Origin of the sequence: Allobosea sp. Root381, from assembly GCF_001429395.1 — a bacterium.
Classification (GTDB): domain Bacteria; phylum Pseudomonadota; class Alphaproteobacteria; order Rhizobiales; family Beijerinckiaceae; genus Allobosea.
In genome coordinates, this window is record NZ_LMJT01000041.1 from 279285 (window position 1) to 335119 (window position 55835).

Annotated in this window: 51 protein-coding genes and 1 other RNA gene (2 of these 52 cut by a window edge); 22 read left to right on the top strand and 30 right to left on the bottom strand. The window is 68.0% G+C overall.

Going from position 1 to position 55835, the window contains the following annotated elements:
* On the bottom strand, nucleotides 1–1152 hold the 5' portion of the coding sequence (locus ASE63_RS22765) for an acetolactate synthase 3 large subunit (RefSeq protein WP_056807059.1). It extends 612 nt beyond the left edge of the window; only the first 1152 of its 1764 coding nucleotides appear in the window; it begins with the start codon at nucleotides 1150–1152; its stop codon lies beyond the left edge, outside the window.
* Between the two features lie 344 nt (nucleotides 1153–1496).
* On the opposite strand from ASE63_RS22765, the gene ASE63_RS22770 reads away from it, so the two are divergent.
* Nucleotides 1497–2954: a GGDEF domain-containing protein gene (locus ASE63_RS22770; RefSeq protein WP_082610210.1), complete on the top strand. Its 1458-nt coding sequence runs from the start codon at nucleotides 1497–1499 to the stop codon at nucleotides 2952–2954.
* 110 nt (nucleotides 2955–3064) lie between these two features.
* Here the strand turns inward: ASE63_RS22770 and miaA are convergent, their stop codons facing one another.
* Nucleotides 3065–4000: a tRNA (adenosine(37)-N6)-dimethylallyltransferase MiaA gene (gene miaA / locus ASE63_RS22775; RefSeq protein WP_056807065.1), complete on the bottom strand. Its 936-nt coding sequence runs from the start codon at nucleotides 3998–4000 to the stop codon at nucleotides 3065–3067.
* 17 nt (nucleotides 4001–4017) lie between these two features.
* On the opposite strand from miaA, the gene serB reads away from it, so the two are divergent.
* Both serB and ASE63_RS22785 read left to right on the top strand, forming a co-directional pair.
* Complete coding sequence (gene serB / locus ASE63_RS22780; protein WP_056807068.1) at nucleotides 4018–4902, top strand: phosphoserine phosphatase SerB; 885 nt, start codon at nucleotides 4018–4020, stop codon at nucleotides 4900–4902.
* Between the two features lie 49 nt (nucleotides 4903–4951).
* On the top strand, nucleotides 4952–5581 hold the full coding sequence (locus ASE63_RS22785; RefSeq protein WP_056807071.1) for a DUF2272 domain-containing protein: 630 nt from the start codon (nucleotides 4952–4954) through the stop codon (nucleotides 5579–5581).
* A gap of 119 nt (nucleotides 5582–5700) precedes the next feature.
* Here ASE63_RS22785 and ASE63_RS22790 read toward each other — a convergent pair whose 3' ends face one another.
* The 7 genes from ASE63_RS22790 to ASE63_RS22820 form a co-directional block, all read right to left on the bottom strand.
* Nucleotides 5701–7257 (bottom strand): Do family serine endopeptidase, encoded by a 1557-nt coding sequence (locus ASE63_RS22790; RefSeq protein WP_056807073.1) that lies wholly within the window; start codon nucleotides 7255–7257, stop codon nucleotides 5701–5703.
* Nucleotides 7258–7387: 130 nt separating this feature from the next.
* Complete coding sequence (locus ASE63_RS22795; RefSeq protein WP_056807078.1) at nucleotides 7388–7573, bottom strand: DUF2065 domain-containing protein; 186 nt, start codon at nucleotides 7571–7573, stop codon at nucleotides 7388–7390.
* A gap of 22 nt (nucleotides 7574–7595) precedes the next feature.
* Nucleotides 7596–8531 (bottom strand): protease modulator HflC, encoded by a 936-nt coding sequence (locus ASE63_RS22800; protein WP_056807081.1) that lies wholly within the window; start codon nucleotides 8529–8531, stop codon nucleotides 7596–7598.
* Nucleotides 8528–9703, bottom strand: a complete 1176-nt coding sequence (gene hflK / locus ASE63_RS22805) for an FtsH protease activity modulator HflK (protein WP_056807084.1) — start codon at nucleotides 9701–9703, stop codon at nucleotides 8528–8530. The genes ASE63_RS22800 and hflK overlap by 4 nt, the downstream gene beginning before the upstream one ends.
* 151 nt (nucleotides 9704–9854) lie before the next feature.
* Nucleotides 9855–10370 carry a dihydrofolate reductase gene (locus tag ASE63_RS22810; protein WP_056807088.1) on the bottom strand — a complete coding sequence of 172 codons (516 nt, stop codon included), beginning with the start codon at nucleotides 10368–10370 and terminating at the stop codon, nucleotides 9855–9857.
* Between the two features lie 3 nt (nucleotides 10371–10373).
* Complete coding sequence (locus ASE63_RS22815; RefSeq protein ID WP_056807091.1) at nucleotides 10374–10856, bottom strand: GNAT family N-acetyltransferase; 483 nt, start codon at nucleotides 10854–10856, stop codon at nucleotides 10374–10376.
* Entirely contained in the window at nucleotides 10853–11647 is a 795-nt protein-coding gene (locus tag ASE63_RS22820) for a thymidylate synthase (RefSeq protein WP_056807094.1), read from the bottom strand. The genes ASE63_RS22815 and ASE63_RS22820 overlap by 4 nt, the downstream gene beginning before the upstream one ends.
* Nucleotides 11648–11837: 190 nt before the next feature.
* On the opposite strand from ASE63_RS22820, the gene ASE63_RS22825 reads away from it, so the two are divergent.
* From ASE63_RS22825 to ASE63_RS27820, 7 genes are all read left to right on the top strand, one after another.
* Nucleotides 11838–12149: a PepSY domain-containing protein gene (locus tag ASE63_RS22825; protein WP_056807098.1), complete on the top strand. Its 312-nt coding sequence runs from the start codon at nucleotides 11838–11840 to the stop codon at nucleotides 12147–12149.
* A 332-nt stretch (nucleotides 12150–12481) separates the two neighbouring features.
* Nucleotides 12482–12784, top strand: coding sequence for a PepSY domain-containing protein (locus ASE63_RS22830; RefSeq protein ID WP_156410555.1), 303 nt, complete (start codon nucleotides 12482–12484; stop codon nucleotides 12782–12784).
* Between the two features lie 38 nt (nucleotides 12785–12822).
* Nucleotides 12823–13233: a transfer-messenger RNA gene (gene ssrA, locus ASE63_RS26980) on the top strand.
* A 61-nt stretch (nucleotides 13234–13294) separates the two neighbouring features.
* Nucleotides 13295–13939, top strand: coding sequence for a ClpXP protease specificity-enhancing factor SspB (locus ASE63_RS22835; protein WP_056807104.1), 645 nt, complete (start codon nucleotides 13295–13297; stop codon nucleotides 13937–13939).
* A gap of 87 nt (nucleotides 13940–14026) precedes the next feature.
* Nucleotides 14027–15424 (top strand): class II fumarate hydratase, encoded by a 1398-nt coding sequence (gene fumC, locus ASE63_RS22840; protein ID WP_056807105.1) that lies wholly within the window; start codon nucleotides 14027–14029, stop codon nucleotides 15422–15424.
* 5 nt (nucleotides 15425–15429) lie between these two features.
* Nucleotides 15430–15630 (top strand): DUF4169 family protein, encoded by a 201-nt coding sequence (locus tag ASE63_RS22845; protein ID WP_056807109.1) that lies wholly within the window; start codon nucleotides 15430–15432, stop codon nucleotides 15628–15630.
* A complete protein-coding gene (locus ASE63_RS27820) occupies nucleotides 15627–15851 on the top strand; it encodes a ribbon-helix-helix domain-containing protein (protein WP_244491544.1) in 225 nt (74 codons plus the stop codon). The genes ASE63_RS22845 and ASE63_RS27820 overlap by 4 nt, the downstream gene beginning before the upstream one ends.
* Before the next feature lie 228 nt (nucleotides 15852–16079).
* Here ASE63_RS27820 and ASE63_RS22855 read toward each other — a convergent pair whose 3' ends face one another.
* Together ASE63_RS22855 and ASE63_RS22860 are read right to left on the bottom strand one after the other, a co-directional pair.
* Entirely contained in the window at nucleotides 16080–19682 is a 3603-nt protein-coding gene (locus tag ASE63_RS22855) for an AsmA family protein (RefSeq protein WP_056807115.1), read from the bottom strand.
* A gap of 102 nt (nucleotides 19683–19784) precedes the next feature.
* Nucleotides 19785–21224 carry an FAD-linked oxidase C-terminal domain-containing protein gene (locus ASE63_RS22860; protein ID WP_056807118.1) on the bottom strand — a complete coding sequence of 480 codons (1440 nt, stop codon included), beginning with the start codon at nucleotides 21222–21224 and terminating at the stop codon, nucleotides 19785–19787.
* A 253-nt stretch (nucleotides 21225–21477) separates the two neighbouring features.
* Here ASE63_RS22860 and ASE63_RS22865 point away from each other — a divergent pair, with 253 nt between their 5' ends.
* Nucleotides 21478–22032, top strand: coding sequence for a thioesterase family protein (locus tag ASE63_RS22865; protein ID WP_056807121.1), 555 nt, complete (start codon nucleotides 21478–21480; stop codon nucleotides 22030–22032).
* A 123-nt stretch (nucleotides 22033–22155) separates the two neighbouring features.
* On the opposite strand, the gene ASE63_RS22870 is transcribed toward ASE63_RS22865, so the two are convergent.
* The 3 genes from ASE63_RS22870 to ASE63_RS22880 form a co-directional block, all read right to left on the bottom strand.
* Nucleotides 22156–22950, bottom strand: a complete 795-nt coding sequence (locus tag ASE63_RS22870; protein ID WP_056807124.1) for an ion channel — start codon at nucleotides 22948–22950, stop codon at nucleotides 22156–22158.
* A 124-nt stretch (nucleotides 22951–23074) separates the two neighbouring features.
* Complete coding sequence (locus ASE63_RS22875; protein WP_056807126.1) at nucleotides 23075–23743, bottom strand: class I SAM-dependent methyltransferase; 669 nt, start codon at nucleotides 23741–23743, stop codon at nucleotides 23075–23077.
* On the bottom strand, nucleotides 23740–24990 hold the full coding sequence (locus ASE63_RS22880; RefSeq protein ID WP_200962610.1) for a DUF3419 family protein: 1251 nt from the start codon (nucleotides 24988–24990) through the stop codon (nucleotides 23740–23742). The genes ASE63_RS22875 and ASE63_RS22880 overlap by 4 nt, the downstream gene beginning before the upstream one ends.
* Before the next feature lie 186 nt (nucleotides 24991–25176).
* Here ASE63_RS22880 and msrB point away from each other — a divergent pair, with 186 nt between their 5' ends.
* Nucleotides 25177–25602, top strand: coding sequence for a peptide-methionine (R)-S-oxide reductase MsrB (gene msrB, locus ASE63_RS22885; RefSeq protein ID WP_056807507.1), 426 nt, complete (start codon nucleotides 25177–25179; stop codon nucleotides 25600–25602).
* Nucleotides 25603–25669: 67 nt separating this feature from the next.
* Here the strand turns inward: msrB and ASE63_RS22890 are convergent, their stop codons facing one another.
* Nucleotides 25670–27313: an acyl-CoA dehydrogenase family protein gene (locus ASE63_RS22890; protein ID WP_200962611.1), complete on the bottom strand. Its 1644-nt coding sequence runs from the start codon at nucleotides 27311–27313 to the stop codon at nucleotides 25670–25672.
* Nucleotides 27314–27494: 181 nt separating this feature from the next.
* Between ASE63_RS22890 and ASE63_RS22895 the strand changes: the two genes are divergently transcribed.
* Nucleotides 27495–28406, top strand: a complete 912-nt coding sequence (locus ASE63_RS22895; RefSeq protein WP_056807129.1) for an alpha/beta hydrolase-fold protein — start codon at nucleotides 27495–27497, stop codon at nucleotides 28404–28406.
* Nucleotides 28407–28554: 148 nt separating this feature from the next.
* Complete coding sequence (locus ASE63_RS22900) at nucleotides 28555–30915, top strand: UvrD-helicase domain-containing protein (protein ID WP_244491565.1); 2361 nt, start codon at nucleotides 28555–28557, stop codon at nucleotides 30913–30915.
* A gap of 218 nt (nucleotides 30916–31133) precedes the next feature.
* On the opposite strand, the gene ASE63_RS22905 is transcribed toward ASE63_RS22900, so the two are convergent.
* Complete coding sequence (locus ASE63_RS22905) at nucleotides 31134–31529, bottom strand: helix-turn-helix domain-containing protein (RefSeq protein ID WP_056807513.1); 396 nt, start codon at nucleotides 31527–31529, stop codon at nucleotides 31134–31136.
* Nucleotides 31530–31652: 123 nt separating this feature from the next.
* Between ASE63_RS22905 and ASE63_RS22910 the strand changes: the two genes are divergently transcribed.
* Both ASE63_RS22910 and ASE63_RS22915 read left to right on the top strand, forming a co-directional pair.
* On the top strand, nucleotides 31653–32405 hold the full coding sequence (locus tag ASE63_RS22910; RefSeq protein WP_056807516.1) for an SDR family oxidoreductase: 753 nt from the start codon (nucleotides 31653–31655) through the stop codon (nucleotides 32403–32405).
* Nucleotides 32406–32462: 57 nt separating this feature from the next.
* Nucleotides 32463–33413 carry a 50S ribosomal protein L11 methyltransferase gene (locus tag ASE63_RS22915; protein ID WP_056807134.1) on the top strand — a complete coding sequence of 317 codons (951 nt, stop codon included), beginning with the start codon at nucleotides 32463–32465 and terminating at the stop codon, nucleotides 33411–33413.
* A 36-nt stretch (nucleotides 33414–33449) separates the two neighbouring features.
* Here ASE63_RS22915 and ASE63_RS28775 read toward each other — a convergent pair whose 3' ends face one another.
* Nucleotides 33450–33578, bottom strand: coding sequence for a hypothetical protein (locus ASE63_RS28775; protein ID WP_280137461.1), 129 nt, complete (start codon nucleotides 33576–33578; stop codon nucleotides 33450–33452).
* 89 nt (nucleotides 33579–33667) lie between these two features.
* Nucleotides 33668–33898: a hypothetical protein gene (locus ASE63_RS22920; protein WP_056807137.1), complete on the bottom strand. Its 231-nt coding sequence runs from the start codon at nucleotides 33896–33898 to the stop codon at nucleotides 33668–33670.
* Nucleotides 33899–34201: 303 nt separating this feature from the next.
* Between ASE63_RS22920 and ASE63_RS22925 the strand changes: the two genes are divergently transcribed.
* Nucleotides 34202–36046, top strand: a complete 1845-nt coding sequence (locus ASE63_RS22925) for an aminopeptidase P family protein (RefSeq protein ID WP_056807139.1) — start codon at nucleotides 34202–34204, stop codon at nucleotides 36044–36046.
* A 9-nt stretch (nucleotides 36047–36055) separates the two neighbouring features.
* Here the strand turns inward: ASE63_RS22925 and ASE63_RS22930 are convergent, their stop codons facing one another.
* The gene (locus tag ASE63_RS22930) at nucleotides 36056–36406 is read right to left on the bottom strand and encodes a cupin domain-containing protein (RefSeq protein ID WP_056807142.1); all 351 of its coding nucleotides are present in this window, start codon (nucleotides 36404–36406) and stop codon (nucleotides 36056–36058) included.
* 100 nt (nucleotides 36407–36506) lie between these two features.
* Here ASE63_RS22930 and ASE63_RS22935 point away from each other — a divergent pair, with 100 nt between their 5' ends.
* Nucleotides 36507–37040, top strand: coding sequence for a MarR family transcriptional regulator (locus ASE63_RS22935; RefSeq protein ID WP_056807145.1), 534 nt, complete (start codon nucleotides 36507–36509; stop codon nucleotides 37038–37040).
* On the opposite strand, the gene ASE63_RS22940 is transcribed toward ASE63_RS22935, so the two are convergent.
* The 4 genes from ASE63_RS22940 to ASE63_RS22955 form a co-directional block, all read right to left on the bottom strand.
* Complete coding sequence (locus tag ASE63_RS22940) at nucleotides 37037–37336, bottom strand: AzlD domain-containing protein (RefSeq protein ID WP_056807148.1); 300 nt, start codon at nucleotides 37334–37336, stop codon at nucleotides 37037–37039. The genes ASE63_RS22935 and ASE63_RS22940 overlap by 4 nt on opposite strands.
* Nucleotides 37333–38106 (bottom strand): AzlC family ABC transporter permease, encoded by a 774-nt coding sequence (locus tag ASE63_RS22945; RefSeq protein ID WP_082610212.1) that lies wholly within the window; start codon nucleotides 38104–38106, stop codon nucleotides 37333–37335. Before ASE63_RS22945 ends, ASE63_RS22940 begins: the two co-directional genes overlap by 4 nt.
* Before the next feature lie 13 nt (nucleotides 38107–38119).
* Nucleotides 38120–38983, bottom strand: a complete 864-nt coding sequence (locus ASE63_RS22950) for an AraC family transcriptional regulator (RefSeq protein WP_056807151.1) — start codon at nucleotides 38981–38983, stop codon at nucleotides 38120–38122.
* 83 nt (nucleotides 38984–39066) lie between these two features.
* On the bottom strand, nucleotides 39067–40305 hold the full coding sequence (locus ASE63_RS22955) for an MFS transporter (RefSeq protein ID WP_056807154.1): 1239 nt from the start codon (nucleotides 40303–40305) through the stop codon (nucleotides 39067–39069).
* 112 nt (nucleotides 40306–40417) lie between these two features.
* Here ASE63_RS22955 and ASE63_RS22960 point away from each other — a divergent pair, with 112 nt between their 5' ends.
* Complete coding sequence (locus tag ASE63_RS22960; protein ID WP_056807157.1) at nucleotides 40418–41392, top strand: AraC family transcriptional regulator; 975 nt, start codon at nucleotides 40418–40420, stop codon at nucleotides 41390–41392.
* Nucleotides 41393–41401: 9 nt separating this feature from the next.
* Here the strand turns inward: ASE63_RS22960 and ligA are convergent, their stop codons facing one another.
* Nucleotides 41402–43558 carry an NAD-dependent DNA ligase LigA gene (gene ligA / locus ASE63_RS22965; RefSeq protein WP_056807160.1) on the bottom strand — a complete coding sequence of 719 codons (2157 nt, stop codon included), beginning with the start codon at nucleotides 43556–43558 and terminating at the stop codon, nucleotides 41402–41404.
* Nucleotides 43559–43764: 206 nt separating this feature from the next.
* Between ligA and ASE63_RS22970 the strand changes: the two genes are divergently transcribed.
* Nucleotides 43765–44568: a DUF2189 domain-containing protein gene (locus ASE63_RS22970; protein WP_056807163.1), complete on the top strand. Its 804-nt coding sequence runs from the start codon at nucleotides 43765–43767 to the stop codon at nucleotides 44566–44568.
* 352 nt (nucleotides 44569–44920) lie between these two features.
* Here the strand turns inward: ASE63_RS22970 and ASE63_RS22975 are convergent, their stop codons facing one another.
* Nucleotides 44921–47047 carry a DEAD/DEAH box helicase gene (locus tag ASE63_RS22975; protein ID WP_056807166.1) on the bottom strand — a complete coding sequence of 709 codons (2127 nt, stop codon included), beginning with the start codon at nucleotides 47045–47047 and terminating at the stop codon, nucleotides 44921–44923.
* 408 nt (nucleotides 47048–47455) lie between these two features.
* Here ASE63_RS22975 and ASE63_RS22980 point away from each other — a divergent pair, with 408 nt between their 5' ends.
* Together ASE63_RS22980 and ASE63_RS22985 are read left to right on the top strand one after the other, a co-directional pair.
* Nucleotides 47456–47830 carry a hypothetical protein gene (locus tag ASE63_RS22980; RefSeq protein ID WP_156410556.1) on the top strand — a complete coding sequence of 125 codons (375 nt, stop codon included), beginning with the start codon at nucleotides 47456–47458 and terminating at the stop codon, nucleotides 47828–47830.
* 118 nt (nucleotides 47831–47948) lie between these two features.
* Nucleotides 47949–48767, top strand: coding sequence for an MBL fold metallo-hydrolase (locus ASE63_RS22985; RefSeq protein WP_056807172.1), 819 nt, complete (start codon nucleotides 47949–47951; stop codon nucleotides 48765–48767).
* A 6-nt stretch (nucleotides 48768–48773) separates the two neighbouring features.
* Here ASE63_RS22985 and recN read toward each other — a convergent pair whose 3' ends face one another.
* The 5 genes from recN to ftsA all read right to left on the bottom strand — a co-directional run.
* Nucleotides 48774–50459, bottom strand: a complete 1686-nt coding sequence (recN, locus tag ASE63_RS22990; protein WP_056807175.1) for a DNA repair protein RecN — start codon at nucleotides 50457–50459, stop codon at nucleotides 48774–48776.
* 62 nt (nucleotides 50460–50521) lie between these two features.
* Nucleotides 50522–51397 carry an outer membrane protein assembly factor BamD gene (locus ASE63_RS22995; RefSeq protein ID WP_056807519.1) on the bottom strand — a complete coding sequence of 292 codons (876 nt, stop codon included), beginning with the start codon at nucleotides 51395–51397 and terminating at the stop codon, nucleotides 50522–50524.
* Between the two features lie 219 nt (nucleotides 51398–51616).
* On the bottom strand, nucleotides 51617–52564 hold the full coding sequence (lpxC, locus tag ASE63_RS23000; protein ID WP_056807177.1) for a UDP-3-O-acyl-N-acetylglucosamine deacetylase: 948 nt from the start codon (nucleotides 52562–52564) through the stop codon (nucleotides 51617–51619).
* A gap of 309 nt (nucleotides 52565–52873) precedes the next feature.
* A complete protein-coding gene (ftsZ, locus tag ASE63_RS23005) occupies nucleotides 52874–54571 on the bottom strand; it encodes a cell division protein FtsZ (RefSeq protein WP_056807179.1) in 1698 nt (565 codons plus the stop codon).
* Nucleotides 54572–54715: 144 nt separating this feature from the next.
* On the bottom strand, nucleotides 54716–55835 hold the 3' portion of the coding sequence (ftsA, locus tag ASE63_RS23010; protein WP_056807521.1) for a cell division protein FtsA. 173 nt of this gene lie beyond the right edge of the window; the window shows 1120 of its 1293 coding nt (coding positions 174–1293); its start codon lies beyond the right edge, outside the window — the gene reads right to left on this strand; the stop codon is at nucleotides 54716–54718.

The following is a 55835-nucleotide window of genomic DNA, read 5'->3' on the forward strand; positions in this document are numbered from 1 at the left end:
ATGCAGCCGCTCCAGCGCGTATTGCGGCTTGATGATCGTATCCGAATTCTTGTAGCCGAGGCTCTTGCGCGCCCGCCAGCCGTCGATCTGCGTCCACCAGGTCGTCAGCGCCGTCTTGTCGACCTGCGGCGAGGTTTCGCGCCAGACGCGGACCATGTCCTCGAGCACATGGGCACAGTCGCCGACGATGCCGATATCGACCTTGACGTTCTTGTTGATCGAGGACGGATCGATGTCGATGTGGATTTTCTTCGAGCGCGGCGAGAAGGCGTCGAGCCGGCCGGTGATGCGGTCGTCGAAGCGCGCGCCGATATTGATCATGACGTCGCAGTCATGCATCGCGAGGTTAGCCTCGTAGGTGCCGTGCATGCCCAGCATGCCGAGCCACTGCTTGTCGGCCGCCGGGAAGGCGCCAAGCCCCATCAGAGTCGAGGTGACCGGGAAGCCGGTCAGCCGCGCCAGCTCGCGCAGCAGCGCCGAGGCGTGCGGGCCGGCATTGATGACGCCGCCGCCCGTATAGAAGACCGGCTTCCTGGCGCTCGCCATCAGTTCGACCGCGGCCCTGATCTTGTTCAGGTCGCCCTTGATGACCGGGCGATAGGTCTTGTGCTGGTTGTCGCGCGGGCGGCTGTAGAGGCCGGATGCGAACTGGATGTCCTTCGGCACGTCGACGACGACCGGGCCGGGGCGCCCGTTGGCGGCGACATAGAAGGCCTCGTGCAGGACCCGCGGCAGGTCCTCGATGCTCTTCACCAGATAGTTGTGCTTGGTGCAGGAGCGGGTGATGCCGACCGTGTCGCACTCCTGGAAGGCGTCGGAGCCGATCAGATGCGTCGGAACCTGGCCAGTGATGACGACGAGCGGGATCGAGTCGAGCAGCGCATCCGTCAGTCCGGTGACCGCGTTGGTCGCGCCCGGTCCGGAGGTGACGAGCACGCAGCCGACTTTGCCGGCACCGGAGCGCGCATAGCCCTCGGCCGCATGCACTGCGCCCTGCTCGTGGCGGACGAGCACATGCTTGACCTTCTCCTGCTGGAAGAGCGCGTCATAGATCGGAAGCACGGCGCCACCGGGATAGCCGAACAGATGTTCGACACCCTGGTCCTGAAGCGCGCGGACGACCATCTCGGCACCGGTCATCATCTCGCTCATAACGGTCTCCTGCAGCAGTTCGGTTGGGATCGAGGTCGGAAATAGGCAATAAAAAAGGCCCTCGAGGGGGCCTGAACGTGCGCTGGCGTCGGGGTTGACGCGGTTCACTCAAGAACCGGCCCCTACCAGCGCACCCGTACGATAATAAGCTTGCGCATCGCGCTCCGACCCTTTGCAGATGTTGCGGGACGCTAATGGACGCAAACGCACCGGTCAAGAGCTAACCGTACGGCCGCCGAACGGACCCCTTGCCTGCGACAAATGCAATGCCCCAACGGAACACTTTCTCAAGGACGCGTTGCTAGCCTCGCGGGCGTCGCTGCGGAACCCCTGTCCGAAACAGCATGTATCAGGAAGTCCACACCAGCCATATCCCGGCCCGTGCGCATGCGCGGGAAGTGGCGGAGCTGTTGCGGCGTTTCGAGCTCGGTGCGCGTGGCCGGTCCGGTGTTCCCTATGAGACCTTCCGCGACGAGGTCATGCCGGTTTTCGGCCATGACCTGCTCGTGCTCAAGCCCGAGGTCGATGACTACACCTTCATCCATTACGGCCAGCACATCATACGCTATGTCGGCGCCAGCCGGCTGCAGGGGCGCGTCTCGGGGATGGCGCCGCAGGTCGCGCGCTTCACCATCGATTGCTGCAACCGCGCGCTCGACGAGGGCCACGCGCTCTACACGGTGCACCGCTCCCTGTCGACGGTGCGCGTCAGCATGTGGGAGCGCTTGATCATGCCGGCCACCACGGCCGACGGCAGCCGACTGCTCGTGGTGTTCAGCCGCCCCCTGCAGTTTCACGAGGAGCTGCTGACGACCGTCCTCGAAACCTCCCTTTCTGGAATCGTCGCCCTGCGCGCCATCCGCGACGAGGCAGGCCAGGTCGAGCGCATGGTGATCATCACCGCCAATCGCCGGGCCGCCTCGATAGCCGGCGGGGCGGACCGCGATCCGGTGGACGGGGATGCCCGCACCGCCCTACCCTTCCTTGCCGAGCCGACGATCTGGCGGCGCTGCCTTACGGTGCTGGAGCAGAAGCGTCCCGACATGATCGAGACCTTCTTCCTGCGCGACGGTGACGAGGTCTGGCTGCAGATCGCGGTCGCGCCGCTCGGCGACGGGCTCGTCCTGACGATTACCGACGTCTCGGAGCTGACGGTAGCGAACCAGACGCTGAAGAGCCGCGCCGCGATGCTGGCCCTGGAGATCGGCCGAGAACGCGCCACCCGCCGCGCACTCTCGCAGGAGATCGGCCAGCGGGAGCAGCGCGAGCAGGAACTGCGCCGCCTCGCCGAAACGGACCCACTGACCGCCCTGCTCAACCGGCGCTCCTTCACGGAGAAAGCCCATGCAGCCATGGCGCTCTGCGAGGAGAACCAGACCGACATCGCGCTGATCGTCGTCGATCTCGATCACTTCAAGGCGGTCAACGACAGCCATGGCCACCCTGCCGGCGATGCCGTGATCCGGGCCTTCGCCGACGTCCTGCTCGGACTTGTGCGGGCGGACCGGGATCTCGTCGGCCGCTTCGGCGGGGAGGAATTCGCCATCCTGTTGCCCGGAGCCGGGCTCGGCGCCGCGCGGCGGACGGCATTGCGCATCCAGGAGGCACTCGCCTCACGCCACCTGCCCGTCTCGGAGGTGCTGGCACTCCAGGTCTCGGCCAGCCTCGGCGTTGCCGCCCGCCAGGGAGCGGAGCCGCTGTCGGACCTCGTAGAGCGTGCCGACCGCGCGCTCTACCGTGCCAAGAGCGAGGGGCGCAGCTGCATCCGCCTCGCCGATCCCGACGTCTCCGCCGCAGCCTAGATCACGTCGCGTTCGAAAGGAATCGTCCGAACGCAACGTGATCTTCTCAAAGTTTAGAGCATTGCTCTGCGAAAAACCGGTTCCCACTTTTAGCACAACGCTCTGAGACCTCAGGCGCCAGCCTCCAGGGCAGTCATGGCGGCGCCGAGCGCGGCATCGGGCGCCACAGCCTGCCAATCCGTCATCTGGTGCCGGAACCAGGTGACCTGCCGCTTGGCATAGGCCCGCGTGTCCGCCTGGCCGCGCCGGATCGCTTCATCGAGGGACAAGGCACCGTCGAGATGGGCGATCAGCCCCGGCACGCCATGGGCCCGCATCGCCGGCAGCAGCGGGTCGAGCCGGCGCTCCCTGAGCGCCGCCACCTCGTCGAGCGCGCCTTGCGCCATCATCTGCTCGAAGCGGCGGTCGATGCGCGCGCGCACCACCTCGCGCTCCGGGCTGACGAAGAGCTTCAGCAGCGGCAGCCCGTCGAGCGGACCGGGATGGCGCTCGCCCTGGAAGCTCGCGATCGACCGCCCCGTGGCCTCATGGACCTCGAGCGCGCGCATGATGCGCATCCGGTCGCCCGGTTTCAGCCGCTGCGCCATCTCGGGGTCGATCCCCGCAAGCTCGGCGTGGAGCAGGCTCGTCTCCTGCCCTTCGACGCGCGCCCGGAACGCGCTGCGCACCGCCTCCGGCACCGACGGTATGGCGGAGAACCCCTCGGTCAGCGCCTTGAAGTAGAGGCCCGTGCCGCCGACCAGGATCGGCAGCGAGCCGACGTCAGCCAGTTCCGGCAGCAAGGCCGCGGCATCGGCGGCGTAGCGCATCGCCGAGTAATTCACCGCGCCGTCGACATGGCCGTAGAGGCGGTGCGGCGCCATCGCCTCCTCATCCGGCGTCGGACGCGCCGTGATGATCCTCAGATCGGTATAGACCTGCATGGAATCGGCGTTGACGACGGTGCCGTCCAGGCGCCGCGCGAGCGTGACCGCCAGCGCCGACTTGCCGCTCGCGGTCGGACCTGCGATGAGCACGGCCCTGATCCTCTTCGCCTTCGTCCCCACCTGATCCGGCCCTTCACATGCTCGTCGCGACACTGGTTTCCGCCCATGGACAGGCCCTTCTCGACGACGGCCTGCTGAAACGGCTCGAAGCCGGCCTGCCCGGCGCGCGCGGCACGCAGCGCCTCGACGGCGAGATCGCGGCCGATCTCTTCGCGGAAGCCGGCGATGCGCGCAAGCTGGAAGCCGAGCTGCGCGCGCTGCTGGGCGAGGCCGCGATCGACATCATCGTCCAGCCCGTCGCGAGCCGGCGCAAGCAGCTGTTCCTGGCCGACATGGACTCGACCATGATCGGGCAGGAATGCATCGACGAACTCGCCGCCTGTGTCGGGCTGAAGGAGATGGTCGCCGGCATCACCGAGCGGGCCATGCGCGGCGAGATCGCCTTCGAGCCGGCGCTTCGCGAGCGCGTCGCCCTGCTCAAGGGGGTTCCGCTCGACGTCGTCGACGATATCATCGCCCGGCACATCACCCTGACCCCCGGCGGGCGCGAACTCGTCATGACGATGCGCGCGAACGGCGCCTATACGGCGCTTGTTTCCGGCGGTTTCACCGTATTCACCGGCCCGATCAGCGGAACGATCGGCTTCGACGAGCACCGCTCCAACGTGCTTCTGTTCGAGAATGGCATCTTGAACGGCGAGGTCGCCGAACCGATCCTCGGCAAGCAGGCCAAGCTGGACGCGCTGGTCGAACTGCGTTCAGCCCGTGGGCTGAACCCGGAGGACACGTTGGCCGTCGGCGACGGCGCCAACGACCTCGCCATGCTGGGCGAGGCCGGGCTCGGCGTCGCCTTCCGCGCCAAGCCCGCGGTCGCCGCCGCCGCAGCTGCGCGGCTCGACCACGCCGATCTCACCGCCCTGCTCTACGCCCAGGGCTATGGCGGCGGCGACATCGTTCGTTAAGTTGCACTAATCGACATGATGCAATTTGAGATTGCATCAACGCCGACTGATGGCGCACGATCCTGCGCGGGCATATGCCCGTTCCGGCCAAAGGATCGATTTCCATGGCGACGTCATTTGCACGAAGGCTCCGAAGACCGCGCTCGATCTCCATACGAAGTACCACATGATGGACGAGGGCGATCCGCCGCTCGCCGGCGAGATCAGGAGATTCTGGACCGACATCGGGCTCGGTTTCCCCGGTGTGGCGGCGTTCTGGTCGGCGGTCTTCGTCTCGGCCTGCGTCAAGCGGTCGGGCGCCACCCGGAACGAGTTCCATTTCAGCCAGCGGCATTCCGAATTCGTTCACACGGCGATCCAGAACCACATCGCCGGAGCCGGCGTCTTCCACGGCGTCGATCCGTTCGGGCCGAACACGCCCGACGTCGGCGACATCATCCAGAACAACCGGGGCGGAAACAGCTTCGATTATGCCCATGCGACGACGCACAGCAACTACAGCTCGCACGCGGCGATCGTGGTCGAGATCGGTCAGGATCAGCTGGGCGGCTACGCGCTGACGGTTGGTGGTAACGAAGGCGATTCGATCCGGCGGAGCGTCGTGCGCCGGAGGGCGAACGGCACCATCAGGTCGAGATCCCAAAACAACTACATCTGCCTGATCAAGAACCTCAAATGATCGCCACGGCCTAAGGGATGCCGGGCTTGCCCGAGGCAGGGCCGCCCCTCCGCGCTCGACACGGAAAACAAAAGGCAGGCGACCTCCGGCCGCCTGCCTTGACTTGTCCCGCTATGGCGTCAGTTCATCGAGACGGCGACGAAGCGGACCTCGCCCTGGGCGTTCGCGACGAGCAGCAGGGCAGACTTCTTGCCCTCCTTCTTCAGCGCGTCGAGACGCTTGGTTACGTCCTCCGGCGAATTGACCGGCTCCTGGCCGACCTCGACCACCAGCTCGCCGACCATGACCCGCTTGTCGGCCGCGTTGGAATTGGGATCGACCTTGGTGATGACGACGCCCTTGAGACCGTCCTTGATCGAATAGCGCTTGCGCAGCTCTTCGTTCTGCCCCGAGAGCTCGAGACCCAGGACGCTGGTCACGGCGGGCTTAGCCGCCTCGCCGGTCGGCTTGCTGACCGAAGCGGCCTGGACCTTCTCGCCATCCTCGAGCCGGCCGAGCTTGACGGTCTTCACCTCTTCCTTGCCCTTTCGGATGATGGTCACCGGCACGTCCTTGCCGACCGGCGTCGCGGCAACGATGCGCGGCAGGTCGCGCGAATCCTTGACCTCCTTGCCGTCGAACTTGACGATCACATCCCCAGTATCGAGGCCGGCCGGCTTGGCCGGGCCCTTCTCGTCGATGCCGGCGATCAGCGCGCCGCGCGTCGCGCCGAGGCCGAGCGCATCGGCGGTGGCGTCGTCGATGGTCTGGATGCGCACGCCGAGCCAGCCGCGGCGCGTCTCGCCGAACTCGCGCAGCTGGTCGATGATGTTCGTCGCGAGCGAAGACGGCACGGCGAAGCCGATGCCGACCGAACCGCCCGTCGGCGAAAGAATCGCCGTGTTGATGCCGATGACATCGCCCGCCATGTTGAACAGCGGGCCGCCGGAATTGCCCTTGTTGATGGCCGCGTCGGTCTGGATATAGGTGTCGTACGGCCCCTGGCTGATGTCACGGTTGCGCGCCGAAACGATGCCCGAGGAAACCGAGCCGCCCAGGCCGAACGGGTTGCCGATCGCCATCACGGGATCGCCGATCCGCATCTTGTCGGAATCGCCGAATTTCACCGCCGGCAACGGCTTGTCGTGCTTCACCCGAAGCACCGCGAGATCGACTTTCGCATCCTTGCCGACCACCTCGGCCTTGAGCCGCAGGCCGTCGCTGAAGATCACCGTGATCTCGTTCGCGTCGCCGATGACGTGGTTGTTGGTCACGACGAGGCCGGAGCCGTCGATCACGAAGCCGGAGCCGGCCGATTGCGAGCGGCGCTGCTGCGGCGCCTGACGCTGCTCGCCCTGCTGGCCTTGGCCACGGCGGTTGAAGAATTCCTCGAACAGGTCGCCAAAGGGCGTGTCGGGGCCGAGCTGCGGCAGGTTCGGCAGGGTCCGGCCGCGCGTGTCGCTGGTCGTGACTGCCGCGATGTTGACCACGGCCGGCATCACGCGCTCGGCGAGATCCGCAAGCGAGACTTGGCCAGGCAGGGTCGGGGCCGGTCCCGGCTGGGCGGTCTGGGCCATGGCCGGAGCGGCCAGAACTGCGAGGCAACCGACGCTCGCCACAAGCGCCGCCCGGCGCGCGCGGGCAACCAGAGGGTTCGAGGCCAGGATTCCGGATGCGGAGACGGGATTGGTTGCCATCAGTATCCTCGTGACAGAAATTCGGGCGAGCCGCGAAACGCGACCGCCCGCCTGAATTGAACCCCAAATTGCGGCGGAAGGTCGACACACGATCACGCCATCGAACACGATCGCGTGCGACCTTTCCGCCCTAGCCCCTGACCAGCCAGACCAGCAGGACGCCGACCACGGCCGAGCAGAGGCCGATCAGCCTCATGCGCTCGGCCGGTGTCTCGGCCGCGCTTCGCAGCGCATCCTTGGCGAGGTTGGGCACCGCTGCGAACAGGATGCCCTCGATCGCGAAGACCAGGCCCAGCGCCGCGACAAAATCCAGCATGCGCGACGCCTATGACTGGGGCTCAGGGACGCGCTGGCGCTTCAGCCGGCGCCGGCGCTGGGGTGGCCACGCCCGCATCGCGACGGGGCGCGTTGGGGCCGTTGAAGAACCGGAAGAACGGCGAATCCGGTGACAGCACGAGGCGCGTATCGCCCGGCTTGATGCTGGCTTCATAGGCCTGCATCGAGCGGTAGAAGGTGAAGAACTCCTCGTCCTGCCCGAAGGCCTCGGCGAAGACGCGGTTGCGCTCGCCTTCGCCCTCGCCTCGGATCTCGTCGGAGCGACGCTGAGCCTCGGCGACGATGACGGTCGAATCCCTGTCCGCCCTCGCGCGGATCTCCTGCGCCTGCTGGGCGCCGAGCGCGCGGGCTTCCGCCGCCTCGCGCTGACGCTCGGTCTGCATGCGCTGGTAGATCGCCTGCGAGTTGGCCGCGGGCAGATCGACACGGCGCAGCCGGACATCGACCACCGTCATGCCGAAGCGGGCGGCCTCGCGGTTCACCTCGTCGCGGATGCGGTTCATCAGCCGCGAGCGGTCGGTCCGGACCATCGCGGTGAAGTTGGCCTCCGCCAGCACGCTGCGGACCGTTCCGTTCACGATCGAGGCGAGCTGCGAATTGGCGCGCGGGACGTTGTTGACCGCCTGGTAGAACCGCAGCGGATCCGAGATGCGGTAGCGCGTGAAGGCATCGACCACGAGACGCTTCTGGTCGGAGGCGATGATTTCCTGTGCCGGCAGATCGAGATCGAGGATGCGGTTGTCGAGCAGGGTGACCTGCTCGAACGGAGCCGGCAGCTTGAAGTACAGGCCCGGTTCGGTGACCACGCTGCGCACCGCGCCGAAGCGGAGCACGAGCGCCGACTGCGTCTGCTGCACCACGAAGGTCATGGCGTAGAAGACGACGGCCGCGATGCCGAGGACGACAAGCAGTCCGATGCGGATGATGGCGCCGTTCATCGGGTCGCTCCCGTCTGCGGCGCGCCCGGAGCCGGCCGTCGCTGCTGGAGTTGGTCGAGCGGCAGATAGGGCACGACGCCCTGCCCGCTGCCTGCATTATCGAGGATGATCTTGTCCGTCCCGCCCATCACGCGTTCCATCGTCTCGAGGAAGAGACGTTCGCGGGTGACCGCGGGCGCGACCTTGTATTGCGTGTAGACCGCATTGAAGCGGCTCGCCTGACCGAGAGCCTCGGCGACCGTCTGCTCCTTGAAGGCCTCGGCGGCCTGGATGAGCTGGGCTGCACGGCCGCGCGATTCCGGCACGACGCGGTTGGCGTAGGTCTGCGCCTCGTTGCGCAGGCGTTCCTGGTCGGCGCGCGCTGCCTGGACGTCGCGGAACGCATCGATGACCTGCTGCGGCGGGTCGACCTTCTGCAGCTGCACGAGGCGGATCTGCACGCCGGCATTGTAGCCGTTGAGCGTCTCCTGCATCAGCTGGCGCACCTCGGTCTCGATCACGGCGCGGTCGGTGGTCAGCACGGGCTGTATGTTGCGCCGGCCGATGATCTCGCGCATCGCGCTCTCGGCGACCGCCTTCACGGTGCCCGGCGGATCCTGGATGTTGAAGACGTAGTTTTCCGGCACGGCCGGATCGATCTGCCACTGCACGATCACGTCGATGTCGACGATGTTCTCGTCGCCGGTGAGCATCAGGCTTTCCTCGATCACGTCGGACTGGCGCGAAGTGCGCACGGACTCGACGGTACGGAAGCCGACCTCGGTGGTGATGACGTTGGTGACCTGCGGCTTGATCACGCTGCCGATCGGATAGGGCCAGTTGTAGTTCAGGCCTTCGCCGGTCTTGCCGATGAACTGGCCGAAACGCAGGTTAAGGCCGACCTCGTTCGGACGGACGATGTACCAGCCGGTCAGCAGCCAGACCACGACCAGCGCAAGAAGCCCAAAGATGAGGCCGCGATTGCCGAGATTGCCGCCCGGCATGATGTTCTTCAGCCGGTCCTGGCTGCGGCGCAGGATTTCCTCCAGATCCGGCGGGCCGCCGCTGCCGCCGCCGGAGCCGCCGCCGCCGCCCCATGGGCCACCGCCGCCACCGCCGCCGCCGCTTCCTCCGCGCTGGCCCCAGGGTCCACCCCCGTTATTGCCACCGCCGCTCTGGTTGCTCCAAGGCATTCTTGAGCCGTTCCCTTCCTCTCGATCCGCCGTGCAGTAGGCGAATGGCAGCCATTTGTCAGCGCCCCTTGTCGGACACACTGCGCTGACTTGGGCATGGGCCACGGATTCGTCAACGACGCAAGTCGTTCATCGTCAACCGAAAGCCGGTTCAGGACCGGCGGCGAAACGTCGCGAAGGTGAACGGGTGTTCGTCTTCGGCTCCCCGAGGGTGACTTTCGCGGCCCGTCTCCGCAAACGCCACCCGGTCCCATTCCGGGAACAGAGCGTCGCCCTTCGGCTCGGTGTGGACGAGCGTGAGCTCCAGCCGGTCGGCCAGCGGCAGCGCCTGACGGTAGATCTCCGCGCCGCCCGCGACCGTCACGGAATCCGCCCCCGATCGCACGCCGAGCTCCTGCCCGAGCGCCAGCCCCGCCTCCAGCGAATGCGCGACATGGACGCCATCGGGCCGGAATCCGGGATCGCGCGTCAGCACCACCGTCTCGCGCCCCGGCAGCGGCTTGCCGATCGATTCGAAGGTCTTGCGCCCCATCAGCACGGGCCGGCCGAGCGTCAGCGCCTTGAAGTGGCGCAGATCGGTCCGCAAACGCCAAATCAGCCGGTTGTCGTCGCCGATGACGCCGTTGTCGGCGATGGCTGCGATAAGGACCAGAGGAAGCTGCGCCATGCTTCAGCCCTCGCCTGCCAGCCGGCGAAGCGCATCTCCGTCGAGGCGCTTCACGGTCCACTCGTCCTGCGCCTTGGCTCCGATCGAGCGATAGAACACCCGCGAAGGCTCGTTCCAGTTCAGCACCCACCAGGCGAGGCGCGGCAGGCCCTCATCAACGCAGCGCCTGGCCAGCGCTGCGATCAGCGCCTTGCCGATGCCCTTCCCGCGAAAGTGCGGATGCACGAACAGATCCTCCAGCCAGATGCCGTGGCGGCCGCTGAAGGTCGAATAGGTGTAGAACCAGACCGCGAAGCCGGCCGGCTCGCCATCCCATTCGGCGATGTCGCAGAAGGCGCGCGGGTTCGCGCCGAAGAGCGCTTCCGCAATCTCGGTCTCGGTCGCGCTGACCTCATGCGCGAGGCGCTCATATTCAGCCAATGCCTTGATGAAATCGAGCACGAGGCCGGCCTCGTCGGGCCGGGCGGGACGGATGGAAAGGCTCATACCGCGATCGGCGCCTTGATCAACGGATGCGGATCGTAGCCCTCGATGGTCACGTCGGCGAAGCTGAAATCCTCCAGCCGCGTCACCGCCGGGTTCAGCTTGAGCCGCGGAAGCGGTCGGACATCGCGCTCCAGCTGCAGCTTCGCCTGGTCGAGATGGTTCACATAGAGATGCGTGTCGCCGAAGGAGTGGACGAACTCGCCGACACCAAGCCCCGTCGCCTGCGCAACCATATGGGTCAGCAGCGCATAGCTCGCGATGTTGAAGGGCACGCCGAGGAAGACGTCGGCCGAGCGCTGATAGAGCTGGCAGGACAGCTTTCCGTCGGCAACGAAGAACTGGAACAGGCAATGGCACGGCGCCAGCGCCATCTTGGGGATGTCGGCCGGGTTCCAGGCCGAGACGATCAGCCGCCGCGAATCCGGGTTGCGCCGGATCTCGTCCACCAGCCAGGCGATCTGGTCGATCGTGCCGCCGTCCGGCGCCGGCCAGGAGCGCCATTGCCGGCCATAGACCGGGCCTAGATCGCCATTCGCATCCGCCCATTCGTCCCAGATCGAGACGCCGTTCTCCTGCAGGTAACGCACATTCGTGTCGCCGCGCAGGAACCAGATCAGCTCGTGGATGATCGACTTCAGATGCAGCTTCTTGGTCGTGACCAGCGGAAAACCCTCCGCAAGATCGAAGCGCATCTGGTGCCCGAAGACCGCGAGCGTGCCGGTGCCGGTGCGGTCGTCCTTGCGGACGCCCTCGTCGAGCACCCTCCTGAGCAGATCGTGATACTGGCGCATGCGCGATTCCCGGTCGAAACGGCGCCACCATAGCGGCTGCCCGCGACGATGGCTCGCCCGGCGAGACCGGCATCCCCGGTTTTTCACGCCTGGCCGAGCTCGCGGGAAACCTCCGGAACCGGAACACCGGCAGCGGGGAATGGTTGTCCCGTCGAACACCAATTCGTCTTCGACAGCTCGGGAGATCGTCATGCCGCTTCGCACCGCCGCCCGCATCCTGGCCATGACCGCGCTGTTCGCATTGCCCGCAGCCGGGGTTTTGGCGCAGGCTCCCGCCCCCATCCGCCCCGGCGAGACGGCGATCAGCCTGGATGACGCACGGCGCATCGCACGCGAGCATGGTGTCGTCCGGGTCGAGGAGATCGAGCTCGGCGACGGCAAATGGGAGATCGAGGGCCGCGACGGCACCGGCGCCGCGATCGAGATCGACCTGCGCGCGACCGACGGCGTGCTGCTGAAGATGGAGCGAGATCGCCCGGCTTCTGCCGACGCGAGGCCATAGCGACTGATCGAGTACGCCTTGGCATCTCATTTCGAGAGGCCGGACGGAACGAATCGAGCGATCTTGGGAACCGGCGTTTGCCCGTAATCAAACGGTGGATTTCAGGCCCGCCACCCCAAGACTCATTCCGAAGCTCGAGCTATCTGAACCCTCCTTCAACACGCCGCTCGTGGCTCTTCAGGATGACTGCTGACGTTTCCACACGGCTCGCTGGAACGCACGCGGACGATCACGCGAACGCGAAATGATTTGACCGGCGACCGCGCGCGCCGCCGCTCGACCCGCCACAATCGCCGCGCCTCCTGCAGCCCGCTGGGCGGCAGGAGGGAACGATGAACAACCTTGTTCTGGTTGGCGGCCTGCTCGGGCTGGCCGCTATTGCTGGCGTGCCCGCCACGACTTGGCTTGGCACGACGCGGCCTCAACCTTTGGTATCGACCGACAAGGCGCTCGCGGCGACGCCCGCCGCCCGACTCTCCGAAGACGATGCGCGCCACATCGCCTGGCGTTCCGGTCTCGACCACATCGAGGAGATCATGCTGTCGGGCGAGCGCTGGGAGGTCGCAGGGCGGGATCGGACAGGCCAGGAGATCACGCTCGACATCGACGCCAAGGACGGCCGGCTGCTCCATTAAAGCCGCACCGCCGGAAATATGCCGGCGAAGTGGCTTCTTCTCTTTTCCCGCGGCCGCACAGCCCCTATATTGGCCTTGCCGCTCGCAAGGGCGGCTATGGTGATAAACGAGCGTCGTAATAAGCTTTTCGGACCCGGGGGCGGTACCCGGCGCCTCCACCACAGCCCTGCAGCGCGAGCTCAGGGCGGCCAGCGGTTCGTTGACCGCAGGCTTGCCAGGCCACTCGCGTGGCAGGGTTGCGGCGGGGGCGAAATAGGATCGACGAGAGTGTAAAGGCCGTTCTTTTGCCCGGTATGGTTCCGCCGTTATAGGGCTAACGCATAGTTGCCAACGACAACAATGCTCGGGTTGCTGTCGCCGCGTAAGCGGTGCTGGTTCCCAAACCTAAGTCCTTCCGTTTAGCGACGTAAGGCGGGGCTCGGAGGCGCCTGGCAACAGAAGCCTCCACTTCTTTTTTGATGGTCTATCCGGCTCTTCCCGCCGGGCACTGAAAGTGGAAATCTCGACCCGATGTCAAAGGACGTTCTTCGCTACGATCTCATGGTGCAGGATGCACTCAAGGGGGTCGTGCGCAAGATTCTCACGGAAGCGGGGCGTGACGGCCTGCCGGGCGACCATCATTTCTACATCACCTTCCGCACCGGGGCTCCCGGCGTGCGGGTTTCCCAGCGCCTGCGCGACAAGCATCCCGACGAGATGACGATCGTGCTCCAGCATCAGTTCTGGGATCTCAGCGTCAGCGATCACGCCTTCGAGGTCGGCCTCTCCTTCTCGGGCGTGCCGGAACGGCTGCTGATCCCCTTCGACGCGATTACCACCTTCTTCGATCCGTCGGTGCAGTTCGGCCTCAAGTTCGAGACGCAAGAAGCGGAAAACACCTCCGCCAACGACCGTATCCCGGAACCCGCCGTTCGCGGCGCAGGCTCGGAGCCGGGCGAGGAGCCGCCCGCTCCGGTCGCGCTTCCGGTCAAGGCGACACCCGGCGGCGTTCCTGCTGTCAGGGGCAAGGCCGCCGATCGCGACGCCGCGGCCAAGGGCGCCAAAACCGCCAAGACCAGTCCCGACGAAGCCACGGACGCGGCCGATCCGGAAGCCGATGGCGAGAGCGGCGGCGCGCAGGTCGTGAGCCTCGATTCCTTCCGAAAGAAGACCTGACAGCGAGAAGTCCTGAGAAAGCCGGTCGGCGTCTCGGGACGAAGGACCGGCGCCCCCGCGCATGTCCCCTCGAACAGCAGGCCATTCATGTCCGAGACCCGCACCGAAACCGATTCCTTCGGCCCGATCGACGTCGCGGCGGACCGCTATTGGGGGGCGCAGACGCAGCGCTCGCTGCAGAACTTCAAGATCGGCACCGAGCGCGAGCGCCTGCCGCTCTCGCTTATCCACGCCCTGGTTCGGGTCAAGAAGGCCGCCACCCGCGTCAACGTCGGCCTCGGCCAGCTCGACAAAAAGATCGCCGATGCGATCGACCAGGCCGCCGACGAAGCGCTCGCCGGCAAGTTCGACGCGCATTTCCCGCTGGTCGTCTGGCAGACCGGCTCCGGCACCCAGTCGAACATGAACGCGAACGAGGTGCTGGCCAACCGCGCCAACGAAATCCTCGGCGCAGGCCTCGGCGCCAAGAGCCCCGTTCACCCCAACGACCATGTCAATCGCGGCCAGTCCTCGAACGACACCTTCCCCTCCGCGATGCACATCGCCGCCGCGCTCGAGGTCACGCAGCGCCTGCTGCCGGCCGTCGCGAAGCTGAAGGCCGCGCTCGCCGCCAAGGCCGAGGAATTCAAGGATCTCGTCAAGATCGGCCGCACCCATCTGCAGGATGCGACCCCGGTCACCCTCGGCCAGGAATTCTCCGGCTATGTTGCGCAGCTCGAGCTCGGCATCGCCCGCATCGAGGCGACGCTGGACGGGCTCTACGCGCTCGCCCAGGGCGGCACTGCCGTCGGCACCGGGCTGAACGCCCATCCGGACTTCGCGGTCGCCTTCGCCAGGGAGGTCGCCTCCCAGACCGGCCTGCCCTTCCGCACCGCCGAGAACAAGTTCGAGGCGCTGGCCAGCCATGGCGCGATCAGCTTCGCCCATGGCGCGCTGACCGCGCTCGCCATGGACCTGTTCAAGATCGCCAACGACATCCGCCTGATGGGCTCCGGCCCGCGCTCGGGCCTCGGCGAGATCAGCCTGCCCGAGAACGAGCCTGGCTCCTCGATCATGCCCGGCAAGGTCAATCCGACCCAGGCCGAGGCGATGACGATGGTCGCGACCCAGGTCCACGGCAACCAGGCCACGATCGGCTTCGCCGCCAGTCAGGGCCATTTCGAGCTGAATGTCTTCAAGCCGGTGATCGCCGCGGCCTTCCTGCAGTCCACCCGCCTGCTGGCCGATGCCTGCGACAGCTTCCGCGAGAACTGCGTCGTCGGCATCGAGGCCAATGAAGCCCAGCTCAAGGATCTGCTCTCGCGCTCGCTGATGCTGGTCACCGCGCTCGCGCCCGTCATCGGCTACGACAAGGCGGCCAGCATCGCCAAGAACGCGCATCACAACGGCACGACGCTGCGCGACGAGGCGCTGAAGGCCGGCGTCGAGCCGGACGTCTTCGACAAGACGGTGAAGCCCGAGCTGATGCTCGGCCCCTCGGCCTGACCTCCGTGACCGCCGAGATCGTCAACCTCCGCCGGGCCCGCAAGCAGCGCGCCCGGCGGGACGCCGAGAAGACGGCCGAGCAGAACCGGATCAGCTTCGGCCGCAGCAAGGCCGAACGGACGCTGACCGAAGCCGAACGCGACAAGGCCGCCCGCACGCTGGAAGGACACCGCCTTCCGGGTAGCGACGACGAGCGCAAATCTTGAGTGCCGAGCGCAAGCGTTCGCTCACCATTGCCGGCCACCGCACCAGCGTCTCGCTCGAAGAGCCCTTCTGGGATGCGCTGAAGGACATCGCCGCCGCCGAAGGCGTGGCGGTCGCGGCCCTGATCGCCGAGATCGATTCGCGGCGCGAGACGGTGAACCTGTCCTCGGCCCTGCGGCTGCATGTGCTGGAGCATTACAAACGACAAGCCGAAGGCGGCTGATTTTCCGCGAGCCTCACCGTCATCCCGGGCCTGCCCCGGGATCCACCGAAGGCCTCCGGAGTGCTACGATGGATCCCGGACAAGCTGCGCTGCTGCGCAGTTTGTCCGGGATGACGCGCGCCTTTCGACGAAGATCACAGCCTTCGAAAAACACACATTAACAACAACTTGAACGCACCGCCTGAATCAATCGGACAACCGGTTGAATTAACCTGTGAAGACCGCCCGTCAGTTCGGCGTACCGCGCGACAGCGGCCGCGGCACCGGCTCGATGATCAGGGGTGGCGCCAGCGGCGGTGCCGGCCGCAAGGCGGGCTCGGGATAGTTCGCACGCGGCGCGCCCGGCAGGATCAGCGGTCCGGGCTGCTGCGGCTGCGGCTGCGATGCGGCCCGCTCCGCCGCTCGCTCGGCCGCCGCACGGGCGCGCTCCGCCCGCTCCTCAGCCTCGATGCGGCGGCGCATCTCCTGCTCCATCTTCGCCTGCTCGACCCGCCGTTCCTCCTCCGCGCGCTTCTCCTCGACCAGCCGGCGCGCGTCTTCGGCACGCTTTGCCTCCTCTGCGCGCTTCTCCTCCGCGAGGCGGCGCTCCTCCTCGGCCTTCAGGAACTCGGCGAGCCGCCGCTCGTTCTCGCGCATCTCGCGCTCGGCCCGGAGCCGGCGCGAATGCATGGCGCGCTCGCGCGCATCCGCCTCGAAGGCCTCGACCCGCTCGATCTCGCGCGCCAGTGCGCGGGCGGCGACCATGTTCGACAGGCCGTTGACGTCCGCCTCCCGCCGCGGCGCCGAGAGCGGCCCGCGCCAGGCGACGCCGAGTTGCGGCGCATCCGCCGGCCAGCCCTTCGGCAACGCCCCGAGCGGTCTGACGCCCAGCCTCAGATCCATGGTCAGGGCGCGTAGATCGACGAGGCCGTTGGCCTCGCTGCGCAATCCCGCGCTCTCGAAGCTCAGCGGCTGCAGCCGAATCAGGCCGCCGGCCAGAGTGAACGGTACGGTGACGCTGCCCAACGCCCAGGAATCGCGGGCAAGCGCCTCCTCGAGCCGCTGCCGCAACCGCGGGACCTCGCTCTCGGAAGCGTCCTCGCCGGTCGCGGCGATCACCCGCGCGTAGGCCGCGGGGTCGAAACCGGCAAGGCGCGCCTCCGCAAAGCTCAGGCTGCCGGCACCGCCGAGCCCGGCGATCAGGCGGGCCGGGCTTTCGCCCGAGCCGCCGGCCTCGAACCGCCCCGAGACCGTGCCGGCCATTGTCCCCCCCGTCAGCGGAGCCAGATCGATGCGCTCGACATCGACGCGCCCGGAGAGTTGCGCCAGCCCGCCATCCCGGCGCAGCGCCAGGCTGCCGCCGACACGGCCGCCGCCATGGGCCGCGGAAAGATCGTCGAGCCGCAGCCCGTCCCCGTCCGCGCGCAGCAGGAAGCGGGCATCGCGCAGGACGATCCCTTCCACAGCGGTCAGGCTCCCCGCCTCGATCGCCAGCCGGAAGTCGGGCAGCGCGACCGCGGGGCCGAAGCGCGCTGTCGACCAGGTCGCGCCACCGGCCGGGCCCGCCGCCAGCGCCGAGGCGACCAACCTCCGCAGATCGGCGCCCGGCAAAGCAAGACGGCCGGTGAGGCCGTCATCGCGCGAGAAGGCGACCGCGCCGCGCGCGCTGCTGCCGGCGAGATTGACGACGAGATCGTCGAGCTTGACGGTTTCGGGGCCGAAGCCGATGCGGGCATGCGCGTCGACGATGCCGTCGGGCAGAAGCCGCGCGGCGCCTTCCGGCAGGAACTGGCCCGCCCCGTCCGCCTGCACACTGAGACGCGGCGCGACTGAGGCTTCGTTCTCGAGCGCGATCGAAAGACCGGGGCCGGCGAGCGACCCGACCAGCCGCCCCTGCGCCTGTTCCATCACCAGTTGGCCCGGCCCACCCTGGCGCGGCGACGGCAGGCCGAGCGCCTGGAAGACCTGGCGGCGATCACCGAGATCGAAGCGCAGCGTGGCGCCGGTCCAGGCGCCGGCGGGATCGAGCCGGCCGTTGAAGGCGAGGCGCCCGGCCTGCGCCGAGCCATCGGCCGAGACGCTCGTATCCCCACCCGTCGCCCGCGTCAGGCGAAAGCCGGCATCGAGCCGCGAAAGCCCGTCGGCCGCCCGCCCCAGCGCCTGCCGTGCCCCCTCCGGCAGCAACGGCCCGGCGAGCGCCGCCACGCTTTCGAAGCGCGGGGCGCGGATGCGACCGGAAATCTCCCCGCCTTCCGCGAGCAGCGCCCCGGAGCCGGCGATGCTGACACCACCGAAGCCGTCGATCGCCAGACGGCTCAGCCGCCAGGCGGCGCCCTCGCGCCGCAGGTCGAGGCTGGCGGAGCCCGGCGGCGCATTGCGGAAGCGGGCATTGGCGAGGCTCAGATCGAGCATCAGGTCGCGGCGGCCGATCAGCCCGGCGAAGCTCTCGCCCGGCGGCAGGGTATTCAGATCGAGGCCGCTGAGCGAGGCCTTGGCTGCCAGCCGCTCGGCGGTCATGTCACCCGATAATTCCAGCCTGAGCCCAGCCGAGCCGGTCAGCATCAGGCGCTGCAGCGCGATCCGCCCGCTCTCGTGTGCGCCGACAGCCTCGGCATCGATGCGCCCGAGCCCGGCGACGAAATCCGCCAGCGCGGGATCGAGCCCGGCCCGCGCCAGCACGAGGCCGAGCCGCCGCGAATCTTCGGCCTTGAGATTGAGCTTGCCGGCGACACCGTCGGCGTCGATGGAGCCGCTCGCGCCGAGCAGCGCTCCCGCGACCCGCACCGAGGCCTGTGCATCGGCGAGGCCTTCGCCATGCAGCCGCCCGCGCAGGCCGAAGGCGGAGAAATCCTCGCCGCGCCAGATCAGCTGGTCGAGGTCGAGCGAGATGTCTACCGGCCCCGGCAGCGCCTGCAGCGCGCGCTCATAGCCCGGCCGCTCGGCCAGCGCGGCAGTCAGCGCATCGACGTCGAGCCGTCGCGCCCGCAGCGCCACCGACCCCGTCCCGGCAACCGGCAGGAATTGCCCCTCGCCCTCGAGCCGGGCCGAACCGCCGGCGAGATCGAGCACGAGCCCGGAGAGATCGAGCTGTCGGCTGCTGCCACTGACCTTGCCTGACAGCGCCAACGCGCCGCCCGGCGTCAGGTTGAATCCGCCTTCGAGCCCGACGCCGACCCCCTCGGTGGTCAAGGGCAGCAGGAAATAGCCGTCGAAGCCGAGCTGGGCGTCCTCGCCGGTCACGAAGGCCTTGGCCCGCAGCCGGCCTTCCGGTTCCAGCACGCCGGTGGTGATGCGCAGCGACGAGCCCGCGACCTCGCCCTCGATCCGCCACGGCCCGGCGAGGCCGACGGCGGAAATCTCCGCCGCAACCGGGCCGATCGTTAGCGGCTCCCGGCCCGGTTCGCGCCAGATCACCACCGAGCGGCCGATCGTCAGGCGGTCCAGGCTGGTCTGCGTCGGCAGCCCGGCGCCCGCGCCGGCCGGCAGCCGCATCGTCCCTAACTCGTCGAGGACGAGCGAGAGCGCAGCGCCTTCAGCCTTCGCATCGGCGATACGCAGCTCGCCCTTGGCCAGCGGAGCCAGGGCCAGCTCGACCGTCAGGCGCTCGACCGTGGCGGTGCTGACCGCCTGCGTGCGGCCGCCGAAGCGCACATCCTGCAGCGTCAGCCGCGGCGACGGCAGCAGACGCAGGCCGATGCCCCCGGCGATGCTCGTCTCCACGCCGAGCGAGCGCGCCAGCCGCGCCTCGATCTGGGGCCGGTAGTCGCGCCAGTCGACGAAGCCCGGCCCGATCAGGGCGGCGAGCAGCGCCAACACCAGCAGGCCGGCCAGGACTGTAATCGTCTCACGCAACGTCGGGCATTGTCCTCGTCACTCGGGTTGTCGCGATCATGCCGGCAAGTCGCGGCGAGATCACGACAATTCGCCGCCCCACGCGAGTTGCCCCCCGGCTATTCAGAGCAGGAAGATCTTGCCCGGATTAAGGATGTTCTGCGGATCGAGCGCACGCTTGAGCTGGCGCATCACCGCCAGCGCCGGCGCACCGTGCTCGGCCTCGAGATACTTCATCTTCTTCTGGCCGACGCCGTGCTCGCCGGTGCAGGTGCCGCCCATGGCGAGCGCCCGCTTGACCAGCCGCTCGATGAAGGCCTCGGCACGCGCGACCTCGTCGGGATTGGCGAGATCGACCAGCGGCTGGGTGTGGAAATTGCCGTCGCCGACATGGCCGGCAATTGGAGCGATCAGCCCGCTAGCCTCGATGTCGCGCTTCGTCTCCTCGACGCAGTCGGCCAGCTGCGAGATCGGCACGCAGACATCGGTCGCGACCGAATCGACGCCCGGCCGCAGCGCCTTGGCGGCCCAATAGGCATCGTGCCTGGCCTGCCAGAGCTTGCTGCGGTCCTCGGCCTTGGTCGCCCAGTCGAACGGCCCGCCGCCAAACTCGGCTGCGATCTCGCCGAAGCGCTCGGCCTGTTCCTTCACCCCGGCCTCGGAGCCGTGGAATTCGACGAAGAGCATCACGGTCTCGGGCAGGCCGAGCTTGGAATGCAGGTTGACGCCGCGGATCATCGTCTCGTCCAGCAGCTCGATGCGCGCCACCGGCAGGCCGGTCTGGATGGTGACGATGGTCGCGTCGCAGGCCGCCTTCACCGTGGGGAACGGGCAGACGCCCGCCGAGATCGCCTCCGGGATGCCGTGCAGCTTCAGCGTGATCTCGGTGATGATGCCGAGCGTGCCCTCGGAGCCGACGAGCAGGCGCGTCAAATCGTATCCGGCCGAGGTTTTGCGCGCCCGCGTGGAGGATTTGACGATCGAGCCGTCGGCCATCACGGCGGTCAGTGCCAGCACATTGTCCTTCATCGTGCCGTAGCGCACCGCATTGGTGCCCGAGGCGCGCGTCGCAGCCATGCCGCCGATCGAGGCGTCGGCGCCGGGATCGATCGGGAACATCAGCCCCTGGTCGCGCAGATGCTCGTTGAGCTCCTTGCGGGTGACGCCGGCCTGGACCACGCAGTCGAGATCCTCGGCATGGATGGCGAGGATCTCCTTCATCTGGCTCATGTCGACTGAGACGCCGCCGAAGGGCGCATTGACATGGCCTTCCAGCGACGTGCCGGTGCCGAAGGCGATGACCGGCACGCCATGAGCGGCGCAGAGCGTCACGATCTCCGAGACCTCCTGCGTGCTCTGCGGAAAGACGACCGCATCAGGCGGCTGGTTCGGAACCCAGGTCAGGGTGTGGCCGTGCTGCGCGCGCACCGCCTGGCTCGTCACGACCCGGTTGCCGAAGCGCGCGGCCAGCGCCTGCAGCACGGCCGCGACCGCATCCGGCGGCGGCGGCAGCTTTGCGGCGGCTGCGGGGGTCTCATGCACGGCTGCGGCAGGCAAATTCATTGTCAACATCCGTTTCTGGAGCTTACAGTTGGAACAGTTCGGTCCCGTGATCGGTTACGAACCGAACGACAGCCTGGCGCTAGATGGTTCTATCTTCACCGCAGCCGGGCTGACGGCAAGCGGTAGGCACTATGATAGACCATGCCGGCAGGCAAACGGCAGCGGCAATGCTGCGATTTCGTAGCGTCGCTCATGCTTTCGCGGCAGGGGTGACGCCATCCGCCGTGCCGGCCCCAAGCGAGGGAGGCGGCCTATGAAAGACGACATCCGCGCTCCGGCGCTGTTCTTTGCTCCATTCGTTTCGTCCGCGATGCGGGTCGAGCCGCAGTGGATCGACTATAACGGCCATCTCAACATGGCCTTTTACCATGTGCTGTTCGACCGCGCGGTCGACGAGGTGTTCTCGCTGGTCGGCTTCAACCAGGATTACGTCGACACGCGGCATGCCTCGACCTTCACGGCCGAATGCCACATCCTCTACAAGCGCGAGCTGACCGAGAGCGACCAGGTCCGGGTCACCGCCCAGATCATCGGCTTCGACGACAAGCGGCTGCATTACTATCTCGAGATGCGCCACGCGACCGAAGGCTGGCTCGCCGCGACCAGCGAGAACCTCTCGCTCCATGTCGACCTGTCGAGCCGCAAGGTCTCGCCCTTCCCGGCCGACATCCTCGCCAATCTCGCCTTGATGAAGGCGGCGCAGAGCATGATGCCGCGACCGTCGACGGTGGGGCGGATCATCGGCATTCCACCGAAGGCCGCGCCTGAAGAGAGAAGCGGCGAACTGGCGACCGAGACGCGCCACTGACGGATAGTATCCTTTATTGCGAGCGCAAGCGACGAAGCAATCCAGGGGGACCTAGAGCGCTGCCGCCCCGATTGCTTCGTCGCTTGCGCTCCTCGCAATGACGGAAGCGAGGCGCCAAGCCAATCACTCGTGATCCGGTATCCGCAGCACATGCCCGCAGGCCTTGCAGTGCACGGCGTCAGGCTCGTGCCGCTGCAGCGCGCATTGCGGGCAAGGGAAGGTGACCTTCGCCGGCCGGAACACCGCCTGCGCCAGCCGAACGAACAGCGAGATCCCGACGATCATCACCACGATCGAGGTCAGCTTGCCCGCGACCCCCGGCAGGGTGATATCGCCGAAGCCGGTCGTCGTCATCGTCGTGACCGTGAAGTAGAGCGCATCGACATAGCCCTCCAGCCCGTCCCGCCCGATGAAGAAGAAGGTGTAGATGAAGCCCGTGACCACGAAGAGGAAGGTCGCGAGGTTGATCAGCGCCCGCGAGGCATCCTCCCATTCGCGAAACCGCGTCTCGCGCAACTGCGCCCAGATCAGCCCGCGCTGCGACAGCGACCAAAGCCGCAGGATCCGCAGGAAGCCGAAATTCTCGAGCGATTGCGGCGCCAGCAGCGTCGCCAGGATGAAGAGATCGATCAGCATGGTCGGCTGCCGGAGCAGCCGCAGCACGTTCGACGACGCCAGCATGCGCGCCGCGATCTCGACCCCGACGATCACCGCAATCGTGTAGTCGATCCACAGGAAGGTCGGACGGTCGCGGATCAGCGGCGTCGCGATGAAGAAGGCGATGATCAGGAGATCGACGACGGCGACCGCTAGCTGCAGCCGCAGCGATCCCGGCGAGCGCCCGTGATAGAGCTGGCGCAGCCGGTCGCGCATGCGTCCGATCCCCGTCTGCGCCTCCGCCTCGGCCTGCTCGCTCATGGCCTAGGCGCTAGCGCATCGGGTCGAAAAGGGGAAGCCGGTCTCGAGCAAGACCACTGCCGAGACCCCTTCGTCATTCCGAGGCGCCGCACAGCCGCGAGCCCGGAATGACGCTGCGATTTCGTCAGGCCCCTCGCCGCAAGACCGCGAGCGCCGCATAGCCGCGATACAGCGCGCGGACCTCGACGCTCGTCCCGGTCCGGCTCGCGACCTCGTCCAGCACCCGGCCGAGATCGTGGCGCGGCGTGACGTGGAACAGCGCGAGCCAGCGGTTCAGCACGGCCCGGAACGGCCCCGAAAGCCCCTGCTGGTCACCGAAATCGACGATGTGCAGCTCGCCGCCGGGGCTAAGCCGGTTCGCCGCCTCCTCGACCACCGCCGGCCAGGGCGGGATCATCGACAGGGCGTAGGAGATCACGATCCGGTCGAAGCCCGCCTGCCCGAACAGTGCCTGCGGCTCGAACGCCGTGGCATCCGCCTGCGCCAGACGGACGCCCTCCGCCAACCCGGCCCGCCGCACCGACTGCCGCGCTGTCGCCAGCATCTGCTCGGAGACGTCGAGGCCGAAGCAGGCCCGTCCGGGATAGGCCTGCAGGATCCTGACCAGGTTGCGCCCGGTGCCGCAGCCGATCTCGAGGATCGTCCCGCCCGGCGGGGGGCCGAGCCCCGCGATCAGCCGGTCGCGGCCGAGCAGGTAGAATTTCCGGCTGGCGTCGTAGATGTGGCGCTGATGGCGATACATCGCGTCCATCAGCCCGGCGGCCCCGCCATTCCGCGATGCCGCGGCGCTCATGCCACCGAGCCCGACAGCCGGTAGAGATGGAAGCCGCCATAGATCGAGGAGCGGTCGCGCGCGCAGAGCGCCCGGCTCTCGGCCTCGTCATAGCGCCACTGGTCCAGGATTGCGGACGGCACCCTGCCGGGCAGCAGGCGTTCGTCGGCCGCCGTGCGGAAGATCACGCGCGCCCCGGGCTTCGCCGTACGGGTGATCTGCGTCCAGAGCGCGGTCAGCTCGGTGTCGTTCATCCAGTCCTGCGCATCGAGCAGCACGAAGGCGTCGCAGCTCTCGGCCGGCTGACGCTCCAGGAAGCTCGTGACCGAGCTCTGGTGATAGTCCACGCGCCCCGACCGGGCCTTCACGGCTGCGAAGTTGCCGCGCTGGAGATAGGGCGGCAGCGCGGCATCTTCGCCCGGTTCGTAGCCGCGACCGAAGGCCTGGCGAGCGAAATAGTTGGTCTTCAGGTCGAAGCCGCAGGCCAACCGCTCCAGCCGGTGACGCAGCACGCCCCTGATGCCGTCCGACCCGTCCGCCGCCAGCGCCTTGTATTGCGCCGGCGGGATGCCGAGCCCGTAGAGCGAGGCCGGCTGGCGGATCAGCCAACGCACCAGCTTCTTGTCGAAGACCGGCGCGAGATGCCGCTCGAACAGCACGCGCTGCTCGGCAAGGTCGCGCGCCGCGAGCATCCGGCGCGGATCGCATCCCAGCGCCCGGCCGAGCAGATGCCCCGCGCCGATGAAGCGCCCGAGCAGGCCGAAGCGGTAGACGTTGCGGGCGAAGATGCCGATGCGCCGGCGCCCGTCCAGGCCCCGCCCTTCCCAATAGCTGCGTGAGATCGCGTCGAGATGCGGCGCGATCTCGCGATGATAACAGGCGACGTTGGCCTGCGACTTCGCCTCGCCGAAGAAGCGCAGGAACTCGTCATGGCGCGTCATCCGGGCCAGCGCCGCGAGCTTGAGCCGGCCGAGCGCGATATGGGCGCCGTTGAGATCGATCGCGCTGATCTTCGCCGGGTCGGCGGTCAGATAGGACAGCACGTTGCAGGAGCCCGACGCGATCGCGACGACATGGTCGTCGGATGTAAGCCGCATCGCCTCCATGTCGACGACCGGGTCCTCCCAGATTTGCGGATACACCAGCCCCGAAAAGGCGAGCGTGAACATCCGCTCCAGGATCCCGGCCTTCGACAGCGCCTTGCTGCGGTGGACCGCCGTGGTCAGCCCCATCGTGGTGGTGCGCCGAACCGTTTTTGCCATCTGCATGCTGGTCTCATCCGCCATTTGAGATGGCGAGCCGCCTAGTGGAATCGCATGACGGCCGGGTGACGGCCTCACATCGCAGGCATTCGCATCATCGCTGCTGAAATCCGGCGACAGCATCGCCATATTGGCGCGGAGAGCGCGGCGATGCCGTGCAGCGAGAAGGAGAACAGGATGGGACTGTCCAGCATGTTCGGCGGCGCCAAGGCTACCGAGGAGCGCTTCCCCTATGAGCTCAGCGACGCAGAGTGGCGCGCGCGGCTGACCCCGGAGCAGTACGACGTGCTGCGCGGCCACGGCACCGAGCGGCCTGGCTCCTGCGCCCTGAACTACGAGAAGCGCGCCGGCACCTTCTCCTGCGTCGGCTGCGGCCAGAAGCTGTTCAAATCGGGCAAGAAATTCGAGAGCGGCACCGGCTGGCCGAGCTTCGACCAACCGCTCGAAGGCGCGGTCGGTGTCACCGAGGACCGCAAGTTCGGCATGGTCCGCACCGAGGTCCATTGTGCCAATTGCGGCGGCCATCTCGGCCATGTCTTCCCCGACGGCCCGCCGCCGACCGGCCTGCGCTACTGCATCAACGGCGTCGCGATGGATTTTGAGCCGGAGGCGGGCTGAGGCCAAGCGCCGGCTCCCGTCGTCATGCTCGGGTCAAGCCCGAGCATGACGGGCGCTGTCCCGGCCTTCAATGAAGCTCCGGCACCGCCCTTCGCGCCAGCGCCCTGACATCGATGCCCGGCGGCAGGTCGCCGAAATGGCCCGACCAGCCGCCCTCCAGCCGGCTCGCGATGAAGGCATCCGCCGCATCCGGCGAAGCGTAGCGCAGCATCAGCGCCGCCTGCAGCATCAACGCCAGCCGCTCGTTCAGCCGCCTCGCCTGCCCCTCCTGCCTGACGAGTTCGGGTAGCGTGCTCTCCAGCGCTGCAAGCTGCGCATCGAAGCGCCGGTCCACTCCCCTCGCGGTCCCGAGTTCATCCCGGAGCGCCTGCAGCGACCCGGGCTCGCGCTCCAGCGAGCGCAACACGTCGAGGCAGATGACGTTGCCAGAACCTTCCCAGATCGAATTCAGCGGCGCCTCGCGATAGAGCCGCGCCATCGGATTCTCCTCGATGAAGCCATTGCCGCCATGGCATTCGAGCGCCTCGACCACGACGGCCGGCGCGCGCTTCGCCAGCCAGTATTTCGCGATCGGCGCCCCGATCCGCGCCAGCAGGCGCTCGCTTTCGGAGGCCTCCTGCCCGTCGACCGCCGCGAACAACCGAAAGGCGAGCCAGGCGGCGGCTTCCGCCTCGATCGCGAGATCGGCCAGAACATTCTGCATGATCGGCTGGTCGATCAGCGCACGCTGGAAGGCATGGCGATGCATGGCGTGATGCGCGGCCAGAGACACCGCCTGCCGCATCTGCCCGGCGGCGGCCGCCGCGATGTCCAGCCTGCTGTTGTGGTTCATCGCGAGCCCGGTCCGCAGCCCCCGGCCCGGCTCGCCGAGCAGATGGCCGATCGCGCCGTGGAACTCGACCTCCGACGAGGCATTCGAACGGTTGCCGCATTTGTCCTTGAGGCGTTGGATCGCGACGCCGTTGCGCCGGCCATCCGAAAGCCAGCCCGGCACGACGAAGCATGAGATGCCCTCGGTCGTCCGCGCCAGCGTCAGGAACAGGTCCGAATGCGGTACCGAGAAGAACCACTTGCGGCCATGCAGCGAGAAGGTGCCGTCGCGGTTGTCCTCGGCAACAGTCTCGGTCCGGCGGAGATCCGAGCCTCCCTGCGCCTCGGTCATCGCCGTGCCGACGGTCGCGCCGGTCTTGGCAGCGGCCGGGCCCTGGCGCGCGTCGTAGCGGTCGGAGGTGACGAGCCCGCCCCATTCCGCCCAGCGCGCCGCATCGGTCTTCAAGAGCGGGATCGCCGCATAGGTCATGCTGATCGGGCAGCAGATGCCGCTTTCGCCTTGCGTCCACAGGTAGGTCAGCGCGGCACGCGCCACCTGCGCCCCCGGCTGCGGCCGGTTCCAGCACAGCGCATGTGCCTCCTGCCCGATGGCGAGGCCCATCAGTTCGTGCCAGGCCGGATGGAAGGCGATCTCGTCGATGCGGTTGCCGAAGCGGTCATGTGTGCGCAGCTCGGGCGTGAAGCGGTTGGCGAGCCGCGCCAGCTCCTGCACATGCGCCGAACCGACTGCGCGACCGGCCTGATGCAGGCGCTCGCGCGCCCAGCCCGCGCTGAAGGCCGCGATGGCCGCCCGCAGCGCCGGGTCGGCGGCGAAGGCATCGTAATCCGCCAGCACGGGAACCTGGTTGGCAATCTCATGGCCCCGCGGCACGCGCTCCATGGCTTTCCTTAACTCCCTCGCGGCTTGCGGCCGCCCACCGTTAACCAGCAGCGTAAACCGCACAGCCGCGATTGCGTAGACGCCCCATTGCCGCCTGAAACCTGCCCGACCGCTCCTGCCCTGCGCCAGACCGGCGCCGCTGCTGCTCGCCTGCGTGGCGACAGTCCTCGAGGAGTTCCCGGTGCAGACCAGCCTACGCCTCTATGCCCTCGCCACGGCGACGATCATCGGCCTCCTGTCCGTCCCCGCGACGGCGCGAGCGCAACCGGCGCCCACAGCCCAGCCGGCCGGGGGCCAGCCCTACGCGATCGTCGGCAGCGAGGTCTGGGATGTGCCGGATCCGGTCTCCGGGCGCGGCTATCAGGTCTTCGTGGCTTTGCCGGCATCCTATGCGAGCGACCCGCAGCGTCGCTATCCGGTCGTGTTCGTGACCGATGCCGACTACGCCTTCCCGATCATCAAGCAGATCGGGCGCCGCCTGAACCTCGACGGGCCCCGGATCGAGGACTTCATTCTGGTCGGCCTGTCCTATGCGAAGGGCGAAGATGGCAAGACGAGCCGGCAGCGCGACTATACGCCGACGCCGAAACGTGCCGGCGACACCAGCCATGGGCAGGCTGCGGCCTATCAGCTCTATCTGCGCGACGTGGCGAAGCCGTTCATAGCCGGGCGCTACCGCACCGATCCGGCGCGCAGCCTCTTCGTCGGACATTCATACGGCGCCCTGCTGGGAACGCAGATCCTCTTCAGCGAACCCGGCCTGTTCAGCGGCTACATCCTCGGCAGCCCGTCATTCTGGTTCGACAGGCGCCATTTCCGCGACCTCGAAGCGGGCTACGCCGCCCGCAACAAGAACCTTGCCGCCGGCATCTATCTCTATGTCGGTCAATTCGAAGCCGCCCGCAAAGACGATCCGCGCTATAACCGGACGACGGACATGGTCGCCGACAACCGCGCCTTCGCCAAATCGCTCCTGGCTCGCAAATACCCCGGCCTTAACCTGAAATCGGCCGTGCTGAACGACGAGGACCACCTCTCGGTCGCGCCGCGCGGCTTTACCGAGGGCTTGAAGCACCTCTTGCCGGCACGCTAGCCGAGGCTTCCGGTTCGCTGGGACGCGGCTTGCAAAATGATCGCTCGGGCGGGGCGCAATCCCGCCATCGCCGCCCTATATTCGCGGAAGAACGAATCACGCACGAGCAGCTTGCCCCTTGTCCGACGCGAACAGCTTTTCCGCCCCCCTGCCCCGCCCCGGCGGGCTCGCCGCGCGCGCCGCGGCGCAGCCTGCCGCCGGCTACCTGGCAGGCCTGAATCCCGAGCAGCGCCAGGCGGTCGAGGCAACCGACGGCCCGGTGCTGGTGCTCGCCGGCGCCGGCACCGGCAAGACCCGTGTGCTCACCACCCGCATCGGCCACCTGATCGCGACCAATCGCGCCTACCCGTCCCAGATCCTCGCCGTCACCTTCACCAACAAGGCGGCGCGTGAGATGAAGGAGCGCGTCGCTCATCTCGTCGGGGCGGTGGCCGAGGGAATGCCCTGGCTCGGCACCTTCCACTCGATCTCGGCCAAGCTCCTGCGCCGCCACGCCGAACTGCTCGACCTGCGCAGCGACTTCACCATTCTCGACACCGACGACCAGATTCGCCTGATGAAGCAGGTGATCCAGGCGGAAGGGATCGACGAGAAGCGCTGGCCCGGCCGGATGCTGGCGGGCTTCATCGACAGCTGGAAGAACCGCGGCCTTTCGCCGAAGGATGTCGCGCCCGGCGAGGCCGCCGTCTTCGCCAACGGCAAGGGCGGCAAGCTCTATGCCGCCTATCAGGACCGGCTGAAGACGCTGAACGCGGTCGATTTCGGCGACCTGCTGCTACATTGCCTGACGCTCTTCCGCGAGCATCCGGACGTGTTGCAGAGCTATCACGAGCGCTTCCGCTACATCCTCGTCGACGAGTATCAGGACACCAACACCGCGCAGTATCTCTGGTTGCGCCTCCTCGCCCAGGGCCGCCGCAACATCTGCTGCGTCGGCGACGACGACCAGTCGATCTATGGCTGGCGCGGCGCCGAGGTCGACAACATCCTGCGCTTCGAGCACGATTTTCCAGGCGCCGTCGTGGTCAAGCTGGAGCGCAACTACCGCTCGACGGGGCATATCCTCGCCACCGCCTCCAAGCTGATCGCCCGGAATGAGGGCCGCCTCGGCAAGACCCTGCGCACCGAGGACGAGGCCGGCGAGAAGGTCACCATCACCGGCGCCTGGGACAGCCAGGAAGAGGCGCGGCTGATTACCGACGAGATCGAGGCGATGCAGTCCAAGGGCGAGAACCTCGCCGAAATCGCCGTGCTGGTCCGCATCTCCGCGCAGATGCGCGAGCTGGAAGAGCGCTTCGTCCAGACCGGCGTGCCCTATCGCGTCATCGGCGGCCCGCGCTTCTATGAGCGCGCCGAAATCCGCGACGCGATGGCCTATCTGCGCTGCGTCGTCAGCCAGACCGACGATCTCGCCTTCGAGCGCATCGTCAACGTGCCGAAGCGCGGGCTGGGCGACGCCACCGTCCAGATCCTGCACAACCATGCCCGCGCCACCGGGTTCTCGCTGCTGCAATCGGCCCGCGCCATCGTCGAGAGCGACGAGCTCAAGCCCAAGGCCCGCACCTCCCTGCGCGAGTTGGTCGAGGCCTTCGGCCGCTGGTCCAAGCGCGCCGAGGCCATGCCGCAGGGCGAACTCGCCGAGCTCGTACTGGAGGAAAGCGGCTATACCGAGATGTGGCAGAAGGACCGCTCGGCCGATGCCGCCGGGCGCCTGGAGAACCTGAAGGAACTCGTCCGCTCGCTCGACGAGTTCCCTGACCTGCCCGCCTTCCTGGAGCACGTTTCGCTGGTGATGGACGCCGATACCGGCGATGGCGACACGGGCCGCGTCTCGATCATGACACTGCACGGCGCCAAGGGCCTGGAATTCGACACCGTCTTCCTGCCCGGCTGGGAGGAAGGCCTGTTCCCCAACCAGCGTGCGCTCGACGAGAGCGGCCGCGCAGGCCTTGAGGAGGAACGCCGCCTCGCCCATGTCGGCCTGACCCGGGCCCGCAAGCGCCTCAAGCTGTTCTTCGCCTCGAACCGGCGCATCCACGGGCTCTGGCAGTCGAGCCTTCCCAGCCGCTTTATCGACGAGCTTCCCGAGGAGCATGTCGAAGTCGTGCAGGCCGCGACCAACTATTCGCAGGGCGGCTACGGCGCCTCACGCTTCGACCGGATGGAAAGCTTCGGCTCCAGCTACAACACGCCGGGCTGGCAGCGCGCGCAGGAGAACAAGGCAAAGGCCGGCGGCAATGGCGGCTTCTCGGATAGTGGCGGCTTCGGCCAAAGGAACGCCGGCGGAGGCGGCTTCGGCGCCTCACGCCAGCGCGGCCCGCTGCTGATCGAGGGCGAGCTCACGGCCAAGTCGAGCGGTAGCTCGGCCTATGCCGAGGGCGCTCGCGTCTTCCACATCAAGTTCGGCCCTGGCACGGTCGCCAGCATCGACGGCAACAAGCTCACGGTCGATTTCGACAAGGCCGGGCGGAAGATGGTGCTGGATAGTTTCGTGCAGAGCGCTGGGTAGCGGAGCGCTTAACGCTGGCGCCCACGCGTGATAGCGCTGCGGCATGCATCACGAGCGCAGACGCCCGAAGAGTGCTCGCTCCGGCTGTCTGCTTTGCAAGCCGCATCAGGCGAATGGTTGCTGCGCCGATCACGAGAACATGCCATGGCAATCGCAAGCGCTATGAAGGCGGGCGTGATCAGCTTCGCTGCGAGGGATTGGCGGCGCGTTGATCCGCCTTACCCCTCCTCCCGCGCCCGGAACGCCTTTCGCGCCGCGCTGACCTGCTCGTAATAGGTCTCGGCCCAGGTCCAGACCCCGCAGAAGGCAGCGCTCAGCTCCCGCCCGAGTTCGGTCAGCGTATAGTCGACATGTGGCGGGATCACCGGATGCACGATGCGCGTGACCAGCCCGTCGCGCTCCATTTCGCGCAGCGTCTTGGTCAGCATCTTCTGGCTGATGCCGCCCACAGTGCGGCCGACCTCGCCGAAGCGCAGCGTGCCATGCTCCTCCAGCGCCTCCAGCACCAGCATGGTCCACTTGTCCGCCACCTGCGCGATCATCTGGCGCACGAGCGATTCCACCGCCGGGCTCACCGCCGGCAGCGCCGCGCTGCGCTCATGCATCGGCCCCATCGCCTCGCGGATCGCGCGCATCTCACAGTCTCCTTTTGGTGCGTATAGAACTTTCGGGCGCCTTCTTACTTCTGGTTAGCATTGCGATAAATGAAACGTCGCGCAACCACGAAGGAGTTCGCGATGAACATCTCCGGCAACACCATTCTCATCACCGGCGGCGGCTCCGGCATCGGCCGCGCGCTGGCCGAAGCCCTGCACGCCAAGGGCAACAAGGTCATCATTTCCGGGCGGCGCGAGCCGTTGCTCGACGAGGTCACCGCCGCCAATCCCGGCATGGTGTCGCTGCTGGTCAATCTGCAGGACAAGGGGGACATCGCCGCCTTCGCGAAGCAGGCGGTCGAGCACTTCCCGGCGCTCAACGTCGTCGTCAACAATGCCGGCATCATGAAGGACGAGGATCTGCCGGGAAAAGGCGACCTCGACATCGCCGAGGAGACCGTCGTCACCAACCTGCTCGGCCCGATCCGGCTGACCGCGGCCCTGCTGCCCCATCTGCTGAAGCAGCCGCAGGCAACCGTGATGACGGTGTCTTCGGGCCTCGCCTTCGTGCCACTGGCGGTGACGCCGACCTATAGTGCAACCAAGGCCGCGATCCATTCCTGGTCGATGTCGCTGCGGCATCAGCTGAAGGGCACTGCGACCCAGGTCGTCGAGCTCGTCCCGCCCTATGTGCAGACCGAATTGCGCGGCCCCGAGCAGGCTGTCGACCCGGTCGCCATGCCGCTGGCCGACTTCATCGCCGAGGTGATGACGATCCTCGAAACGCAGCCCGAGACGCGCGAGGTCATCGTAGAACGCTGCAAGCCGCTGCGCTTCGCAGCAGAGAACGGCAATCTGGCCGGCGTCTTCGCGATGGTGAATGCGCAGCATTGAAACCTGGGCAGCCTGCCGGAGCATGACAACGCCCCGGCGGGCTGCTAATGCCGCGGCATGCGTGAAGGCCTCCTGCCATCGACGGTCGCGACCGTCCTCGAACTCTCCACCAGCGGCGAGAAGGCGCGCGCGCTGACCGAGCTTCTGGGCGAGGTCTTCGACCCGACTGAAACCGCGATCTCGGCATTCGAGATCGAGAGCGGCATCACCACGCTGTCGCTGAACGCGCCCTGGAAGGTGGAGATCTACTTCGCCACGCATCCGGACGAGGAGGCGGTGCGCGACATGCTGCGCGGCATCGTCGGTGACGAGATCGACACCATCCCCTTCACGACGATGAACCAGCAGGACTGGGTCGCCGCCAGCCTCGATGGATTGAAGCCCGTGCGTGCCGGCCGCGTCCTGGTCCATGGCGAGCATGACCGCGACGCAGTGCGCATCAACGATATCGGCATCGAGATTCCGGCGGCCCTGGCCTTCGGCACCGGCCATCACGGAACGACCGCGGGTTGCCTGCTCGCGCTTGATGCCGAACTGAAGCGTCGCCGTCCGCGCCATGCCATCGATGTCGGCACAGGCACCGGCATCCTCGCGCTGGCCCTGGCAAAGCAAACGAAACGCAAGGTCGTGGCCGGCGATATCGATTTCATCGCCGTCGAGGTCGCCGCCCATAATGCCCGGGTCAACAACGCCCCCGCCGCGCTAGACCTCTATGTCGCGCCGGGCCTGCGCCACGCCAAGGCGAATCGCTCACGCCATTTCGACCTCGTCTTCGCCAACATCCTCGCCGGACCGCTGAAGCGGCTCGCCCCTTCGATCGCACGCGTGCTGACGCCCGACGGCACGGTCATCCTGTCCGGGCTGCTGGCGATGGATGTCGCCGGCGTCGTCTCGACCTACCGGCATCAGGGGCTCTATCTCGCCAGCCAGTCGCTGCGCGAAGGCTGGGCGACGCTGGTCATGAAAAAGGGCGGCGCAGCCCCCAGGCCACTCCACCCGCATTATTGAGCTGGTCATCCCGAACGGGATGACGTCGAGCCGATCTTAGAAGCCGATATGGCCGTACTTGGCTTGCGCTTCGTCCTGCATCGCGCGGGCGTCGTGCCAGACGGCGCTGGCGAACTTGACGGTGTCGGCAACCCGCTCGATGACATGCTTGATGAGGGCGATCATGGTCGTTTTCCAAATTGTGCCGCGCGGCGCGGGCGTGCGGCGAAATCTCGATTGAGAACCCTGCCGTCGCGCAGGGCAGAAGGCGAAACTCAGCGGTTGAACGGAAGGCTCGCGTCGGTCGAGACCGTCGTGCCCGGCAGGCCGCCCAGCACCGTCTCCGACTCGTTGATCAGGTAGGAGTAGGCGCGCAGCTCACGCAGGGCGGAGCGGCGGCGGCTCTCGATCATCGCGGCGTAGAGGCGCTGCCAGAAACCCTCGCCGGCAGCCTTCGTCGAAACGGCCGCGGGCAATAGGGAGGCGTCGTTCAGCACGTAAGTCATGGGAACCATCTCCTAGTTTGAGACGAAGGCAGTCCCTGTCGCTTCCTCGTTCTCTCTGACGCTAAGATGGGCTCTTTTCGCACTTGCGAGAAGAGTAATTCGCAGATGCGAGACATGCACTAAGCGCATGAACCAACCGAACTTCGTTAATGAGTGCCAGTTTGACGCATATCAAAGTGGCACTCCGCCTCATTCCGAGGCGACACTTGCCGCCGCGAAAAGCAGTTGCCTGACAGGATCGGGCTAGCCTTCCTGTGCGGGAGCCGCGACGATGGCCAGAATCGCCTTTTCCGGACCTGCCCGATGCCCGACAAGACTGCCTCCGCCCACCCGGCCTGCCGTTTTCAGTCCTTTTCCGAGCCGAGCGATCCGTCGCACGTGGCGCCGCGCATCGCCGCGCTGCGAAAGGCGCTCGCGCAGCAGGGCATCGCCTGCTTCATCGTGCCGCGCGCCGACGAGCACCAGGGCGAGTACGTGCCGGCGCATATGGCTCGCCTCGCCTGGCTCACCGGCTTCACCGGCTCCGCCGGCAACGCGGTCGTGACGGCGGACAAGGCCGCGCTGATCGTCGACGGCCGCTACACGATCCAGGCTGCGGAGCAGACCGATACCGCGGTCGTCACCCCCACCCGCATGGAGGAGACCCCGCTCGACCGCTGGATCGAGGCGAACCTGCCCGCGGGCGGCAAGGTCGGCTACGATCCCTGGCTCCACACGGTGGACGGCGTCGCCCAGCTCGATAAGGCCGTGGCCGCGGCCGGCGGCGAGCTGGTGGCACTGCCGGAGAATCCGATCGATGCCCTCTGGAGCGAGCGCCCGGCGCCGCCCGCAGCACCGGTCAAGGCGCATCGCGCCGAGCTCGCCGGCGAGGACACGGCCAGCAAGCTCGCCCGCATCCAGGAGGCGCTCGGCAAGGCCAAGGTCGACGCGCTCGTGGTCTCCGACCCGCATGCGCTGGCATGGGCCTTCAACATTCGCGGTGGCGATGTCGAGCACACCCCGCTGCCGCTAGGCTATGCCATCGTCCCGCGCGAGGGCCGCCCAACCGTCTTCCTGGCGCCCGAGAAGATCACCAACGAGGCCGGCGACGCCATCGGCGCCGTCGGCGAGATCGCCCCGCCCGCCGCGCTCGAGGCGCAGCTTGCAGCGCTGGGCGCAGCCGGCGCCAAGGTCAGGCTCGACGCGACGACGGCAGCTTCGGCGCTCGCAACCCTGATCAGCGAGGCCGGCGGCAACCCGGACGCAGGCGCGGACCCCATCGCGCTGATGAAGGCGCGCAAGAACGAGACCGAGCTCGCCGGCGCCCGCACCGCGCATCTGCGCGACGGCGCGGCGATGGTGCGCTTCCTGACCTGGCTCGCGCGGGAGGCACCCGGTGGTCGGCTTACCGAGATCGACGCCGTCGCCGCGCTGGAAGCCGAGCGGAACAAGACCGGCCTGCTCAAGGACGTCTCCTTCACCACCATAGCTGGCGCCGGCCCGAATGCGGCCCTGCCGCATTACCGCGTCAGCGATGCCAGCAACCGCAGGATCGAGCCCGGCATCTTCCTGGTCGATTCCGGCGGCCAGTACGAGGACGGCACCACCGACATCACCCGCACCATGGCGGTCGGCGAGCCGACGCCCGAAATGCGCGACCGCTACACCCGCGTGCTCAAGGGCCATATCGCGATCTCGCGGGCCATCTTCGTCAAGGGCACCTCAGGCGCCCAACTCGATGCGTTGGCGCGGCTGCCGCTCTGGCAGGCGGGCCTCGATTTCGACCACGGCACCGGCCATGGCGTCGGAAGCTATCTCTCCGTGCATGAAGGCCCGCAGCGGATCTCCAGGCTCGGCACGACGCCGCTCGAGCCGGGCATGATCCTCTCCAACGAGCCCGGCTACTACAAGGAAGGCGAGTACGGCATCCGCATCGAGAACCTGATCGTGGTCGAGGAGCGCGCCATCCCTGGCGGGGACCGCACGATCTACGGGTTCGAGACCATCACCTGGTGCCCCTATGAGCGCGCGCTGGTCGACAAAAGCCTGCTCGACGAAGGCGAGATCGCCTGGATCGATACCTATCACGCCACGGTCTGGAACAAGCTCGCGCCGCTGGTCGAGGGCGAGGCGAAGGCCTGGCTGGAGAAGGCGTGCCTGCCCTTGTGAGCCAAGCGTTCAGGCGGCCGGGGCGTCCTCGACCCAGTCCTGCACGATCCGGTCATTGGCATGGATGCAGACGATTTCCAGCCGCCCGGTGCCGACATTGACGAACCGATGCGGAATGCCGGCCGGGCCGACGGCGATGTCGCCCGCGACGGCGCGGAACCGGTCCCGCCCAACGGTGAACTCGGCCTGCCCACTCCGGACGATCCAGGTTTCCGTATAGGGGTGGACATGCAGGCCCGGTCCCTGCCCCGGCTCGTTGTCGACCATGAAGAACGAGACTTCGGACCCATGCTGATGGCCCTCGAAGCGAGCCGTGCGGTTGGCCGCCTGCAGCGTCGAGCTGCGGATCACCTGGTTCATGCTGGAGCTCCCTCACCTCGTCAGTTATCTTGATGCGAAGATATATATTCCCTAGTTTATCTTAGCGTCAAGATAGTTTGGGGACTTTGGAGATCCGTGAATGCCGAATGACCATATTGAGCGCCTGCGCGGACAATGGGCCCGCGAGTTGCCGGACCTCGACACCTCGCCGATGGCGATCCTCGGCCGGGCCTATCGCCTTTCCAATCTGGTGCGACCGAGCATCGAGGCAGGCTTCGCAGCCTTCGACCTCGACCGCGGTGAGTTCGATGTCGTCAGCACGCTTCGGCGCGCCGGGCCGCCCTACACGCTGACGCCAACCGAGCTCTACCGTTCGCTGATGATCACCTCCGGCGGGCTGACGCATCGCCTGCTCAGGCTGGAAAGGGCCGGGCTGATACGGCGCCAAAAGTCGCCCGACGACGGCAGGAGCCTGCTCGTTGCCTTGACAGAAGCGGGCCGGGAGCGCGTCGAAGAGGCCTTCCGCGCCGACATGGCCAACGAGCGACGCTTCATCGAGGCGCTGCCGCCGGAGAAGCAGACCGCGCTCGCCGCCCTGCTGAAGGAGCTGCTGATCTCGATCGAGGCCGCGCCACCCGGCGACGCCGTGCAGCCTGGTGACCGCGAGGCCTAGAGGAACAACCGGAAGCCGACCACCGCGGCGACCCCGACCGCAACCACGCCGAGCAGCGGCAGCCGCGTCGCGGCGAGCGCGGCGAGTGCGGCGGCAGCGGTCTCGGCCCAGCCCGTGGCGAGCGCACTCGGCGCGATAACCGCGACCAGCACCGCCGGCGGGATCGCGTCGAAAGCCGCCTGGGCGCGGGCCGAAAGCTGGAGCCGCCCCGCCAGCGCCAGGCCGGCGACGCGCGTCGCATAAGTTGCGATGGCCATGCCGAGGATGGCGAGCAGGTTCTGCGGGTCGAGCGTCATGGCCGGGCCGGCTCCGGCGTCTTCCGCGCAACGTTGGCCGGTTCAGGCGGCGCCGCCTGCGGCTTTTCCGGCTTCCGCTGCAAGCCGGCGCCGTCGCCGGCCGCAACCCAGGCCGCGAGCAGCCCGAAGAGCGCGCCGGCAAGCACATGCCAGGGCGGCCCGATGAGCCGATAGGTCAGTGCCGAGGCCGCACCCGACGCGGCAATCGTCCAGAAGGTCACGCGCCCCTTCCAGAAGGCTGCGACCAGCGCGATGAACAGCGCCGTGAAGGCAAAATCGGCGCCGAAGCGGCGCGGATCGCCGAGCGCGGCACCGACGACGGCGCCGAGCGTCGAGGTCGTGACCCAGCACATGACGAAGGGGGTGAGCATGCCGAACCAGTAGGCGGGCGTCAGGCGATGCGTCCGCGCCCGCTTCTCGGCGAGCGCCCAGTTCTCATCGGCCATGTAGTAGAGGCCCAGGAACTTTTGCCAGCGCGAAAAACCCCGCAGCTTGGGCGTGATCGAGGCGCCCATCAGCACATGGCGCGCATTTATCAGCAGCGTCGAGAAGACGAGCGCACCGATCGGTGCCGGCGTCGCCCAGAGCTCCACCGCCGCGAACTGGGCCCCGCCGGCGAAGACGAAGATGCCCATGACCATGACCTCGAGCGGCGAGAGGCCCTTGCCGGCGGCGAGCGCGCCGAACAAGAGGCCGATCGGCACCGCCGCCAGCATCGGCGGCCAGATGTCGCCGAATCCCCGCCGTACATCGTCCCAGATGGTGGACATCGCAGACCGGCCTTCAGGAGAGATGGGCGGCACGGAAAACGCCCGGCGTCACGCCAATCCGCGCCTTGAAGGCCCGGGTCAGGTGCGCCTGGTCGCAGAATCCGGTGGCGGCCGCCACAGTGCCGGGTGCCTCGCCGCGGCGCAGCCGGTCGCGCGCGCGCCGGACCCGGATGTCGATGAGGTAGGCATGGGGCGTCAGCCCGGTCTCGTGGCGGAAGGCGCGGATCAGCTGGTGGCGCGCCAGCCCGCAGGCGCAGGCGATCTCCGCCAGCGACAGATCCTCTTCATAGCGCGCCTCCAGCAGCGCCTTGGCGGTCGCCACCGGCCCCTGCTCCCGGCAGATCTCGCGCACCGACAGATCCGCATGCTTCGCGATGCAATAGGCATAGGCGCGCAGCAGCGCCTCCTCGCCGGCCAGCATGTCCCGGCCGTCATCGAGAAGCCGGTGCGCAGCGGCGAAGATCGCGGCGGCCTCCCGGTCATGCACCATCGGCTCGGGAAAGAACGGCGTCCCGACATGTTCCCGGCCCGTGAGCGAGGCGGCGATCTCGCACATCAGCTCGATCGTCGGATAGCTCATCCGGTAACGATAGCCGCCGTCATGGGGCATGCCGTCATGCACGTCGAAGGGGTGGTTGAAGACGACATCGCCGGCACCGGCATACATGCGCCGGCCGCGCGCATGCCAGACCTCGCAGCCCTCCTCGATCGTGCCGATCGCATAGGTCTCGTGGACATGCGGCGCATAGGCGTGGGTCGCGAAGCGCGCCGACAGGAATTCCAGCCCGTCGAAGCGTGCCGCCGTGAAGATGCGCGCGTGCTCCCCCGGCAGGAGAGGTGTCTGCGCGAGCGCTTCGCCTTGGCTGATCAGATCCATGCCGCAGGATACAGCGGATCGTCGCGCCGCTGTCTTGAAGAAAAGTGATCGGGCGCATCACGCGCCCGATCGGTTCGCTCCCGTCAATGCGCGCCCGCCGGGGCCGCGCTCCCCAGCCGTTCCGGGCTGCGCGAGCCGAGGCAGAGCACGCCCAGCCCTCCGACCAGGGTGGCGACGCCGGCATAGGCGACCGCGCCCGAGGCTCCGACACCCTCTACCAGCAGGCCGCCGAAGATCGCGCCGCTCGCGATCGCGATCTGGAAGGCGGCGACGATCAGGCCGCCGGCCGACTCGGCTTCCTCCTCGGGCACCACGCGCACCATCCAGGTCTGGAAGCCGACCGGCAGCGCCCCAAAAGCGAAGCCCCAGATCCCGACCGCGACCCCAGCCGCGATTGCCGAGGTGCCGAACAGCAGGAGGCTCGCCGCCATCGCCGCCACCAGCGTCGCGCCAAAGACCACCGAGGCCTTGGCGCTGCGGGCCGTGATCGCCCCGCCCGCCAGATTGCCGAGGAATCCGCCAATGCCGAAGGCGAGCAGCACCAGGGAGATTGCCTCCACCGAGAGCCGCGGGACCTGCTCCAGGAAGGGCCGGACATAGGTGAATCCGGCGAAATGCCCGGAAATGACGACCACGACGCCGCCCAGCACCAGCGTCACGCTCGGCCGGCGGAGCAGGCTCAGCAGCGTGCCGACATCGGCCGCGCCCCGCGCCGGCAGCCGCGGCAGCGCGACCATCTGGACCAGAAGCGTCACCACGCCGACCAGCGCCGAAAGCCAGAACACGGCGCGCCAGCCTAGCAGATCGCCGAGATAGGCCCCGACCGGGGCGGCGCTGACCGTCGCCAGCGAAACGCCGGCGAAGATCAGCGACATCGCCTTCGGCAGCGCCGCCGGCGGCACCAGCCGCATCGCGATGGCCGCGACCATCGACCAGAACCCGCCGAGCCCGATGCCGAGCAGGACGCGCGCGAACAGGAGCATGGCAAGGCTTTCCGCCAGCGCCGCCAGCACGCTCGAGACGATCAATGTCGAAGTCAGCACCCAGATGACGAGGCGCCGGTCGATACCGCGCGTCACGATCGCCGTGGCGAGCCCGGCGATGGCGCCGATCACGGCAGTCGCTGTCACCGCCTGGCCGGCGGCGCCGACCGAGACGCCGACATCGACCGCCATGGGCGTCAGCAGGCTCGCCGGCAGGAACTCGGCTGTAACCAGGCCGAAGACGCCAAGCGTGAGCGAGGCGATGGCGGCCCAGGCCGGGCGGTCGCGGCTGTCGTCGCGAACATCGTCGTCGAGCGCTGCGGATAATGTCTGTGACATGCGGGGATCTCCAAAAGGTTGCCGCAAGATGGGCGTGGCCCTCTGGAGTTTCCATGCTATAAAATCCGTATCGCTTGACAGATCGTCCAAGACTGTATCGACCTGAATCCGCATGAGCCAGTTGCCCGACCATCTCACCGATATGCTGCGCGGCCTCAGGCTGGACGGCGTGGACTACACGCGCTGCCAGATGGCAGCACCCTGGGCCATCGCCTTCCCGGCCCAGCGCGAGGCGCGCTTCCACTTCGTCTCCCGTCGCGACTGCTGGCTCAGGACGCCCGACGGCGACTGGCTGGAGCTGCGCGACGGCGATGCCCTGCTGATGCCGCGCGGCGCCGCGCATGTGCTGGCGAGTTCGCCCGAGATCGCGCCGGCCCCGCCCTGCAGCTGCAAGGTCCGTCAGCTCTGCGGCGAGGTCGCCGATGTCGAGGGCGGCGGCGCCGGGGCGCATACGCTGCTGTTCAGCGGCAGCATGACCTTCAACATCGACACCGATCACCCGCTGCTGCGGCTCATGCCGGAGATGATGCGGATGAGCGAGGTCGTGGCCCATGAGCCCGGCATCCCGCATCTGCTGGAGGCCATGGGCCGCGAGGTCGCGATGGACCGGGTCGGCGCCGGCGGCATCCTGGCGCGCCTGGCCGACGTCCTGGCCGCGACGATCATGCGCACCTGGGTCGAGCGCGGCTGCGGCGAGGCCAAGGGCTGGATAGCGGCGGCGCGCTGCCCGCTGATCGGCCGCGTGCTGGCGGCGATCCACGCCCATCCGGAAACCGACTGGACGGTCGAGAGCCTGGCGAAGCTGATGGGCGCCTCGCGCTCCGGCTTCGCAGAGCGCTTCGCCGGCGTCGTCGGCGAGACGCCGGCGCGCTATGTCGCCCAGGTCCGCATGCATCAGGCCCGGCAATGGCTGGCCCGCGACAGGCTGCGAATCGCAGTGGTAGCGCAGCGCCTCGGCTACGATTCGGAGGCCTCCTTCAGCCGCGCCTTCAAGCGCGTCATCGGCGCGCCGCCGAGCCAGATCCGCGCCGCGGGCGAGGCCAGTCCCGCGAACCTCTTCGAAGCCCCTGCGGCCGCCGCGGAATAGGCGCCGGCCTCAGCCGCCGACGAGGTCGAACCAGCCGGCCTCGTCGATCACCTCGACGCCGTGCTTCTGCGCGTCCTTCAGCTTCGAGCCCGCACCCGGCCCGGCCACCAGCAGGTCGGTCTTCGAGGAGACCGAGCCCGCGACCTTGGCGCCCAGCCGCTCGGCCATCGCCTTGGCCTCGTCGCGGGTCATCCGCTCCAGCGCGCCGGTAAAGACCACGATCTTGCCGGCGACCGGGCTGGCGGAGGCGACCGCCTCCAGCGGCTGCGGCGTCACCTGCACGAGCAGGCGGTCCAGAAGCTCCTGATTATGCGGCTCGCCGAAGAACTCGGTCAGCGCCTCGACCACGGTGGGGCCGACGCCGTCGATCGCATCCAGCTCCTGCCGCTCCGGCGAGGCGGGATCGGCCGCAGCGAGGCCGGCCGCGCGCAGCGCCTCGAACGAGCCGTAATGGCGCGCCAGCAACCGGGCAGTGGTCTCGCCGATATGGCGGATGCCGAGCCCGAAGATGAAGCGGTTGAGCGGCGGTGTCCGCCTGTCCTCGATGGCCGCGAAGAGCTTTGCAACGCTCTGCGCGCCGAAACCTTCCTTGTCCTTGAGCTTCTTGAAGTTCTCCTGGTCGCGCTTCGCCAGCGTGAAGATGTCGGCGGGCTCCTTCACCGGCAGCTCAGGGTCCGCGTGGAAGAACTCGATCTGCTTGTCGCCGAGCCCGTCGATGTCCATCGCGTCGCGCGAGACGAAATGCTTCAGCCGCTCGACCGCCTGCGCCGGGCAGATCAACCCACCTGTGCAGCGGCGTACCGCGTCCTCCTTGCCAGAGCGCGGGTTCATCTCGCGCGTCGCATGGCTGCCGCAGGCCGGGCAGAGCGTCGGGAAGGCATAAGGCGCGGCATCCGCCGGGCGCTTGGCGAGGTCCACCGCCTCGACGCGCGGGATCACGTCGCCGGCGCGCTTGACGGTGACGGTGTCGCCGACGCGGATGTCGGGCGGTTCGCCACTTCGGATGCGCTCGCCCTTCGAGTCGAAGCCGCGGATATAGTCCTCGTTGTGCAGCGTCGCGTTGGTGACCACGACACCGCCGACCGTCACCGGCTTCAGCCGCGCCACCGGCGAGAGCGCGCCGGTGCGCCCGACCTGGATCTCGATCGCCTCCAGCACCGTGGTCGCGAGCTCGGCGGGGAATTTATGCGCGATCGCCCAGCGCGGCGCCCGCGAGACGAAGCCGAGCCTTGCCTGAAGTGCAAGATCGTCGACTTTGTAGACCACGCCGTCGATGTCGTAGCCGAGCGAGGCGCGCCTGCTCTCGATCAGCCGGTAGCGCGCAAGCAGCGCCTCGGTGGTGTCGCAGCGCGCCATCAGCGGATTGGTGCGAAAACCCCAGCGCGCGAAGGCCTCGACCACGCCGAACTGCGTGGCTGCAGGTTTCTCCGGCAGCTCGCCCCAGGCATAGGCGAAGAAGCGCAAGGGTCGGGACGCCGTGATCGTGGCATCGAGCTGGCGCAGCGAGCCGGCCGCGGCGTTGCGGGGATTGGCGAATTCGGTCAGCCCCTTCTCGCGCTGGCGCTCGTTGATCCCCGCGAAATCGGCATGGCCGAGATAGACCTCGCCGCGAACCTCGGCGATCTCGGGCACGTCGTCTCCGGCGAGCGTCTGCGGAATCTCCGCGATGGTGCGGGCATTGATGGTGACGTCCTCGCCCTCCTCGCCATCGCCACGCGTCGCGGCATGGACGAGCGCGCCCTTCTCGTAGCGCAGCGAGAGCGACAGCCCGTCGATCTTCGGCTCGGCGGTGAACGCGATGGGCTCCTCGTCGCGGCGGCCGAGGAAGCGGTGGACGCGCTGCACGAACTCCGCCACCGCCTCGTCCGAAAAGGCGTTGTCGAGCGAGAGCATCGGCACGCGATGCCGGATTTTTGCGAACTTTCCCGCAGGCCGCGCGCCGACCTTGCCGCTGACCGAGCCCGCCGTCTTCAGCTCCGGAAACGCCTCCTCGATCGCCACCAGCCGGCGCCGGAGGGCGTCGTAAGCAGCGTCGTCCATCGTGGGCGCATCGTTCTGGTGATAGGCGATGTCAGCCGCCTCGACCGCAGCCGCCAGACGCTTGTGCTCGAGACGCGCCTTGCGCGGCGTCAGTTCGGCGATGGGGTTCGGCTCGGACTCGCTCATGGCAATGTCATAAGCGACAGCCCGGGACCGGGGAAGTCAGCAGTGTTGCGGCTAAACCCTGTTCGCGCATTCCCGCGAGCACCGCGCGACAAATCCGGCGGCGGGGCGTATCATAGCCGGGCTGGGAATTGGAAGCTCGACGCCTTACGGCCGTTGACCCAAGGATCAAGGGCGAGGCGCACCGGGCTGCAACCGGGAGAGACGCCATGGCCAACCTCGACAGCAGCTTCGACCATGACACGAAGGATGCAGCCCCTGCCCTGCCCCGCATCCGCACCATCACGACGACGGACCTGACGGACTCGCTGCGGCTCGGCTGGCAGGACTTCCTGGCCCAGCCGTCGCATCTCGCCTTCGTCGCCGTGATCTACCCCGTCATCGGCGTGCTGCTCGCGAATCTGACGGTGACCTACAACATCTTCCCGCTGCTCTTCCCGCTGCTCGGCGGCTTCGCCCTGATCGGCCCCTTCGCCGCGGTCGGCCTCTACGAGATCAGCCGCCGGCGCGAGCGCGGGCTCGATTCCTCTTGGAACCACGCCTTCGCCCTTCTGCGCTCGCCGGCGCTCAGCCAGATAATGCTGCTTGGCGCGATGCTGACGGGCCTGTTCATCGCCTGGCTGTTCGCGGCCTGGTTCATCTATCGCGGCCTGCTCGGCCTTCCCGCAAACGTCACGACCGGCGAGTTCCTGCGTACCGTCTTCACCACCTTCGACGGCTGGATCATGATCGTTGTCGGCAATTCGGTCGGGCTGCTCTTCGCGATCGCGGCTTTCGCGATCTCGGTCACATCCTTCCCGCACATCATCGATCGGCGGGTCGACGTGGCGACCGCCATCCGCACCTCGGTCGCCGCGGTGGAGCAGAACCCGCGCGTCATGATGATCTGGGGCCTGATGGTGACCGGGCTTTTGGTGCTGGGCTGCCTGCCGGTGCTGGTCGGGCTCGTCGTCGTGATGCCGGTGCTGGGCCACGCCACCTGGCATCTCTATCGCAGGCTGATCGACGGCTGAGGCTGCCCGGCTCCGTCAGGGAACATTCCCGCGAAAGCGCGGTTCATTTCACGACTGAACCGAACGAACTCGATCGAAAGCGGGCCGACAGGCCCGCTCACATTGCGGGGGCTATTTCCATGAACAATATCATCTACATCATCGGCCTGATCGTCGTTGTCCTGGCCATCCTGTCGTTCCTCGGCCTGCGTTAGAATTTTCCAAACAGGCTGGAACGCTATTCCCGTCATTGCGAGGAGCGTCAGCGACGAAGCAATCCAGGGGCTGCAGCTCTCTGCATCCCTGGATTGCTTCGCTGCGCTCGCAATGACGGCAACCGAAACGCTGGCGGAGCCGCATCGGCGCCTGACGATCAGCGATCGTCGCGGCGCGGCGGCTTCTTGCCCTTGAACGGCTTTCCGGCAGGCCGGCTGTCGCCGTCGCGCGAGGCAGGCTTCCCGGCGAATGATTTGTCGCCAAAAGACTTTTCGCCAAGCGACTTGCCCGCATAGGGCTTCCTCTCGCCGAACTTGCCCGCAGGAGGCTTGCCCGGGCCGGACTTGCCGCCAGGCCTGAACGAGACGTTCGGGTCGGACAGCTGCTCGCGGTCGCTGCGCACGGGATCGTAGGGCTTGGCCGCGCCGAAGGGCTTCGACTTCCCCTCATAGGCTTTCTTCTTGCCCTCATAGGGCTTCCGCTCGCCGCCCTCATACGGCTTCTTCTCATAGGCCCTGGCCGGGGCACGCGCTTCGCGCTCGGGCCGGGCATACGTCGAAGGCGCATGGCTCGCCTTGTCGGCGAAAGGCTTGGCCGGACGACGCTCCTCTTCACCGGTCACGGGCTCGATCACGATCTTGTCGCGGTCGACCGCTTTGGCCAGTTCGTAGAAGCGCTCGGCGACATCGGCATCGATCTCGACCTTGGTCTCCTTGTCGAAGATGCGGATCGCGCCGACCTCGTCGCGCGTGATCTTGCCGCGACGGCAGATCATCGGCAGGAGCTGGCGCGGATCGGCGCCATCCTTGCGACCGATGTTCAGGCGGAACCAAACCGTGTCGCCGCGCGGGCCGGCCTTGCGCGGGCCATCCGAACGCGGGCTGCCTTCGCGATTCTCGCCGAAGCGAGGCGCACCTTCACGCGGCGCATAATCCTCACGCGCACGGGCGGGGCGGCGTTCGTCGCGCGCGAAGTTCGGATCGCCGACCTCCTCGGCCGCTGGCAGCCGCGCGCGGTAGACGCGCACCAGCGCGGCCGCAATCTCGTTGATAGAGCGGCCGGCCAGCAGCGCCTCGACCATGGCGGCATCGACCTCGCCGGGTTCACCGGTCAGGATCGGGTCGTTGAGCAGCCGCTCCTTGTCGAGCGCGCGGATCTCGTCCTGCGTCGGCGGCCCGGCCCAGACGGCCTCGACCTTGGCCTCGGCCAGCAGCATCTCGGCCTTGCGGCGACGTGACGGCGGCACAAGCAGCACGCTGGTGCCCTTGTTGCCGGCACGGCCGGTGCGGCCGGAGCGATGCTGCATCACCTCCGGATCGTTCGGAAGTTCGGCATGGATGACGAGAGTCAGCCCCGGCAGGTCGATGCCGCGCGCGGCGACGTCGGTCGCGACGCAGACCCTGGCCCGGCCGTCGCGCAGAGCCTGCAGCGCCGAATTGCGCTCGCTCTGCGAGAGTTCGCCCGACAACGCCACGGCCGAGAAGCCGCGCTCGAGCAGGATTGCCTCGAGATGGCGCACCGCATTGCGAGTGTTGCAGAAGACGAGCGAGCAGGCGGCATCGTGGAAGCGCAGCAGGTTGACGACGGCGAGCTCGGCTTCCTTCGGATAGACGCGGATCGCGCGGTACTCGATGTCGGCATGGCCGCCGGGCGTGCCGGCGACCTCGATGCGCAGCGCATCGTTCTGGTAGCTTTTGGCGAGCTGGATGATCGCCTTGGGCAGCGTCGCCGAGAACAGCAGGCTGCGCCGGCCTTCCGGCGTGGTCTTTAGGATGAATTCGAGATCGTCGCGGAAGCCGAGATCGAGCATCTCGTCGGCCTCGTCGAGCACGACGGCCTTGAGCGCTGAAACGTCGAGGCGATGGCGCTCGATATGGTCGCGCAGACGGCCCGGCGTGCCGACGACGATATGGGCGCCCTCGTCGAGCAGGGCCGCCTCGCGGCGCGGATCCATGCCGCCGACGCAGGCGATGACACGGGCATTGGCGTGCTTGTAGAGCCAGGCCAGTTCGCGCTGGACCTGCAGCGCCAGTTCGCGCGTCGGCGCGATGATCAGCGCCAGCGGCTGTCCGGCGCGACCGAAGGCTTCGGCCTCGCCGAGCAGCGTCGAGCCGATGGCCAGGCCATAGGCGACGGTCTTGCCGGAGCCGGTCTGCGACGAGACGAGCAGGTCGCGCCCGGAGGCGGCCTCCTCCAGCACGGCGTTCTGCACCGGCGTCGGATCGGAGTAATTGCGGTCGGCGAGCGCGCGCGCGAGCGGCGGGCTCGTGGTCAGAAAGGACATGGGTTGTCGGGCCTAGGGTTACGGCGCGGAATCGGAAGACGGCGCAGGACGGGAGCGATGGGCGTCAGCGCAGCCATCGATTGCAGCGGCTCTTAGCGCAAAATATGACGGAAAGAAACTGTTGCGGCGCACAACACGAAAATACCGCCTGTTCTTCTGCGCCACCAGATCTAGAGAAGCTGCGTTGCCCTCGATCATCCCACACCGTCATTCCGGACATCCGCGCCAGCGGCGCCCGGAATGGGCGTGGGGATGACGGCGCGGGGATGACGGCGGACAAAGCTCTTGAAATCCCCCACTTCGTTTCGCGATGAGGGCTGTGGAGCCAACGAGATCGTTCGCCCACCCACACTTGACGACTCAGGCTCACCGCGCGATTCCGCCGCCCTTGCAAGGAGATCGGTGCGGATGCGGTTGGCGATTATCGCGGTGTTGATGGCGACGGGTATGGCGGCTCACGCCCAGGATGGCGCCCATATGATGACGCTGGCCGAGGTCAAGCAGCGCCGGGTCGAGCTCGCCGGGCTGTTCATCCGCGTAGAGAACGTGACGATCACCGGTTTCTCGATGTCACGCGGCGGCCTCGCCAGCGATGCCAGCGGCGGCGTGCACCTCGATGACGGCGGCATGCCGCTCGACACCATCACCTATCTCGAACGGAACTGTGCGCGGGCCGGCACCCAGGCGGCCCCGGCCGGATGCCGCGGAGCGCTGGAGTTCACCGTGGGACAGCCGCGCGGCGCCTTCACCGTCAGCGACGCGCAGTTCATCCCGCAGCGTTGACCTCCCTCTCGTCATTGCGAGCGAAGCGAAGCAATCCAGGGGCGGGGGCGCTCTACCTCCTCCTGGATTGCTTCGCTTCGCTCGCAATGACGAAATGGGAGCAATGGGAGGGATTCGCATGGGCCAGCCACGCCATTTCGGCCGCCATGAGGTCTCGATCCTCCATGACGGCTATTTCGAAGCGCCCTCCGGCGTGCTGACCCATGTCGCCGGCGAGCAGGCGCGGCGCGAGACCGTCAGGCGATGGGGCTCCCAGACGATCCGCATCGTCGTCAACTGCTTCCTGCTGCGCGGCCCGGACGGCATCACGCTGGTCGATGCCGGGACCGGAACCGCCTGGGGAGAGGCCTACGGCCATGCGCGCACGGCCCTGCGCGACCTCGGCATCGCGCCAACTGATGTGCGGCGCGTCCTGCTGACCCATCTCCATGGCGACCACGCGCTCGGCCTCGTCGATGGCGACCTGTCCTATTTCCCAAACGCCGAGATCGTCATCCCCGCAGCCGACCTCGCCCATTTCGCCGATGAGGCGAAGCGCACCGTCACGCCCAAGGCCCGTCAGGGCGGCTTCGATATCGCGGCGGCGCTGCAGCACCTCTACGCCGGCCTCATCCGCACCGCCGAGCCTGGCCCCGTGCTGCCGGGCATCGACCTCGTCGCGCTGCCCGGCCACACCTACGGCCATGGCGGCTATCTGATCGAAGACCCCGCGCGCAGCCTGCTGCTCTGGGGTGACGCCCTGCACCTTGCAGCCTTTCAGGCTGCCGATCCCGAGATCGGCCTGGCCTACGATCTCGACGGCGCGATGGCCGCAAATACGCGCCGCGATATCCTCGCCCGCGCCGCTCGCAAAGGCTGGGCCGTGTCCGGCGGGCATATCGAGGGCTTCAAGTCTGTCCGGGAAAGCGGAAGCGGCTACGAACTGGCCGGGACTTGAGCGCGGTCAGCCCTTGACGCCGGCGGCCTCGAGCAGCCGCCCGGCGGCTGCCCTCGCCTCCTCGGTGATCGAGGCGCCGGCGAGCATACGGGCGATCTCCTCGCGCCGCGCCTGATCCTCCAGACCGGCGACGCGCGTCACGGTGCGTGATGCGGCATCGCCATCCAGGGCCGATTTCGCGATCAGGAAATGTTGGGCCGCCTTGGCAGCGACCTGGGGCGCATGGGTCACCGAGATCACCTGCACCTTGCCGGCGAGCCGCGCCAGCCGCTCCCCTATGGCATCCGCCACCGCCCCGCCGACTCCGGTGTCGATCTCGTCGAAGACCAGCGTCGGCGCCGAGCCGCGCTCGGCCAGCACGACCTTGAGCGCCAGCATGAAGCGCGACAACTCACCGCCCGAAGCGACCTTCATCATCGGCCCCGGCCGCGTGCCCGGATTGGTCTCGACCCAGAATTCGACGCGGTCGAAGCCTTCCGGCCCGCGCGCGTCCGCGTCGCTGTCGATCCGGGTGATGAAGCGTGCGCGCTCCAATTTCAGCGGCGGCAGCTCTGCCTTGACGGCTGAGTCGAGCCGGGTCGCCGCCTTGTGGCGCGCCTCCGACAACGCGCGCGCCAGCTTGAGATAGGCGGCCTCGGCTTGCCTGAGCTCGTCCTCCAGCCGGCCGAGCGAGGTCTCGCTCTCGTCGAGCGCGGCGAGGTCTCCCTCCATGCTCTCCGCCAGCACGACTAGGCCGTCCACAGGCACGTCGTATTTTCGGGCCGCGCCACGCAGCGCGAACAGGCGTTCCTCGACGCGCTCCTGCTCGCGCGGGTCGTATTCGGCCGCGCGCATGCCGGCGGCCAGCGTCTCGCCGGCTTCCTCCAGGGCGACGATCGCCGTGTTCAGCGCAGCCAGCGAGGGGTCGATCAGCTCCGGCGCCTGGCCGGCGCGGCGTTCGAGCCGGCGCAGCACGGCCGACAGCGCAGCGATGGGAGAGCCCTGCCCGCCTACGGCCTCGTAGCCGTCGATCAGGTCGCGAGCGACCTTCTCCGCCTGCATCATGCCCTGGCGCGCGGCGGCGAGCGCCTCCTCCTCGCCCGGCCGCGGCGCGAGCTTGCCGAGCTCGGCCACCGCATGGCGCAGGAAATCGGCCTCCTTGCGCGCGGCCTCGACGCGGATGCGCTGCGCCTGCAGGGCCTGGCGGGCACGCTTCAGCGTCTCGCTCGAAGCCGCGACCGCTTCGGCCTGCGCCTCGAAGCCGCCGAAGCCGTCGAGGATCACCCGGTGCTGGGCGGGGTCGCTCAGCGCGCGGTCATCATGCTGTCCGTGAATCTCGACGATCGCGGCCCCGATCATCCGCAGGATCTGGACGCTGACCGGCTGGTCGTTGACGAAGGCGCGGGTGCGCCCATCTGCATATTGCACCCGGCGCAGGATCAGGTCGCCATCGGTGTCGATTTCCTGCGCCTGGGCGAGCTTGCGCGCCGCATGGTCGCCGGCGAGGTCGAAGACGGCGCTGACCTGCCCCTGCGCCTCGCCATGGCGTACGAGGCCACCGTCGCCGCGGCCGCCCAGAGCCAGCGCGAAACCGTCGAGCAGGATCGACTTGCCGGCGCCGGTCTCACCGGTGAGCACGCTCAAGCCGTCGCGGAACGCCAGGTCGAGACGGTCGATCAGGACGATGTCGCGTATCGACAGCTGGACCAGCATGGACGTCAGCGCAGGCTCGGGAGGCAGGGCATGCGCGAACGCCTCCTATGCGGGTGAAGCGATCAGAGGCGGCCGAACCCGACGATGCCGGTGACGGCGCGCGAGAAGCCCTGGAAGGCGCGGCTGATATAGGAGCCACGATCCTCGCGCGGCTCCAGGCCGCCGCTCTGCAGAAGGGCGTAGGCGTCCTTGTACCAGGGGCTGTCGGGGAAGTTGTGCCCGAGCACGGCTGCGGCCGTCTGCGCCTCGTTGGTGATGCCCATCGCCATGTAGGCCTCGGTCAGGCGCATCAGCGCCTCCTCGACATGGCGCGTGGTCTGGTACTTGATGATGACGTCGCGGAAGCGGTTCACCGCGCCCGTGTAGTTGCGCTTCTCGAGATAGAAGCGACCGACATTCATCTCCTTGCCGGCGAGCTGGTCGCGCGCCACCAGGAGCTTCTCCCTCGCGTCGATCACATATTCCGACTGGGGATACTTCGCCAGCAGCTCCTCGAACGCGACGATGGCGAGCTGGGTGCGCTCCTGGTCGCGCGTCGCGTCCGGGATCTGGTTGTAGTACGACATCGCCATCAGATACTGCGCATAGGCCGCATCCGGGCTCGCCGGGTTCTGCGCGATGAAGCGCTTGGAGGCGGTGATCGTCTCCTCCCACTTCGACGCCTGGTAATTGGTGTAGGCGGTGAGGATCAGGCCCCGTTTGGCATAGGGCGAGAACGGCGAGTGCTTGTCGATCTCGTCGAACTTCTTGGCCGCGCCTTCGCTGTCGCCGTTCTGCAGGCGCGCCAGGCCCTCATTGTAGAGCTTGTCGGCCGGGACGACCTCAGTCACCTCGGGCTTGTAGACCTCGGGACGGTCGAAGGGATTGAGCGCCGAGACGGTGTCGCAGCCGCCGAGCAGCAGGGCCGCACCGACAGCCAGGGCAGCGCCCTTCCACATCGATTCGGCGCGCTGGGTTGTCGGATTCTTCAGCCGCATTGCGCTCACGTCGTCCGTCCTCTTGTATCATCGTCCCGCCAGGCGGGATGCATGCCTTACCTCAGACGCCGCAGACGCGCCACTGCCGAAAGCATGAGCTCGCGGCGGCAGCGCCGTCTATTCGACAGAAACCCGGCGACAGGAAGGCGGGCGCGACAGAAGCCCGCAGGCGGAAGCCGCTCAGTGAACGTCCGGCGCGAAGGCTGCCGGGGCGGCCGCGGCCATCTGGACGGTGCGGCGCGCCGCATAAACCGGCTCGGCCTCGACGATCGCGTAATTGGCGCGGTCGGCGAAGAGGGCCTCCAGGATGCGGACATTCATGCGATGACCGCCGCAATAGGAGCGGAACTCGCCCTGGAGCGGATAGCCGGCCAGCGCCAGATCGCCGATCGCGTCGAGAACCTTGTGGCGCACGAACTCGTCGCCGTAGCGCAGGCCCTCGGGGTTGATCACCTTGTCCTCACCGATGGCGACGGTGTTGTCGAGCGAGGCGCCGAGCGCGAAGCCCGCCTTCCAGAGCTGCTCGACATCGCGCATGAAGCCGAAGGTGCGGGCCCGGGAAATTTCCTGTGAATAGGCGGACGGCTCGAGATCAAAGACCTTACGCTGGCGGCCGATCACCGCCGTGTCGAAGTCGATCTCGACATCGAGGCGGAAGCCGGCCTCGGAGGGAACCAGCTCGGCGAAGGCGCGGCCATGCTCGACCCGCACCGGCTGCAGGATCTTGAGGTAGCGCCGCGCGGCCGAAAGCGCGACGATGCCCGTCGCCTCGATCGCGGCCACGAATTCGGCGGCGCTGCCGTCCATGATCGGCATCTCGGGGCCGTCAATCTCGACGAGCACATTGTCGAGGCTCAAGCCCGCGCAGGCCGACATCAGATGCTCGATGGTGGCGACGGAGGCCGAAGCGCTGTCGCCGATCACCGTGCAGAGCTCGGTCGCGCTGACCTTGGTATGCTTGGCGTGGATCAGCTGGGCCGGGCTGTTCTCGAGCCCCTGGCGGAGGAACACGATCCCGGAATTGGCGCTGGAGGGCTTCAGGCAGATCGTCGCCGGAGCCCCGGAATGCACGCCGATCCCGCTCAGGGTGACGGGTGCGCGCAGGGTCGTCTGCCGATCGAAGTTCATTCCGATATCCAATCCTGATCGCGGACGGCGCCGTTTCATGTGCTCAGGCACCGGAACGGCAGATCGTCGGCGATACTTCTGAAACGCGGCATCGGGCCAGGCCCGAATCCGGTATCGCGTCGTGCAGGTGCAACATAAGCGCCCGAAGCATTGTTACAAAATCACGCTTTCTTTCGCTCTGTTACAATTTTCCGGATAGGGAACGCCTCGCCAATCGCCTGTAATCATTCGCGTTTTCAGGACGGAAGAACCCCGGCGCGGATGGCCGCGCCGGGGTATGTTACATGGGCTCGAAAGCCGGCCTGAGCCTCAGTTGGCCTGGCGGCGCAGGAAGGCCGGGATCTCGAGCTGGTCCTCCTCGCTGACGCGGCTCGGCGCGGCGCGGCCGAGCTGGTCGAGCTGGCCCTGCGCCGGGCGCGCGGCCGGCGGCGCCGGGCGGCGCATATACTCGGCATGGGCAGCGCTCGGCGCCTGCGGCGCCATCGGTGCCATCGGCGGCTGCGGCGCCTGGCGAACCGGCATCGGCTGCTGCTCCTGGGCCTCCTCGTCCTTGCGGCCGAAGCCAACGGAGGCGAGGCGCTGCATCAGCGACATGCGCTTCTGGTCGGCGGAGGCCGGCGCCGGGGCGGGCTGAGCGCCGCGGCTGGCGGCGATCTGGTTCTGCGCGGGCACCGGCAGATCCTCGATCCGGGGCATGCGAGTCGGGCGCACGGAGCGCTCCGGCATCGGCGGGATGAAGCTGTCATCAAGCATCGGCGCATGCTCGGCCGGCATCATCATCGGCTCGGGCGCGGCGGTCATCGCCGGGCGCGGCGGCTGCGCCGGCTCGATCCTGATGTCCTCCGGCAGGGCGGCGCGGCTCTGGGTCTCGACCTGGACCGGAGCGCGCATCTCGAGCTGCTGCTCGACCGGCGCCATCATCGGGGCCAGCGGAGCCTGCCGGGCGGGCGCCGCGGTACGCAGGCGGGCCTCGGCCTTGAGACGCTCGGCGACCTGGGCGATGCGGGCCTCGGTCTCGTCGACCTCTACCTGGCTGGTGATCGGCTTGTCGATGCCGGTGGCGACGACCGAGACGCGCACGACGCCTTCGAGCGACTCGTCGAAGGTCGCGCCGACGATGATGTTGGCCTCGGAATCGACCTCCTCGCGGATGCGGGTGGCGGCCTCGTCGACCTCGTAGAGCTTCATGTCGCGCCCGCCGGTGATCGAGATCAGCAGGCCACGCGCGCCCTTCATCGAGATGTCGTCGAGCAGCGGGTTGTTGATCGCGGCCTGGGCCGCGGTCAGCGCGCGCTTCTCGCCCTGCGCCTCGCCGGTGCCCATCATCGCCTTGCCCATGCCGCGCATCACGGCGCGGACGTCGGCGAAGTCGAGGTTGATGAGGCCCGGGCGGACCATCAGGTCGGTGATGCAGGCGACGCCCGAATAGAGCACCTGGTCGGCCATGCCGAAGGCATCGGCGAAGCCGGTGGTCTCGTTGGCGACGCGGAACAGGTTCTGGTTCGGGATGACGATGAGGGTGTCGACCGCCTCGTTCAGCTCGCCGATGCCGGCTTCCGCCATGCGCATGCGGCGATGGCCCTCGAACTGGAACGGCTTGGTGACGACGCCGACCGTCAGGATGCCCATGTCGCGGGCGACGCGGGCGATGGCCGGGGCCGCGCCGGTGCCGGTGCCGCCGCCCATGCCGGCGGTGATGAAGACCATGTGCGCGCCCGCCAGATGGTCACGGATCTCGTCGATCACCTCTTCGGCGGCCGCACGGCCGACCTCGGGCTGCGAACCGGCACCGAGGCCCTCAGTGACCTGGAGGCCCATCTGGACGATGCGCGAGGCGCGCGATAGCGCCAGCGCCTGGGCATCCGTGTTGGCGACCACGAAGTCGACGCCGTCGAGACCGGCCTCGATCATGTTGTTGACCGCGTTTCCGCCCGCGCCACCGACGCCGAAGACCGTGATCCTGGGCTTGAGTTCCCGGATGTCCGGGGCTTGCAGATTCATCGCCATGGGTTGCCTCTTTTGATCCTTTGTCCGGCGCCTGGCGGGAGCCGTCCCGATTGCTACATTCGACGCCGTGGCTCGTCCGCGAAGCGGGGGAGCCGGTACTCACTCAAATCCCGAACATGGTCTCTGCGGAGAACCGCGCCATATTCAGAAACTGTCCTTCAGCCACCGCCCGACACGCGAGAAGTAGCCATCCGTCCCGGTCGCGAAATAGGCCGCACCGGCTCGTGGTTCGAAATGCTCGACATGCGCCACCTGCGGGTAGACCAGCAGGCCGACGGCAGCCGCGAAGGCGGGCCCCTTCCCGGCTTCCGGCAGGCCCCGGATGCCGAGCGGCCGGCCCGTGCGGACCTGGCCGCCGAGGATGCGCCGCGCCACCTCGGGCAGGCCGGTGAGCTGGCAGGCGCCGCCCGTCAGCACGACCCGGCGCCCGGCCTGGGCCGAGAAGCCCGCCTGGGTCAGGCGATCGCGCACGAGCTCGAGGATTTCCTCGACGCGCGGCTTGATGATCCTGACAAGATGAGACTTAGCGAGGTGGTTCGGCGTGTCGCGCTCGTCATCGTCCACCTGCGGCACGGAGATCATGTCGCGCTCGTCCGAGGCGCTGGAGATGCAGGAGCCGTGCAGCGTCTTCAGCCGCTCGGCCGCCGAGACGCGGGTCGAAAGCCCGCGCGCCACGTCCATGGTGATGTGGTTGCCGCCGACCGCGATCGCGTCGGCATGCATCAGGTGCCCGCCCGAGAATACGCCGAGGCTGGTCGTGCCGCCGCCCATGTCGACCGTGACGACGCCCATCTCGGCCTCGTCGTCGACGAGAACTGAGAGCCCCGAGGCGTAGGGCGTCGCGACCACCGCCTCGACCTCGAGATGGCAGCGTTCCACCGCCAGCATGACGTTGCGTGCCGCCGAGGCCTCGCTGGCGACGACATGCATGTCGACCGAGAGCTTGCCGCCGATCAGCCCGCGCGGATCGAGCACGCCGGGCACGCCGTCGAGCGCATAGCCGGTCGGCAGCGCATGGAGCACGGCCTTGCCGGGGCGGATCGCATGGGTCGCGGCGGCCGCGAGCACGCGCTTGACGTCGCCGTCGCCGGCCGAGCCGGAGCGGAGATCGACGCTCGCCGCATAATGCTGCGAGGCGATGCGCCCGCCGGTCAGGTTGACGATGACCGACTGCACCTCGACCTTCGCCATCCTCTCGGCGGCGTCCACCGCCGCACGGATCGCGCGCTCGGCGCTTTCGAGATCGATGATCGCGCCGCCCTTC

What these genes read in the sequence shown, in the direction of transcription:
- ASE63_RS22935 (WP_056807145.1), top strand. Translation starts at nt 36,507, where the DNA reads ATGCCGAATGACCATATTGAGCGCCTGCGCGGACAATGGGCCCGCGAG.
- ASE63_RS22910 (WP_056807516.1), top strand. Translation starts at nt 31,653, where the DNA reads ATGAACATCTCCGGCAACACCATTCTCATCACCGGCGGCGGCTCCGGC.
- ASE63_RS22945 (WP_082610212.1), bottom strand. Translation starts at nt 38,106, where the DNA reads ATGTCCACCATCTGGGACGATGTACGGCGGGGATTCGGCGACATCTGG.
- ASE63_RS22925 (WP_056807139.1), top strand. Translation starts at nt 34,202, where the DNA reads ATGCCCGACAAGACTGCCTCCGCCCACCCGGCCTGCCGTTTTCAGTCC.
- ftsZ (WP_056807179.1), bottom strand. Translation starts at nt 54,571, where the DNA reads ATGGCGATGAATCTGCAAGCCCCGGACATCCGGGAACTCAAGCCCAGG.
- ligA (WP_056807160.1), bottom strand. Translation starts at nt 43,558, where the DNA reads ATGAGCGAGTCCGAGCCGAACCCCATCGCCGAACTGACGCCGCGCAAG.
- ASE63_RS22870 (WP_056807124.1), bottom strand. Translation starts at nt 22,950, where the DNA reads ATGAGCGAGCAGGCCGAGGCGGAGGCGCAGACGGGGATCGGACGCATG.
- ASE63_RS22880 (WP_200962610.1), bottom strand. Translation starts at nt 24,990, where the DNA reads ATGCAGATGGCAAAAACGGTTCGGCGCACCACCACGATGGGGCTGACC.
- ASE63_RS22865 (WP_056807121.1), top strand. Translation starts at nt 21,478, where the DNA reads ATGAAAGACGACATCCGCGCTCCGGCGCTGTTCTTTGCTCCATTCGTT.
- ASE63_RS22770 (WP_082610210.1), top strand. Translation starts at nt 1,497, where the DNA reads ATGTATCAGGAAGTCCACACCAGCCATATCCCGGCCCGTGCGCATGCG.
- ASE63_RS22835 (WP_056807104.1), top strand. Translation starts at nt 13,295, where the DNA reads ATGTCAAAGGACGTTCTTCGCTACGATCTCATGGTGCAGGATGCACTC.
- lpxC (WP_056807177.1), bottom strand. Translation starts at nt 52,564, where the DNA reads ATGAACTTCGATCGGCAGACGACCCTGCGCGCACCCGTCACCCTGAGC.
- ASE63_RS22800 (WP_056807081.1), bottom strand. Translation starts at nt 8,531, where the DNA reads ATGAACGGCGCCATCATCCGCATCGGACTGCTTGTCGTCCTCGGCATC.
- ASE63_RS22920 (WP_056807137.1), bottom strand. Translation starts at nt 33,898, where the DNA reads ATGACTTACGTGCTGAACGACGCCTCCCTATTGCCCGCGGCCGTTTCG.
- ASE63_RS22970 (WP_056807163.1), top strand. Translation starts at nt 43,765, where the DNA reads ATGGCCAACCTCGACAGCAGCTTCGACCATGACACGAAGGATGCAGCC.
- ASE63_RS22815 (WP_056807091.1), bottom strand. Translation starts at nt 10,856, where the DNA reads ATGAGCCTTTCCATCCGTCCCGCCCGGCCCGACGAGGCCGGCCTCGTG.
- recN (WP_056807175.1), bottom strand. Translation starts at nt 50,459, where the DNA reads ATGCTGGTCCAGCTGTCGATACGCGACATCGTCCTGATCGACCGTCTC.
- ASE63_RS22955 (WP_056807154.1), bottom strand. Translation starts at nt 40,305, where the DNA reads ATGTCACAGACATTATCCGCAGCGCTCGACGACGATGTTCGCGACGAC.
- ASE63_RS22790 (WP_056807073.1), bottom strand. Translation starts at nt 7,257, where the DNA reads ATGGCAACCAATCCCGTCTCCGCATCCGGAATCCTGGCCTCGAACCCT.
- ASE63_RS22860 (WP_056807118.1), bottom strand. Translation starts at nt 21,224, where the DNA reads ATGAATTTGCCTGCCGCAGCCGTGCATGAGACCCCCGCAGCCGCCGCA.
- ASE63_RS22995 (WP_056807519.1), bottom strand. Translation starts at nt 51,397, where the DNA reads ATGTGGAAGGGCGCTGCCCTGGCTGTCGGTGCGGCCCTGCTGCTCGGC.
- serB (WP_056807068.1), top strand. Translation starts at nt 4,018, where the DNA reads ATGCTCGTCGCGACACTGGTTTCCGCCCATGGACAGGCCCTTCTCGAC.
- ASE63_RS22875 (WP_056807126.1), bottom strand. Translation starts at nt 23,743, where the DNA reads ATGAGCGCCGCGGCATCGCGGAATGGCGGGGCCGCCGGGCTGATGGAC.
- ASE63_RS22950 (WP_056807151.1), bottom strand. Translation starts at nt 38,983, where the DNA reads ATGGATCTGATCAGCCAAGGCGAAGCGCTCGCGCAGACACCTCTCCTG.
- ASE63_RS22915 (WP_056807134.1), top strand. Translation starts at nt 32,463, where the DNA reads ATGCGTGAAGGCCTCCTGCCATCGACGGTCGCGACCGTCCTCGAACTC.
- ASE63_RS22825 (WP_056807098.1), top strand. Translation starts at nt 11,838, where the DNA reads ATGCCGCTTCGCACCGCCGCCCGCATCCTGGCCATGACCGCGCTGTTC.
- ASE63_RS22980 (WP_156410556.1), top strand. Translation starts at nt 47,456, where the DNA reads ATGCGGTTGGCGATTATCGCGGTGTTGATGGCGACGGGTATGGCGGCT.
- ASE63_RS22940 (WP_056807148.1), bottom strand. Translation starts at nt 37,336, where the DNA reads ATGACGCTCGACCCGCAGAACCTGCTCGCCATCCTCGGCATGGCCATC.
- hflK (WP_056807084.1), bottom strand. Translation starts at nt 9,703, where the DNA reads ATGCCTTGGAGCAACCAGAGCGGCGGTGGCAATAACGGGGGTGGACCC.
- ASE63_RS22985 (WP_056807172.1), top strand. Translation starts at nt 47,949, where the DNA reads ATGGGCCAGCCACGCCATTTCGGCCGCCATGAGGTCTCGATCCTCCAT.
- ASE63_RS22960 (WP_056807157.1), top strand. Translation starts at nt 40,418, where the DNA reads ATGAGCCAGTTGCCCGACCATCTCACCGATATGCTGCGCGGCCTCAGG.
- ASE63_RS22795 (WP_056807078.1), bottom strand. Translation starts at nt 7,573, where the DNA reads ATGCTGGATTTTGTCGCGGCGCTGGGCCTGGTCTTCGCGATCGAGGGC.
- ASE63_RS22890 (WP_200962611.1), bottom strand. Translation starts at nt 27,313, where the DNA reads ATGGAGCGCGTGCCGCGGGGCCATGAGATTGCCAACCAGGTTCCCGTG.
- ASE63_RS22830 (WP_156410555.1), top strand. Translation starts at nt 12,482, where the DNA reads ATGAACAACCTTGTTCTGGTTGGCGGCCTGCTCGGGCTGGCCGCTATT.
- ASE63_RS22810 (WP_056807088.1), bottom strand. Translation starts at nt 10,370, where the DNA reads ATGGCGCAGCTTCCTCTGGTCCTTATCGCAGCCATCGCCGACAACGGC.
- ASE63_RS22820 (WP_056807094.1), bottom strand. Translation starts at nt 11,647, where the DNA reads ATGCGCCAGTATCACGATCTGCTCAGGAGGGTGCTCGACGAGGGCGTC.
- fumC (WP_056807105.1), top strand. Translation starts at nt 14,027, where the DNA reads ATGTCCGAGACCCGCACCGAAACCGATTCCTTCGGCCCGATCGACGTC.
- ASE63_RS22905 (WP_056807513.1), bottom strand. Translation starts at nt 31,529, where the DNA reads ATGGGGCCGATGCATGAGCGCAGCGCGGCGCTGCCGGCGGTGAGCCCG.
- ASE63_RS22975 (WP_056807166.1), bottom strand. Translation starts at nt 47,047, where the DNA reads ATGTCCTTTCTGACCACGAGCCCGCCGCTCGCGCGCGCGCTCGCCGAC.
- ASE63_RS28775 (WP_280137461.1), bottom strand. Translation starts at nt 33,578, where the DNA reads ATGATCGCCCTCATCAAGCATGTCATCGAGCGGGTTGCCGACACCGTC.
- msrB (WP_056807507.1), top strand. Translation starts at nt 25,177, where the DNA reads ATGTTCGGCGGCGCCAAGGCTACCGAGGAGCGCTTCCCCTATGAGCTC.
- ASE63_RS22785 (WP_056807071.1), top strand. Translation starts at nt 4,952, where the DNA reads ATGGCGCACGATCCTGCGCGGGCATATGCCCGTTCCGGCCAAAGGATC.
- ASE63_RS22930 (WP_056807142.1), bottom strand. Translation starts at nt 36,406, where the DNA reads ATGAACCAGGTGATCCGCAGCTCGACGCTGCAGGCGGCCAACCGCACG.